We start from the raw sequence: 52,160 nt of genomic DNA, 5'->3' as shown, positions 1-52,160 counted from the left end.
AACATCAGATGTTAAACGTGAAGGATAACGTTGCTTCAGCAACGGCCCGAAGGGCGAGGCGAAGCCGAGTCATCCTGCACGACCCACCAGTGTAAAAAGGCGCCCTAAAGGCGCCTTTTTGCTATGCGCAGAATGTAACGATTCGAGCCTGCGTAGTGCTGATGACGCTTCGCTTGCCAGGCCGACAATGATTCATCTGGTCAATGGCTACGCCCTTCCAGGCCGGATAAGACGTCAGTCGCCATCCGGCGTTATCAAGCGCAATTGTTGTGACTTTTGCCGCTCAATCCGCTATCTTGTTTAGCATATAAAACAAATATGACCGATCATGGCATGCATCACGCCTTAAGTCGGTTAATTCGTTAAGCTAGCAAAACGAGAAAGCATGATGAGCGTGATGTTTGACCCTGAAGCCGCAATCTATCCGTTTCCCCCGAAGCCGGTACCGCTGAGTGCCGATGAAAAAGCGTTCTACCGTGAAAAAATCAAGCGTCTGCTGAAAGAGCGTGATGCGGTGATGGTTGCGCACTATTACACCGACCCCGAAATCCAGCAACTGGCCGAAGAGACCGGCGGCTGTATTTCTGACTCACTGGAGATGGCCCGCTTTGGCGCCAATCATCCCGCCTCGACGCTGCTCGTTGCAGGCGTTCGCTTTATGGGGGAGACGGCTAAAATTCTCAGCCCGGAAAAAACAATTTTAATGCCGACCCTCGAGGCGGAATGCTCGCTGGATCTTGGCTGTCCGATCGACGCATTCAGCGCGTTCTGCGATGCCCATCCGGATCGCACCGTCGTGGTTTACGCCAATACTTCCGCGGCGGTTAAGGCTCGCGCCGACTGGGTGGTGACGTCCAGTATCGCGGTTGAACTGATTGAGCATCTGGATAGTTTGGGTGAAAAAATCATCTGGGCACCGGATCGCCATCTCGGAAAATATGTTCAAAAGCAGACAGGGGCGGATGTCCTTTGCTGGCAAGGGGCGTGCATCGTCCATGACGAGTTCAAAACGCAGGCGCTGAGTCGCATGAAAGGTTTGTACCCGGACGCCGCGATCCTGGTTCACCCGGAATCACCGCAGGCGATAGTGGATATGGCTGATGCTGTCGGTTCCACCAGCCAGCTCATTAATGCAGCTAAAACGCTGCCACATCAGCAACTTATTGTCGCTACCGATCGGGGTATTTTTTACAAAATGCAGCAGGCAGTACCGGACAAAGAGTTGCTGGAAGCGCCCACAGCCGGAGAAGGCGCCACCTGCCGCAGCTGCGCGCACTGTCCGTGGATGGCGATGAACGGCCTTAAAGCCATCGCTGAGGGGCTGGAGCAGGGTGGGCAGACTCATGAGATACAGGTTGACGAAGCGCTGCGAGAAGGCGCATTAGTGCCGTTAAACCGTATGCTGGAATTTGCGGCTACACTACGTGCGTAGATAATCACACGCTCCGGGGGAAAAGATGGACTTTTTTAGCACGCAGAACATTCTGGTACATATACCCATTGGTGCTGGGGGGTACGATCTGTCGTGGATCGAAGCGATAGGCACTATCGCGGGGTTGTTGTGTATTGGTCTCGCCAGTATGGAGAAGATCAGCAACTACGTTTTTGGCCTGATTAACGTTACGCTGTTTGCGATCATCTTTTTCCAGATCCAGCTCTACGCCAGCCTGCTGTTGCAGCTTTTCTTTTTCGCCGCCAACATTTACGGCTGGTATGCGTGGTCGCGGCAGACCACGCAGAATGAGGCGGAGCTCAAGATTCGCTGGCTTCCTCTGCCGAAGGCGCTGGGCTGGCTGGCGGTTTGTGTGGTGGCGATCGGTCTGATGACAATCTATATCGACCCGGTCTTTGCTTTTCTGACCCGTATTGCGGTATCGATCATGCAGATGCTGGGCCTGCAGGTTGCTGTACCGGATTTACAGCCCGATGCCTTCCCGTTCTGGGATTCCTGCATGATGGTATTGTCGATCGTGGCGATGATCCTGATGACTCGCAAATACGTTGAGAACTGGCTGCTCTGGGTGGTAATCAATGTGATTAGCGTGGTGATCTTTGCCCTGCAGGGGGTCTATGCGATGTCGCTGGAGTACCTGATCCTGACCTTCATCGCGCTTAACGGTAGCCGGATGTGGATTAACAGCGCGCGCGAACGAGGCTCACACGCGCTGTCCCATTAGTGGTGATGATGTGAATGGCCGGACACTTTCTGATTGAGATCGCAGTCCGGCCCGTGACAGGGCTGATATTCCATCTGAATGGTGGCGTGTGCAATCTGGTAATGATGAATCAGAAAATGCTGGATGCGCGCCAGCAGCCCGTCATGATCATGCGGCGGGATCACCTGTACATGCAGGGTCATGACCGGTTTTTCCCCCACCATCCACACGTGTACGTGATGGACGTTTCGCACTTCAGGAAGCTCCCTGCTGAGGTGGCGCTGCAGCGCAGCGATATCCAGCGAAACCGGGGCACCTTCCAGCAACTCATTCACGCTATCTTTCAATAAGCGCCAGGCGCTGCGCAGAACCAGCAGTGAAACCAGTATTGACAGAATCGGGTCGGCAGGCGTCCAGCCGGTCCAGATAATGATCACCGCCGCGATGATGGCCCCCACTGAACCCAATAAATCCCCCATCACATGCAACGCCGCGGCGCGTACGTTCAGGTTTTTCTCTTCGCTGCCGCGGTGCAGGATCCAGAAGGCTAGGATGTTTGCCAGCAATCCGGCGACGGCGATGACCATCATCATGCCGCCCGCTACCGGACGCGGCGTGTAGAAGCGCTCAATCGCCTCCCAGACGATTAAAATCGTAATCACGACTAACGCAATCGCGTTGACGAAAGCGGCCAGTGTTGTCAGTCTCAGCCAGCCAAAGGTATGGCGGACAGTTGGCGGTCGGCGGGCAAACTGAACGGCCAGTAATGCGAACAGTAGCGCGGCGGCATCGGTTAGCATGTGTCCGGCGTCGGCGAGCAGCGCCAGTGAACCGGATAAAATCCCGCCCACTACCTCCAGCAACATAAAGCCTGCCGTGATGCAAAACGCGAGCATCAGACGGCGGGCGTTGCCATCCTCGGGCAGATGAGGGGCCGAATGTGAGTGTGAGTGCGCCATAATGTCATCCCTTGGGTATTCTTTTCTTAACTGTATGACATCATACCGTTTCTGGATTAATAAATTAAAAAAGGAGAGCCTGAGCTCTCCCGTTATTAGCCATTTTCAGTATTACTGAGTGGTGCCATCGGTTTTAGTATCAACGTCGTTGTTAATGCCATTTCCGGTTTCCACTTTTTTATTCACATCCGGGCAGCGCCCGTCCTTACACATGGTGTTTTTGTGCACCTCATCTTTGGTCATCCCCTCATGTTTCATCGATGAACCATTCGGATGCAGCATTGTGCCACCTGAGTTGATGTTGTCGTTATCGACATTATTTGGCGCCACGTTTTCTTTTGCATCCGGAGCGACCTGGCCTGCGTCGGCGGCGGCGTTCGCCTGGCCATTATTGGTCTGGGCACTGGTTTCGGCTGCCAGCGCAGCGCCGCTGGCAAGGCTGAGCGTAGCGGTCAGGAAAAGTGAAGCTAATTTTGTCATTTTCATCAGATGCTCCTGTTATGGTTGAGATGTCGGATAACGTCTTCCAACAGTGCATATGCCAGTCAAGGGTCAGGCAATGGTTAACGATCTCAAACGAGCGCAAAGGCTCAGCAGAGAATCTTGAAAAGATTCATAAACAGAGTGGTTACAGTTAAAAATTGTAGGTTAGATCTCGTTTTTCGCTACTTTGTGGCGTTTTTTAGCTGAATTCCAGGATTATTCCGTTCGAAGTGTAAAAGCCCGTTTACACTTTTTGGCTGAGGATATAGATTGGAGGGATTGCATTCATTTAGATAAGTATGGCAACGCTGGAATAATCATGAATTATCAGAACGACGATTTACGTATTAAAGAGATCAACGAGTTATTACCCCCTGTCGCACTGCTGGAAAAATTCCCCGCTACAGAAAATGCCGCCAACACGGTTGCCCATGCGCGTAAAGCCATTCACAAAATTTTGAAGGGGAATGACGATCGCCTGCTGGTGGTGATTGGGCCGTGCTCTATTCATGATCCTGTGGCGGCGAAAGAGTACGCAGGTCGTCTGCTGGCGCTGCGCGAAGCGCTGAAAGGCGAGCTGGAAATCGTCATGCGTGTCTACTTTGAAAAACCGCGTACGACCGTTGGCTGGAAAGGGCTGATTAACGATCCGCACATGGATAACAGCTTCCAGATCAATGACGGCCTGCGCATTGCGCGTAAGCTGCTGCTGGATATTAACGACAGCGGCCTGCCGACGGCAGGTGAATTCCTCGATATGATCACCCCGCAATACCTGGCGGACATGATGAGCTGGGGCGCGATTGGCGCGCGTACTACCGAATCTCAGGTTCACCGTGAGCTGGCGTCGGGTCTTTCTTGTCCGGTCGGCTTCAAGAACGGTACCGATGGCACCATTAAAGTGGCGATTGATGCCATTAACGCCGCTGGTGCACCGCACTGCTTCCTGTCTGTCACCAAATGGGGTCACTCCGCCATTGTGAACACCAGCGGTAACGGCGATTGCCATATCATTCTGCGCGGCGGCAAAGAGCCGAACTACAGCGCTGCACATGTCGCGGCGGTGAAAGAGGGTCTGGCGAAAGCGGGTCTGCCTGCGCAAATCATGATTGATTTCAGCCATGCCAACTCCTGTAAGCAGTTTAAAAAGCAGATGGAAGTCGGGGCTGATGTCTGCCAGCAAATTGCTAACGGTGAGACTGCGATTATGGGCGTGATGATTGAAAGCCATCTGGTAGAAGGCAATCAGAACCCGGACAGCGGTGAGCCGCTGGTGTACGGCAAAAGCATTACCGATGCCTGCATTAACTGGGAAGATACCGACACCATCCTGCGCCAGCTTGCGGATGCGGTAAAAGCGCGTCGCGGTTAAGTCTTGCGAATAAAAAGCCGACTCATTGAGTCGGCTTTTTTACGTCGTAAGGTAAATTACTTCGCTTTACCCTGGTTGGCGACGGCAGCCGCTTTCGCCGCGATCTCGTCGGCATTACCCAGATAGTAACGTTTGATTGGCTGGTAGTTTTCGTCGAACTCATACACCAGCGGCACGCCGGTCGGGATGTTCAGTTCGAGGATTTCGTCTTCGCTCAGGTTGTCGAGGTATTTCACCAGCGCGCGCAGAGAGTTGCCGTGCGCAGCGATGATCACGCGCTCGCCGCTCTTCATGCGCGGCAGAATGGTTTCATTCCAGTAAGGGATCACGCGATCGATGGTCAGCGCCAGGCTCTCGGTCAGCGGCAATTCTTTTTCCGTCAGTTTGGCATAGCGCGGATCGTGCCCCGGATAGCGCTCGTCATCTTTGGTCAGCTCCGGCGGGGTCACCGCGAAGCCACGACGCCACTGTTTAACCTGCTCGTCACCGTATTTCTCAGCGGTTTCTGCTTTGTTCAGACCCTGCAACGCACCGTAGTGACGTTCGTTCAGTTTCCAGGATTTCTCAACCGGTAGCCAGGCCTGATCCAGTTCATCCAGGACGTTCCACAGCGTATGGATGGCACGTTTCAGCACAGAGGTATAAGCAAAATCGAAGCTATAGCCTTCAGCCTTCAGCAGTTTGCCTGCTGCTTTCGCTTCACCCACGCCTTTCTCGGACAGGTCAACGTCATACCAACCGGTGAAGCGGTTTTCATTGTTCCACTGGCTTTCGCCGTGGCGTACCAGAACCAGCTTAGTTACAGCCATACTCTCACTCCTCAAGCTTTATCGAATGATAATAATTCTCATTATATTGCCGTGACGGGGCAGCGGCAATGCTTACGCATAACCATAGCGAAAATAGTGCAGCAGTGTAAGGTTCTTGTGAACTCTAAGTTGCGATTTTGTCTTTGAGTGATGGGGATTTGAGCAAGATGCGATATCTTAAGCCCGATACGCAGGCGCTATCGGGCATTTTACACTGGCTGTGCCGCACCATCAGGAAGGAATAAAACGATATTCCGTCAGGCTGGCGTACTCCTCTCCGGGGCGCAGAACGCAGTCTGGCTGCGGCCATTCCGGATGGTTCGGGCTGTCTGGCAGGAATTCGCTCTCCAGCGCCAGGCCCTGATAATCATCGTAGGCGTTCGGTCCGCGTGAAGAGGTGCCACCGAGAAAATTACCGGAGTAAAACTGTAGCGCCGGGGCCGAGGTGTAGACCTCCATCTGCAACTTCCCGTCTTGCGAAGTGAGCAGGGCAACCGGTTTTTTACTGTCGCCTTTTGCCTGCAACAGGAAGGCGTGATCGTAGCCTTTCACTTTGCGCTGGTCGTCATCGGCAAGAAATTCGCTGGCGATCACCTTCGCGGTGCGGAAATCAAATGAGGTTCCGGCGACCGGTTTCAGGCCGTCCCGTGGGATCCCGCCTTCATCCACCGGCAGATATTCATCCGCCAGAAGTTGCAGCTTATGGTTGCGCACGTCGGTTTGATCGCCATCGAGGTTGAAGTAAACGTGGTTAGTCAGATTGACCGGACACGGCTTATCCACCGTCGCGCGATAGGTAATCGAGATGCGGTTATCATCGGTCAGACGATATTGCGCCGTGGCGCACAAATTGCCCGGAAAACCCTGATCGCCATCGTCGGAGGTGAGGGCGAACAGTACCTGACGTTCGTTCTGATTGACTATCTGCCAGCGGCGTTTATCAAATCCGTTTGGCCCGCCATGTAGTTGGTTGACGCCCTGGCTTGGCAGCAGACTGACCGTCTCACCGCTAAACGTGTAACGGCTGTCGGCAATCCGGTTGGCGTAACGGCCAATCGAGGCACCCAGAAACGCCGACTGATCCTGATAATGCTCCGGACTGGCGCAGCCCAGTAACGCTTCACGCACGCTGCCGTCGGAAAGGGGAATTCGGGCCGAGAGTAACGTAGCACCCCAGTCCATCAGCGTAACCACCATCCCTGCGTCATTGCGCAGGGTTAACAGGCGGTACGGCTGACCATCGGGTGCCAGTGCGGGTGTTTCATTCAGCACTGTCCTGCTCCTTGTGATGGTTTGCACACATAGAATGTTTCTTTGATACCGGTTTTAGCTTCGTACTGTGCAGCCACGGCTTGCTGGACGGCAGGGACCAGCGCTTCCGGGATCAGCGCCACAACACAACCGCCAAATCCACCGCCGGTCATGCGTACACCGCCTTTCTCCCCAATTGTGGCTTTGACAATGTCAACCAGCGTATCAATCTGCGGCACGGTGATTTCAAAATCATCACGCATCGAGGCGTGCGATTCCGCCATCAGTTGCCCCATGCGTTGCAGATCGCCTTTTTCCAGCGCGCTGGCGGCTTCAACAGTACGTGCATTCTCAGTTAACACGTGACGGACGCGTTTGGCAACCAGTGGGTCCAGTTCATTCGCCACGGCGTTAAAGGTATCGAGACTGACATCACGCAATGCCGGTTGCTGGAAGAAACGCGCGCCTGTTTCGCACTGCTGACGGCGAGTGTTGTACTCGCTACCGACCAGCGTGCGCTTAAAGTTGCTGTTGATGATGACGATCGCTACGCCTTCTGGCATTGAGACCGCTTTGGTGCCCAGCGTGCGGCAGTCGATCAGCAGGGCATGATCTTTCTTGCCCAGCGCGGAGATGAGCTGATCCATAATCCCACAGTTACAGCCGACAAACTGGTTTTCCGCTTCCTGACCGTTGAGCGCAATCTGCGCGCCGTCCAGTGGCAGATGGTAAAGCTGCTGGAACACGGTACCGACCGCCACTTCCAGCGAAGCAGAAGAACTTAAACCCGCGCCCTGTGGGACATTACCGCTGATCACCAGGTCTGCGCCACCAAAGCTGCTGTCGCGCTTGAGCAGGTGCTTCACCACGCCGCGTACGTAGTTTGCCCACTGCTGGCTGTCATGGGTGACGATAGGAGCATCAAGAGAAAACTCGTCAGTCTGATTATCGTAATCGGCCGCAATGACACGGATCTGGCGGTCGTTGCGGGCAGCGCAACTGATCACGGTTTGATAATCAATGGCGCAGGGCAGCACAAAACCGTCGTTATAATCGGTGTGTTCGCCGATGAGATTGACGCGGCCTGGCGCCTGAATAGTGTGGGTTGCAGGGTAGCCGAATTTTTCAGCAAACAGAGATTGTGTTTTCTCTTTCAGACTCATTTTTATACTCCGGATTCGCGAAAATGGATGTCGCTGACCGCGCGCAGACGCTCTGCCGCTTGTTCTGCTGTGAGATCGCGCTGGGTTTCGGCCAGCATTTCGTAACCGACCATAAATTTGCGGACGGTCGCGGAGCGTAGCAGCGGCGGATAAAAGTGTGCGTGTAGCTGCCAGTGTTCGTTCTCTGCACCGTTAAACGGCGCGCCGTGCCAGCCCATTGAATAGGGGAAAGAGCACTGGAACAGATTGTCGTAACGACTGGTCAGTTTTTTCAACGCCAGCGCAAGGTCTGCGCGCTGTTCGTCGGTCAAATCAGTAATGCGCAGCACGTGCGCTTTCGGCAGTAATAGCGTTTCGAAGGGCCAGGCTGCCCAGTAAGGGACGACAGCCAGCCAGTGATCGGTTTCTACTACCGTACGGCTGCCGTCAGCCAGTTCACGCTGCACATAGTCAACCAGCATCGGCGACCCCTGCTCAGCAAAATAAGTTCTTTGCAGGCGATCTTCGCGTTCAGCTTCGTTTGGCAGAAAACTGTTGGCCCAAATCTGGCCGTGGGGGTGGGGATTCGAGCAGCCCATCGCCGTGCCTTTGTTTTCAAAGACCTGTACCCAGGGATAACGTTTCCCAAGATCAGCGGTTTGCTCTTGCCAGGTTTTCACTATTTCGGTCAGGGCAGGAATGCTAAGCTCCGGCAGGGTTTTACTGTGATCCGGTGAAAAACAAATAACGCGACTGGTGCCGCGTGCGCTCTGGCAACGTATCAGCGGGTCGTGACTGTCCGGCGCGTCAGGCGTATCCGTCATCAGCGCGGCAAAGTCGTTAGTGAACACAAACGTCCCACTGTAATCCGGATTTTTATCACCGGTGACGCGGGTATTGCCCGCGCACAGGAAACAGTCCGGATCGTGTGCTGGCAGTACGTCATTAGAGGGCGTTTCTTGCGCCCCTTGCCAGGGGCGCTTAGCACGATGCGGCGACACCAGAATCCACTGTCCGGTGAGCGGATTAAAACGACGATGCGGATGATCGACGGGGTTGAATTGACTCATGATATTTCTTAATCCTCGTATCCCTGCGGATGACGCGACTGCCAGTGCCAGGTGTCCTGCGCCATCTCATCAAGCGTGCGCGTTACACGCCAGTCCAGTTCGTGGTCGGCTTTGCTGGCATCTGCCCAGTAGGCTGGCAGGTCACCATCGCGACGCGGAGCAAAATGATAATTCACCGGTTTTCCGCAGGCTTTGCTGAAGGCATTGACCACGTCCAGCACGCTGCTGCCGACGCCTGCGCCGAGGTTGTAAATATGGACGCCCTGTTTGCCCGCCAGTTTTTCCATCGCGGCAACGTGACCATCAGCCAGATCCATCACGTGGATGTAATCGCGGACACCGGTACCGTCTTCGGTCGGATAATCGTTGCCAAAAATGGCGAGGGAGTCGCGACGGCCCACTGCAACCTGGGCGATGTAAGGCATCAGGTTATTCGGGATGCCCTGCGGGTCTTCGCCCATGTCCCCTGATGGATGCGCGCCGACCGGGTTGAAATAGCGCAGCAGCGCGATGCTCCATTCCGGCTGGGCTTTTTGCAGATCGGTGAGGATTTGCTCAACCATCAGCTTACTTTTGCCATAAGGGCTTTGCGGCGTGCCGGTCGGGAAGCTTTCAACGTAAGGGATTTTCGGCTGGTCGCCGTAGACGGTGGCGGATGAGCTGAAAATGAAGTTTTTGACGCCGGCGGCGCGCATGGCACTAATCAGTCGCAGTGTTCCGTTGACGTTGTTGTCATAGTATTCCAGCGGCTTTGCAACGGATTCGCCGACGGCCTTCAGTCCGGCAAAATGGATGACAGTGTCAATGGCGTGATCGTGCAGGATCTCCGTCATCAGCGCTTCGTTACGGATATCGCCTTCAACAAACGTTGGATGTTTGCCGCTCAGACGTTCAATAACAGGCAGTACGCTACGCTTACTGTTGCAGAGGTTATCAAGGATGATGACGTCATGACCGTTTTTCAGCAATTGTACACAAGTATGACTTCCTATGTAACCGCTACCACCGGTGACCAGAACTCTCATAATTCGCTCCGTTAAGCTTATGGTATGGAATTACCATAGCATAACAAAGATGCGAAAAGTGTGACATGGAATAAAATAGTGGAATCGTTTACACTCACAATTTCTCACGTTGAGTCATCAATTAATCGATTATAAATCATTAACTTTAAGAATGATTGCGCCTTTTATCCGAAAAAAAGGGCGCTTTCGCGCCCACGGATGAAAACTAACGCAGCCGCGTTTGCTGATAGGTATAGGTCTCGCCGTCTGGCACAAATTCCAGACGATGGGTAATGCAGGCAGGCGCATCTTCAGCGTGATGGGAGACAAACAGCAGTTGCGTGTCGCCCTCGCTAATCAACACATCGACAAAGCGACGAATAAGCAGTCGGTTCAGCGGATCCAGCCCCTGTAAGGGTTCGTCGAGGATCAGCAGGGTCGGATGCTTAACCAGCGCACGGGCGATCAGCGCCAGTCGCTGTTGTCCCCAGGAGAGACTGTGAAACGGCGCGTCAGCGGTACGTTTGTCGAGTCCCAGAATGTCCAGCCACTGCTGTGCGAGTTTTTGTTGACGATCCGACACGGCCTGATAAATCCCGATGGAATCGAAATAGCCCGACAGAATCACATTGCGCACCGTGGTGCTCACCCGGTAGTCGAGATGCAGACTGCTACTGACGTAGCCAATGTGCTTTTTGATATCCCAGATAGTTTCCCCACTGCCGCGACGACGACCAAACAGCGTCAGATCGTTGCTGTAACCCTGCGGATGGTCGCCGGTGATCAGGCTGAGCAGCGTCGATTTTCCTGCCCCGTTGGGGCCGACAATCTGCCAGTGTTCGCCGGGATCGACCTGCCAGCTCAGACGATCGAGAATAGGGCGATCGTTATACGACACGACGCCATCCCGGAGGATGATCCGCGGCGCATCGGTGGCCAGAGCAGGCTGGGCGGCGGGTTCGTCGGCTTCAGGTAATGCCACCCCTTCCAGTCGCTCGCTATGCGCGAGTTGAGCGATCAGCGCCTGCTGGAGTAAAGCGGTTTTCGCCCCGGTTTCCGTTAAAGCGCAGTCAACCAGTACGCCGGCAAACTGAACAAACGGCGGGATTTCATCAAAGCGATTTAATACCAGCACCAGCGTGATGCCTGACTGATGGAGCGTTTCAAGCAGTCCTGCCAGTTGCTGGCGGGAGGCGACGTCGAGACCGTCAAACGGCTCGTCGAGAATCAACAGGTCCGGCTCAGCCATCAGCGCCTGGCAGAGCAACGTCTTACGCGTTTCGCCGGTAGAGAGATATTTAAAGCGGCGATCGAGCAGGTGAGCGATACCAAACTGCTGCGCAAGCGTCGCGCAGCGGGCCGGGTTGTTCACTTCGTCCTGAATGATTTCCGCCGTGGTGCGTCCGGTATCCTCTTCGCCAGGACTGAGCATATCGGTGTTATTACGCTGCCATTCATCGCTGACCAGTTTCTGCAGTTGCTCGAAGGAGAGGCGTGTTATCCGCGAGAATGCGCACTGGCGCTCACCTTTGAGCAGCGACAATTCGCCGGCCAGCGCGCGTGCCAGCGCTGATTTCCCGCTTCCGTTCGAACCGACAAACGCCCAACTCTCACCCGCGTTTAACGTCACGGAATCCAGGTGAAGCGTTTTTGTGTCGCTAAGACGAAACGTGCCTTGCGAAATATGCAACGATGACATTTTGTATCCCATTTTATGCAGCAATGAATGACAGGGATACGTGTTCTGCGCAGGAATGTCAATGTGATTAGCGCGACTGCGGATAAAAAACAGCGCTTGAATATCGATGTCGATATCTGTGCTGCGCGGCGGTTGCGGCGACAGAACTATCGCTGTTTTGTGAACAACTGCAAAAAAGGGTGATGCGTTATCCAGTATTTTTTCGCAGCCAGTTGAGATGTCATGGCGATGAATAATGGAGTGTTTTATGGATGTTTTTATCTCGAAAAAAATGCGTAATTTCATCCTGTTGGCGCAAACCAATAATATCGCCAGAGCGGCTGAGAAAATACACATGACGGCATCGCCATTTGGTAAAAGCATTTCTGCGCTGGAAGATCAAATTGGCTATACGCTGTTTACCCGTAAAGACAACAGCATAAGCCTGAACAGGGCCGGGCAGGAGTTGTACCAGAAACTGTTTCCGATTTATCAGTCCTTGTCGGCAATCGATAATGAAATTCATCACGCTGCACGTGGTTCGCGCAACATAGTCATTGGCGTCGACAACACCTACCCAACGATTATTTTCGACCAGTTGATTAGCCTGGGCGATAAGTATGACGGCGTGACCGTAAAGTCCGTTGAGTTCAGCGAGAATGAAGTCATTGATGACCTGTTTAGCCGCCAGCTCGATTTTATCATTTCTCCACAGTATGTTTCGGCTCGCGTGCAGGAGCTGGACAATCTGACCATCAGTGAGTTGAAGCCTTTGCGTCTGGGGTTTCTTGTTTCCCGTCGCTATGAGGATAAACAGCCGCAGACGCTTTTGCGTGAACTGCCCTGGCTGCAAATGCGCTTTCAGAATCGGGCCAATTTTGAAGCGATACTGGAAGCGCATATGCGGCCATGCGGTATTAACCCAACGATCATCTATCGTCCCTACAGCTTTATGGCGAAGATAAGCGCGGTAGAGCGCGGGCAGTTTCTGACCGTGATCCCCTGGTTTGCCTGGCGTCTGGTGAATCCGGCAACGTTGAAGTATTTCGATGCGCCCGGCGGTACGATGTATATGCAGGAGTACCTTTACTCCCTGAAAAACCACCGCTATACCGCCACGATGCTTCAGCATATTGCGGAAGATCGTGGCGCAGAGATGGCTTAGCCGAGCATCGAACCGCGTTCAATCAGATTGCGGTGCAGATCGAACGCGTGGTTGAGATCGTGATGAATGTGCCCGCCAGGCGCACTGGCGAGATAGCGATGTAGATAGTCCTGATAGAGAGGATGCGCACAGTTGTCGATGATCGTGTGCGCCCGTTGTAGCGGTGAGAGTCCCCGCAGATCGGCGATCCCCTGTTCGGTGATGATCACCTTCACGCTGTGCTCGCTGTGATCAACGTGACTGCACATGGGGACGATAGTGGAAATCTTGCCGCCTTTAGCGATGGATGGCGCCATAAAGATAGACAGGTAGGCGTTGCGCTCAAAATCACCGCTGCCGCCAATGCCGTTCATTAGATTCACGCCAGCCACGTGCGTTGAGTTGGCATGGCCGTAGATATCAAACTCCAGCCCGACATTGAGGGCAATTACGCCAAGACGGCGAATAATTTCCGGATTATTCGAGATCTCCTGTGGGCGAAGCACAATACGGCTGGCGAAGAAGTCCAAATTGTCATAAATCTTTCGCAAGGAATCAGCGGATACCGTCAGACTGGAGGCGCTGGCTCCGGTGATTTTTCCCGTTTCCAGTAGATGCACGACAGACTCCTGTAACACCTCCGAATACATCATAAAAGACGGAATATCCGGATTTTCACCCAGTCGCGCCATCACGGCATTATTGATATTACCCACCCCGCTTTGCAGCGGCAGAAACTCCGCGGGGATCCGCCCACGCGCCATTTCTTCCAGCAGAAACGTTACGACGTTATCGGCGATTTGCTGGCAGACAGGATTGGCGTTATCCAGCACGTTTCCGCCGTCGGGGAGTTCTGTATCGACCACCGCAATAATCTTGGTGGGATCAATCTGCACATACCGGGCGCCCACGCGATCCATCGCATGAAAAATGGGGACGCTGTTGCGACGCGGTGGCGCGCCGGGAATGACGATATCAGCCAGTTCAGCGACGCGTGGGTTATGGTAGTGATTCAGCTCAATGATGACTTTCTTCGCCCGCAGTAGCCAGGTGGGCGCATTGCCGATCCCGCTGGTGAGCCAGACTCGTCCGTCAGGCGCGATCGCCGAGGCTTCAATCACCGCGACGTCAATATCACCAAAGAAACCATAGTTTACCATCTGCGCCACTTCACTCAGATGCAGGTCTACAAATCGAACCTGACCCTGATTGATTTTTTGCCGAAGGCTGCCTGACGTCTGATAGGGCGCACGCCATGAGATGGCGTCAGCCTCAGACAGCGCATCATCGGCGGCAGCGCCAATAGACGCTCCCGTCAATAACCGAATCTGAAACGGTTGTTGCGCCTGATGCAGTTCGCTGGCGCGGCGGGCGATAGCCGCAGGGAGTGCTTTGGGCGAACCGGCGGGGGTAAAGCCGCTGAAAGCAACCATCGCATTGTGCTCAATGACCTGCGCGGCGTCGTCGGCGCTCATCCTTGTCCAGGGGTCTTTCATATCTTGTCCCTTCCTGGTATCAATGGCCCACAAAATTGGGTTTACGTTTATTCATAAACGCGTTCATCCCTTCCTGATAATCTTCGCTGTCGTAAACGGCGCGGCGCATCCCCTGAATACGTTCGAACTCATCGGAATTCATGGTGTGCGCTTCGCCAAGCACGCGTAGCTCTTCCTTGATCACGGCAATGGCCAGCGGCGCTTTTTCCGAGATATGGTGCGCCATCTGCAACGTGAAATCCTCCAGCTCTTCGGCGGCGACGACATGGTTGAGAATGCCGACCGCCATCGCGCGCTGTGCGGTGATAGGGGACGCGGTGAAGATCAGCTCTTTGACGATATGGAAACCCGCATCGCGGGTCAGGTTGTGGATCCCGACCAGATTGTATGGAACGCCAAGGTTGACCGGGGTCATGGAGAACGTGGAGGTACTGGCGGCGATGATCAGATCGGAGCTCATGATCATCTCAAACGCCCCTCCCCAGACGCTGCCTTCGACCATGGAGATCACCGGTTTGGGGTACTTCTGAATCATGCGGGTGATCTGGCGCAGCGGATCGTCATAAGAGAGCGGATCGCGACGCCCGGAGGGCAGTTCATGAATGTCATGACCGGCGGAGAAGACCTTCGCGCCGCTGGGCGCACGCAGGATAATACAGCGAATATCCGGGCGATTGAGATCGCTGAGCGCCAGCATGAGATCGTCAATAAAGACTTTGCTCAGGGCGTTCAGTTTGCGGGCATAGTTGAACTCAATGACCGCCACTTTACGGATGATAACAACGTTAACGTATTGATAAGACATATTTTTCTCTTTATGCAAAGTAATGATTCTGAAGGTATTCGCTGATTCGCTGAAGGCCAGCGCGCGGCGAGAGACGGTTGTTTTTGACGGCCTGCTGCGTCAGGTGGTAGTAGTGGTCGAAGTCGTCACGGGAGAACAGCAGTCGCAACGCCTCGGCTTCCGTCTGCTTTTGCAACCAGGCAATTTCCTGCAACTGGCGCACCTGTTGCAGCCGTCCGCTGGAGGTCATCTGTGTTCTGAAATCGCAGATGGTCTGCCAGACCTCGTCAATCCCACGTTTTTCCAGCGCGCTACAGGTCAATACCTGCGGCTGCCACTCGGCATATTTATGCCGCACAATATGCAGTGCGCTTTCGTACATATGGCGGGCGATGGCGACACGGTTATGGTTTTCCCCGTCATCCTTGTTGATGACAATCACGTCCGCCATTTCCATGATCCCTTTTTTGATGCCCTGCAGGTCGTCGCCGCCGCCGGCTATCTGTAACGACACAAAGCAGTCCACGATCTGGGCAATTTCTGTTTCCGATTGTCCAACGCCGACGGTTTCGATAATCACAACGTCGAAGCCCGCCGCTTCGCACAACAGCCCCAGCTCTCGTGCATGCAGACAGGCTCCACCCAGATGCCCGCGGGAGGGGGCCGGACGGATGAAGGCGGCATCCGATCGCGCCAGTTCGGTCATCCGCGTTTTGTCGCCAAGGATGCTGCCACCGCTGATTGGACTGCTGGGGTCGACGGCAATCACCGCCACGCGCAGTCCGTCGCGGATCAGTCGCGTACCGAAAGCCTCCAGAAAGGTGCTTTTCCCGGCCCCCGGCGTACCCGTGATCCCCAGACGCAGCGCGTTGCCGGTGAAAGACATTATGGCATCCAGCAGTTGTGCGCTCAGCGCCTGGTGACGAGGGTGCTGACTTTCAATCAGCGTCATGGCCTGGGCGAGCGTCGCCCGCTCGGCCTGGCGTAATCGCCGCACGGTGTCAGCCAGCGTGGATTCACTAATCATGATGCTGACTTATCCGTTTCAGTACGTCGCGTACGCTTTCCAGCATTGGAGTGCCGGGTCCATAAATGGCCGCCACGCCGCGCTCCTCCAGGAAGGCGTAATCCTGGGGAGGGATCACGCCGCCGGCGACCACGCAGATATCGTCGCGTCCCCATTTTTTCAACGCGTCGACCAGTTCCGGGATGAGCGTTTTATGACCGGCCGCGAGCGATGAGGCGCCGACGACGTGTACATCGTTTTCTACCGCCAGGCGGGCGATCTCTTCCGGAGTGGAGAACATCGGGCTGAGATCGACGTCGAAGCCGAGATCGGAATAGGCGCTGGCGATCACTTTTGCGCCGCGATCGTGACCATCCTGACCCATTTTGGCGATCAAAATGCGCGGACGACGTCCGCGGTCTGCCAGGAACTGCTCTGTTTGCGCAACAATGGCGTCAAACTCGCAGGCCGATTGGTTGGACTGATGGTAGCTCTGCGCAATCACCCCAGTGACGCACTGGCTAGGCACCAGATAACGGTCAAACGCCGACTCCAGCGCGTCGGAGATCTCACCCAGCGTGGCGCGGACGCGTGCGGCGTTCACGGCGGCGGCCAACAGGTTTTCATGATGCAATGCGGCGTGAGTCAACGCCGCCAGCGCCGCGTGAACGGCGGCATCATCGCGGGTCGCGCGGATCCGCGTCAGAGAGGTGATCTGCTCGTTGCGCACCTTGACGTTGTCGATCTCCAGGACGGTCGTGTCGTCCTCTTTTTCCAGCTTGTATTTGTTGACGCCGACAATGACGCGTTTGCCCTGGTCGATCAGTGATTGCTCGCGGGCTGATGCTTCTTCAATCATCCGTTTCGGTAACCCGGCTTCGATAGCCTTTGCCATCCCGCCCGCGTCGTCGATCTGCTGGATGATGGCCCGCGCCTGTTTAACAATGTGATCGGTCAACGACTCCACATAGTAAGAGCCAGCCAGCGGATCCACGGTGCGGCAGATTTCTGATTCCTCTTGCAGGATGATTTGCGTGTTACGCGCGATGCGGGCAGAAAAGTCGGTGGGCAGACCGAGTGCTTCGTCAAAGGCGTTGGTATGGAGTGACTGGGTGCCGCCAAGCGTGGCGCCGAGCGCTTCGATAGTGGTACGGATCACGTTGTTATAGGGATCCTGTTCGGTCAGGCTCCAGCCGGAAGTCTGGCAGTGGGTACGAAGGGCTAACGATTTCGGGTCTGCTGCGCCGAAGCCGCTCACCGCTTCGCTCCACAGATAACGCGCCGCGCGCAGCATGGCGACGTTCATGAACAGATCCATGCCGATGCCAAAGAAGAACGAAAGGCGGGGCGCAAAGTCATCAATGTTCAGCCCGGCTGAAAGGGCGGCTTTGATGTATTCAATACCATCCGCCAGGGTAAAAGCGACCTGTTGCACGCAGTTGGCGCCCGCTTCGCCCATATGGTAGCCGCTGATGCTGATGGTATTAAAGCGTGGCATGTTGCCCGAACACCAGGCGATGATGTCGGCAATAATGCGCATGGAGGGTTTCGGTGGGTAAATGTAAGTATTACGGCACAGGTATTCTTTCAGAATATCGTTCTGAATGGTGCCGGTAAGCTGTTTCGGCGAAACGCCTTGCTCTTCCGCGGCCACGATATAAAAAGCCATTACTGGCAGCACCGCGCCGTTCATGGTCATTGATACCGACATCTTATCCAGCGGGATCTGGTCGAACAGTATCTTCATGTCTTCAACGGTATCGATCGCCACACCGGCCTTCCCGACATCGCCTGCGACGCGTGGATTATCGGAATCATAGCCGCGGTGGGTGGCAAGATCGAAGGCGACAGAAAGGCCTTTTTGCCCGGCGGCAAGGTTGCGACGATAGAAGGCGTTAGATTCTTTGGCGGTAGAGAAGCCCGCGTACTGACGAATGGTCCACGGTTGCGCGGTATACATGGTAGCGCGTGGGCCGCGAACGTAAGGCGGCAGGCCGGGAAGGGTGCCGGTGACCTCCAGTTTATCGAGGTCGGCTTTGGTGTACAGCGGCTTGATGGCAATGCCTTCCGCTGTCTGTGTGACCAGCGACTCGACGGTTTTATTCCGCCGGCTGAGCTCCTTGTTGGCGAGTGTCTGCCACTCTGATAAGTCTGACATATTTTGCTCCGTATTCCGCAATAAAAAGAGGGGATTGCGAGTACGATGAGCTTTTTACTGTCCTCTGTCGCCAGCAAAAAATAGCCAACGATGCGTCGTTTTTTGCCGGGTGGAATTATTCATCCTGTAATGAATTTCAAAGAAAAATTTACGGCGGGTAACATCCCGCCGTAATCACCGTGGTGGCGATACTTAGCACAATGTTGCGATAATTACCCTGTCGGCGTTGAAATACGCCGTCACATTCGTGCCTTCCGTCAGCGTGGCGGCGGCGTCCAGCGGCACGGTGGCGCACAACGTCTGACCGTCCGGTAGCGCCATCAGTACTTCACACTGCTCTGTACCGCGTTCAATATAATTGATAATGCCCTGGAGCTGGTTATCCGCCGCCTGGGCGATGGCGTCGTCCTGGGTAATCCCCACCCACGGCGCTTTCAGCAGCACGAGAACCTCTTTGCCTTCATCAAGCCCTAAACGCTCGCCGCTCTGGGCGGTAATGGCCACTTTCAGTCGTGTTTCACCATCGGCTAACAGCACGTCGACATGCTGCTGCACCTGATCGCGATCGCGGGCGGTAATGGTGCCAAACCACTGGTTGCGCGCACTGGTCTGCAGAGAAAAACGCGAGATGGCCGCCAGCAGGCTGTTGAGCGGCAGCACGTCATCGTCGCTTAAAACATCGAAGGCTTTTTGCTGAATCTGCGCCAGCAGATCGTAGAGCTGGATCAGACGCTGACCGTAGCGGGTTAACACCGCTCCGCCGCCGCCTTTACCGCCTGTCGCACGCTCGACCAGCGTTTGCTCGCTGAGAAGATTCATTTCATTAATGGCGTCCCAGGCGCTCTTATAGCTGATGCCTGCGTCTTTCGCGCCCTGACTAATGGAACCGGAAAGCGCAATGTGCTTGAGCAAAGAGATGCGTCGGGGATCGGCGAACAGTTTTTGCTGAAGTTTCAGGGTAAGAAGGATTTCGGCTTGCATAACAAGATCCTGGCAAAAAGGGTATTGTGACGGAAAACTGCAGAGACGCAAAGCCGACCGCACAAAAGGGGAGTGCTTTTCTCAGTGATGCGGTTAGAATACTACAAGGACTATATCAGGAGTTGACCATGTTAGAGTTATTGAAAAGTCTGGTATTCGCCGTAATCATGGTACCTGTGGTGATGGCCATCATCCTGGGTCTGATTTACGGTCTCGGTGAAGTGTTCAACATTTTCTCCGGTATCGGTCAGAAAAACCAGTCCAGACAGAATCATTGATTTCCCAAACGCCCGCTCAGTCGGGCGTTTTTGTTTCTCATCTTTCAAACCGTATCTTCGTTGGTTGTGCCTCAATGCAGTGCGCACCCCATTGGGATTGTTTCTCAAGTTCTCCTTATTCCTGCCGATATTTTCTTTGCGTAACCTCTTAGTGGTATCAATAACTTCTGGGAAAATCGTTGCTTTATCGTTATATTCATAAATACATAACGATATGCAAAGGAGTTACAAATGGCTCGTACCTGGTTACGCCTGTTTGCTGGGGCAACCTTATCGTTGTCGGTTGCTGGACAAACGCTGGCGGATGAAGGGAAAATCACCGTGTTTGCCGCAGCGTCATTGACTAATGCGATGCAGGATATCGCGGCAGAGTACAAAAAAGAGAAGAATGTCGACGTGGTCTCCTCTTTTGCGTCGTCTTCCACGCTGGCTCGCCAGATAGAAGCCGGTGCGCCAGCAGATCTGTTCATTTCTGCCGATCAGAAATGGATGGATTACGCGGTAGATAAGAAAGCGATTGATACCGCAACGCGTCAGACGCTGCTGGGCAACAGCCTTGTGGTGGTGGCGCCAAAAGCCAATGAGCAGAAAGCGTTTACGATTGACAATAATACCCACTGGACGACGCTGCTGAACGGTGGACGTCTGGCGGTAGGCGACCCGGAACACGTTCCGGCGGGGATCTACGCGAAAGAGGCGCTGCAGAAACTGGGGGCCTGGGAGACGCTGTCACCGAAACTGGCTCCGGCGGAAGATGTGCGCGGCGCGCTGGCGCTGGTCGAGCGTAACGAAGCACCGTTGGGCATTGTTTACGGCTCTGACGCGGTTGCCAGTAAAGGCGTTAACGTCGTGGCCACCTTCCCGGAAGATTCGCACAAAAAAGTGGAGTACCCCATCGCGATTGTCGATGGACACAAAAACGCCACGGTCAGCGCGTTCTATGATTACCTGAAAGGACCGCAGGCTGCTGAAATCTTTAAACGTTACGGATTTACGACCAAGTAATGATATTGACCGATCCTGAATGGCAGGCCGTGCTTCTGAGCCTGAAAGTGTCTTCCCTGGCCGTGTTGTTTAGTTTGCCGTTTGGGATCTTCTTTGCCTGGCTGCTGGTGCGCTGCACTTTCCCAGGCAAAGCCCTGCTAGACAGCGTACTGCATCTGCCGCTGGTATTACCGCCGGTGGTGGTCGGTTATTTGCTGCTGATTTCGATGGGACGGCGCGGATTTATCGGCCAGTGGCTGTACGACTGGTTCGGCATAACCTTTGCCTTCAGCTGGCGCGGCGCGGTACTGGCGGCGGCAGTGATGTCTTTTCCGCTGATGGTGCGGGCTATCCGACTTGCGCTGGAAGGGGTGGATCTTAAGCTTGAGCAGGCCGCCCGGACGCTGGGGGCGGGACGCTGGCGCGTCTTCTTCACCATTACTCTTCCGCTGACGCTGCCTGGCATTATCGTCGGGACGGTACTGGCGTTTGCCCGTTCGCTCGGCGAGTTTGGTGCGACGATTACCTTCGTTTCCAATATTCCCGGCGAAACCCGCACCATTCCTTCGGCGATGTATACCCTGATTCAGACGCCGGGCGGTGAAAGCGCTGCGGCAAGGCTGTGTCTTATTTACATCGTACTGGCGCTGATTTCGCTGTTAATTTCTGAATGGCTGGCGCGACTCAGCCGTGAGCGGACGGGGCGATAATTATGCTGGAACTCAATTTCTCTCAGACGCTGGGGACCCACTGCGTCTCGCTCAACGAAACGCTGCCCGCCAGCGGTATCACCGCGATATTTGGCGTCTCTGGTTCTGGAAAAACCTCGCTGATCAATGCCATCAGTGGCCTGACGCGACCGCAGAAAGGGCGCATTGTACTCAACGGACGGGTGCTGAATGACACGGAAAACCACATCTGTCTGACCCCGGAAAAACGCCGGATAGGCTACGTTTTTCAGGATGCGCGCCTGTTTCCCCATTATAAAGTGCGTGGCAACCTGCGTTACGGCATGGCGAAAAGTATGGCCGGCCAGTTCGATAAGCTGGTGGCGCTATTGGGTATTGAGCCTCTGCTCGACAGACTGCCGGGCGGCCTCTCCGGCGGTGAAAAACAACGTGTGGCGATTGGCCGGGCGCTGTTGACCGCGCCGGAACTGCTACTCCTGGATGAACCGCTCGCCTCGCTGGATATTCCGCGTAAGCGTGAACTGTTGCCCTATCTGCAACGGCTGGCGCGGGAGATCAATATTCCCATGCTCTATGTCAGTCACTCGCTCGATGAAATTCTCCATCTGGCCGATAACGTTATGGTGCTGGAAGACGGTCAGGTGAAGGCGTTTGGCGCGCTGGAAGAGGTCTGGGGGAGCAGCGTGATGCATCCATGGCTGCCGAAAGAACAGCAGAGCAGCATCCTGAAAGTGAGCGTACTTGAGCATCATCCGCATTACGCGATGACGGCGCTGGCGCTGGGTGATCAGCATCTATGGGTCAATAAGCTCAATGAGCCGCTGCAGGCCTCGCTGCGCATTCGCATTCAGGCGTCGGATGTCTCGCTGGTGCTACAGCCGCCGCAGCAGACCAGCATTCGTAATATCCTGCGCGCGAAGGTGATCCACTGCTACGACGATAACGGGCAAGTGGAAGTTCAGCTTGAGGTGGGAGGTAAAACGCTGTGGGCTCGCATTAGCCCATGGGCCAGGGATGAACTGGGGATCAAAGCTGGCCTCTGGCTGTACGCGCAGATTAAGAGTGTATCGATAACCGCCTGATTACAACAGGTGGGTGTAGATGAATTTTGCGATGCTGTCGGTAGTGTTGTCGCCGATGACGACGTTGGCGCGTGCTTTGATTGCGTCGTCAGCATTGCCCATCGCCACGCCGGTACCAGCCGCTTCCAGCATACTGATGTCGTTGTAGTTATCCCCGAAGGCAATTACGTTTTCCATCGACCCGCCCTGAGATTCAACCCACTGGGTCAGGCGTTTGCCTTTGCTGTTACCCTGACGAGCAATATCGACCTGATCGTGCCAGGACCATTCGCACTCAAGGCCCAACAGCTCTTCGACATGCTTGCCAAATTGCTGCAGCTTAGGGATATCGTCGTCTGTCAGAGCGAACTTCCACACCGCGTTGACATCGTTCGCCGCCTGCGCCAGTGAAGGCACCTGGGTGAAGATCGGGCGCTGTTCGGGTGGCAACGTCTGCGCCCAGTTTGAGGTGCGAATGACATGGCCGGTCGGGTGCTCATACAGCATGGCGTCATCGACATACATCAGGCCGTGAATCTGATGCGCTTCCAGCAGCGTAATAAGCTGTAGCGCCTGGTTAACCGGCAAGGGATCGGCTGCGAGAACATTTTTTGCGTGATAATCATACAAATAGGTGCCATTACAGCAAATTGCAGGTGTATCCAGTGCCAGTGCCTGATAAAAAGGATGAATTGCGACGTGATGACGCCCGGTGACGATGATAAGTTGGTAGCCTGCCTCCCTGGCGCGCGACAGTGCTTCGACAGACGAGGGGAGCAGGGTTTTTTGCGGGGTTAGCAAGGTTCCATCTAAATCAAGGGCAATCACGCGAGCGGTCATATCGTCATCCCGATTAACATTGAAGTTTTGTCTGCCTGAATGGTACACCGGGACGGGGAGCAGGCAAAATTTTGTGCGTATATTCAGCATTCACCGTTAAAAGCGACTACGTTAAGCTGTATTCCATTTTTGCAGCCAGTTGCCTAAAGCAGAGGAGCATTCATGAAGCAAACCGTTTATACCGCCAGCCCTGAAAGCCAACAGATCCATGTCTGGAGCCTGAATCATGATGGCGCATTGAAGCTGGTACAGGTGGTTGATGTGCCCGGGCAGGTTCAGCCGATGGTGGTCAGCCCGGATAAACGTTATCTCTACGTGGGCGTGCGTCCTGAATTCCGCGTACTGGCTTACCGGATTGCGCCGGATGATGGTGCGCTGACGTTTGCCGCAGAATCCGCGCTGCCGGGTAGCCCGACACACATTTCAACCGATCATCATGGCCGTTTTGTTTTTGTTGGCTCCTATAACGCGGGTAACGTCAGCGTCACCCGTCTGGAAGACGGCCTGCCGGTTGGGCTGGTGGATGTGGTGGAGGGAATGGATGGCTGTCACTCCGCCAATATCTCCCCGGACAACCGCACCCTGTGGGTGCCTGCGCTGAAGCAGGATCGTATCTGCCTGTTTACCCTCAGCGATGACGGTAAGCTGGTGGCACAAGAGCCTGCGGAAGTGACCACCGTTGAAGGGGCCGGTCCGCGCCATATGGCGTTCCACCCGAATCAGCAATATGCCTACTGCGTCAACGAGCTCAACAGCTCTGTGGACGTCTGGGAACTGAAAGATCCGCACGGTGATATCGAATGCGTGCAAACGCTGGACATGATGCCGGCTGATTTCTCCGACACCCGCTGGGCGGCGGACATTCACATTACGCCGGATGGTCGTCATCTGTATGCCTGTGACCGTACCGCCAGCCTGATTACCGTGTTCAGCGTTTCAGAAGATGGCAGCGTGTTAACCAAAGAAGGCTTCCAGCCAACCGAAACGCAGCCGCGTGGTTTCAACGTTGACCATAGCGGGAAATACCTGATTGCTGCCGGACAGAAGTCACACCATATCGCGGTGTACGAGATTGCCGGTGAGCAGGGGCTGTTAACGGAGAAGGGACGTTATGCGGTAGGCCAGGGCCCGATGTGGGTGGTGGTTAACGCGTATTAATAGGGGGCGCTTTTTAGCCAACCGATAAATAAAAACCGGCATCCTGTGATGCCGGTTTTTTTATGCTTATTGCTTCGGCGCAGCCACGACTTTGCTGCCCACACCGCGGTTATTGTATTCCCACATGCGGTTAAAGTTGGTGTCGTTCAGGTTACGCTGGATTTCGCCTTTATCATCCTTCGCCCCGGTATTGCCCGCGAATGGACGTTTAGAGATCACGGCGTCAGCCCACGGCTGTGCCATGTTAAAGCCCTCGTTAATCACGCTATCACGGATCACGACCTGACCGTTGGTGTTGCCGTCGACATCCAGTGCGCGACCCAACTGCGCCACGCCGTCACCGGCGGCGGTAAAGCGGCTGTTGGTGGCGAGGAAACCGTAATAAATGTTCGCAAGCGTTGCAGGCGCGAAGACGTACGCTTCCTGTTGAGTACGCGAGTTCACTACGCGGAAGTCGGTGTTATCGAACACCACCGCGCCGCGACCGGAAACGATATCCACATCACCTTCGATATAGCTGTTGGTCACCAGGGTACGCGGCTGGCGATTATTTTCCAGACGGTTCTGCACGCCGCTGTTGGTCACAAAGAAGGTGTTCTGGCGGCCCAGAATGTTCACATTATTGATTTGAACTTTGTCACCGTCGGTGCGCAGCGCAACGGCCGGGTGGTTACCCGCATCCACGCTATCGCCAAGATTGTTTTCAACGGTCAGATTCTGCAACTGCAGGCCATTATTCTGTGACCACAATACCGCTGAACACATCACGCCGATAGTCGCGCCGCGTTTGCTCTGGCAGTTGTCAAACATGTACCAGGCCGGTTTACCAGGCATATATTTCCCGCCCGGATTCACCGTATGACGCCAGTCAGCGGTGCTCATTTCACCATCAATTGCTGCGCCAATCTTCACGTCCAGCGGTTTCTCACCCGTTCCGTACAGCGTCAGGCTGCCTGGTGCCGCAGGGATATAGACAGTCCCCTGATACTCACCTGGCATAATCGCAATGTACTGACGTTTGTTGGTGCGCGTGGTGATTGCCGCATCCACCGCCGCCTGAATGGTGGTGTGGGTAACGCCTTGCGTACCGGCCGGGCCGACCACAAAGTCAGGCTGTGCAGGCAGAGAAATTGAAGATGGCGTCCACGGCGCGGTGTTCGGCGTCAGGGAAGAAAAATAGTTTTTAGCGACAAAATTCTGCGCTTCATTCGCCGATAAAATCGGGCGCGAGGAGGTTCCTGGCGCGGTTTGATCGGAAGGAATTTGATCCGGCGGGGTAGAGCTACAGGCGGTCAGCGTCACGCCAAAAGCCAGTGCCAGCGCCAGACGGGAAACTGATGATGTGTTCACGAGTTGCTCCGGGCTATAAAAGTATCCATTGAAGCCTGCTTTTTTATACTAAGTTGAGCAAAACAGAAAGGTGAAAAGCTAAAAAGTTGTTTTTTAAACCCCTCCTCGCGGATTCGGGTACTGTCAAAGTCACAATTAAATAACATATTTGCCTGGGATGATTGACTTCCCGCGTGCGATCTCAAATAAATGTCTATACAACCTAAGACAAGCTGGAGAAAGCATGGAACCCCTGTTACCTGATGATACGCTCTGGCGAAACCTGCGCCTGGCGACGCTCGATCCGGCGCAGACGGCACCGTATGGCATGCTGGACCATCATGCGCTGATTATCCGTAAGGGAAGGGTGCTGGCGATTGTGCCAGAGGCTTCACTCCCGACTGCGCATGCCAATACGCATGACCTGCAAGGACGTCTGGTGACGCCTGGGTTGATTGATTGTCACACTCATCTGGTGTTTGGCGGCAATCGCGCCAGCGAGTGGGAGCAACGGTTGAACGGCGTTTCTTATCAGCAGATTAGTGCGCAGGGCGGCGGGATTAACGCCACCGTGACGGCGACGCGTGCCGCGACGGAGGAGGCGCTTTTTGCCTCTGCTCAGGCGCGGATCGCGCGTCTGATGCGCGAGGGCGTGACGCTGCTGGAAGTGAAATCCGGCTATGGGCTGAATGCGACAGCCGAAGAAAAGATGCTGCGCGTCGCGGCCCGCCTGGCCGAAGAGAATCTTATCGAAATCAGCCCCACGCTGTTGGCGGCCCATGCCGTGCCGGTTGAGTATCGGGACAATCCTGACGGCTATATCACCCACGTCTGCGAAACGATACTGCCGCAGCTATGGGAAAAGGGGCTGTTTGAAGCGGTCGATCTGTTCTGTGAGAGCGTGGGGTTTACCCTGGCGCAAAGCGAGCGGGTATTGCGCGCGGCGCAGGCGACGGGCATTCCGGTCAAAGGGCATGTCGAGCAGTTGTCTCTGCTGGGTGGAGCGCAACTGGTCAGTCGCTATCATGGGCTTTCTGCGGATCACATTGAATATCTTGATGAAGCGGGCGTGGCCGCGATGCGTCACAGCGGCACCGTTGGCGTACTGCTGCCGGGGGCGTTCTATTTCCTTAAAGAGACGCAGCATCCGCCCGTTGAGTTGCTGCGCCGTTACCAGATACCTATGGCGGTGGCGACCGATTTCAACCCCGGCACCAGTCCCTTTATCAGCTTGCATCTGGCGATGAACATGGCCTGCGTTCAGTTCGGACTGACGCCGGAAGAGGCATGGGCGGGCGTCACCCGTCATGCCGCTCAGGCGCTGGGCCGCCAGGCGACGCACGGACAGCTAAAGGCGGGTTACGTTGCCGATTTTAACGTCTGGGATGCGCAAAACCCGGTGGAGATCCTCTATGAGCCTGGGCGCAACCCGCTGTATCTACGCATATTTCGAGGACAAATCACATGACGCAATGGGAAGCGGCTGCCCCTGAACTGTGGCGGGGGCGAGATGACAGCGGCGAAGCCGCAAACGCGCTGCGCCTGTTTCAGACGATCGATCGCAGCCTGACGTTTTCGCCAGAGCGATACCGCGACAGGATCGCGCTGCTCGGCTTTGCCTGCGATGAGGGGGTCAAGCGTAATCATGGGCGTCCTGGTGCCGCCGGTGCGCCGGACGCGCTGCGTTCAGCACTGGCTAACCTGGCGAGTCACGCGGGACACGAGCGACTGGTGGATATGGGGAATCTGCTGGCCCCGACAGCGGATCTGGAAGGGGCGCAGCAAGCACTACGTGATGCGGTCTGTCAATGTCAGCAGGCGGGGATGCGCACCTTCGTTCTTGGCGGCGGGCACGAAACGGCATTCGGTCATGGGGCGGGCGTTTTCGATGCATTCCCTGGCGAGCGGGTAGGGATCATTAATCTCGACGCGCATCTGGATCTGCGTAACGCCGGGCGGGCAACCTCAGGCACGCCGTTTCGTCAACTGGCGCAGCTTTGCGACCAGCAGCAGCGTGAGTTCCGCTATGCGTGCATCGGCGTTAGCCGGGCGGCAAACACCCAGGCGCTGTGGGATGAGGCGCACAAGCGCAACGTGCTGGTGGTGGAAGATTTGCAGTGTAATGACGCCCACGCTCAGCTGGCGGCGTTTATCAGCGAGGTGGATAAACTCTATCTGACTGTCGATCTCGACGTCCTGCCCGTTGGAGAGATGCCAGCCGTATCGGCGCCTGCGGCGCTGGGCGTACCGTTGGCGACCCTGCTGAAATTGATTGAACCTGTTTGCCGCAGCGGTAAGCTCCAGGCGGTGGATGTGGTTGAATTTAATCCGCGCTTTGATAATGATGGCAGGTCGGCACGCGTGGCGGCGCGGCTTGGCTGGCAAATCGCCCACTGGTGGCAGTAATCGATTGATAAGGTAAACATTCCCATGACACTTTCTCGGCCTCGTTCTGCTCCCGCGCCGTTTTATGAGACGGTTAAACGCGAGATTAGCGAAAAGATCGCCAGCGGCGTCTGGCAGCCGCACGATCGTATTCCGTCGGAAGCGGAGCTGGTGGCGCAGTACGGCTTCAGCCGGATGACCATCAACCGGGCGCTGCGTGAACTGACTGACGAAGGGGTGCTGGTGCGCCTGCAGGGGGTGGGAACCTTTGTCGCGGAGCCGAAAGGCCAGTCCGCGCTGTTTGAAATTCGCAGTATTGCCGACGAAATTGCCGCACGGGCGCATCGGCATCACTGCGAGGTGCTGATTCTGGAAAAGAAACCGGCCAATGCGCGGCAGGCAGCGGCGCTGAAGGTGACGGAAGGTACGCCGATTTTTCATTCTGTGATGGTACATTTTGAAAACGACCAGCCGGTACAGATTGAAGATCGCTGTGTGAATGCCGACATTGTGCCGGAATATCTGGCGCAGGATTACAGCCAGACCACGCCGCATGCATATTTGTCGCTGATTGCCCCGCTGACGGAAGGGGAGCACATTGTTGAAGCGGTGCGCGCCACGACGCAAGAGTGTGCGTTACTCGACATCGGCGAGACCGATCCTTGCCTGCTCATTCGTCGTACCACCTGGTCCGCCTCGCAGATCGTTTCTCACGCGCGGTTGCTCTTTCCAGGCTCTCGTTACCGCTTGCAGGGCCACTTCTCCTCCTGACGCACGCGGACTGAAAGCGTGATTGCTGACGCAATATAACAAAAATGTATCTTATTTGTTAAATTGTGCCTTGTTATGTCTTGTATAGACAAGTATATATTTACCTCACACCCGATCATTCCCTTTGCCGGATAAACCTTTTCCGGCATGTCCGTGAGGAGTCGTTGTTATGTCTCATAGCAAGTTTCGTCAGCAAGATATCCGCGCCCCGCGAGGGACAACGCTGACGGCCAAATCCTGGCTGACCGAAGCGCCATTGCGCATGTTAATGAACAACCTGGACCCCGACGTCGCCGAGAACCCACATGAGCTGGTGGTGTACGGCGGTATAGGCCGCGCGGCCCGGAACTGGGAATGCTATGACGCGATTGTCAACGCCTTGACCCAACTGGAAGAGGACGAAACGCTGCTGGTCCAGTCCGGTAAACCGGTAGGCGTGTTCAGAACCCATCAGAACGCCCCGCGTGTGCTCATTGCCAACTCCAACCTTGTTCCGCACTGGGCGACCTGGGAGCATTTCAATGAACTGGATGCGAAAGGGTTGGCGATGTACGGACAGATGACGGCCGGAAGCTGGATCTATATCGGCAGTCAGGGAATTGTGCAGGGCACTTATGAAACATTTGTTGAAGCGGGACGGCAGCACTACGACGGCGACCTGCGCGGGCGTTGGGTGTTAACCGCCGGGCTCGGCGGCATGGGCGGCGCGCAGCCACTGGCGGCGACGCTGGCAGGCGCCTGTTCCCTGAACATTGAATGTCAGCAGAGTCGTATCGATTTTCGTCTGCGCACTCGTTATGTCGATGAACAGGCGACATCTCTTGATGATGCGCTGGCGCGTATCGAAAAATACACCCGCGAAGGTCAAGCCGTATCGATTGCTCTGTGCGCCAATGCGGCGGATGTGGTGCCCGAACTGGTGAAGCGCGGTGTGCGTCCGGACATGGTTACCGACCAGACCAGCGCTCATGACCCGCTGCACGGTTATCTGCCTTCCGGCTGGGACTGGGAAACCTATCAGCAAAAAGCGCTCGCCGATCCACAGGGTACGGTAGAGGCAGCGAAGCGCTCGATGGCAAAACACGTGGAGGCGATGCTGGCGTTCAACGACATGGGCGTACCGACGTTCGATTACGGCAACAACATTCGTCAGATGGCTAAAGAGATGGGCGTGGAAAACGCTTTCGCCTTTCCTGGCTTCGTACCGGCCTATATTCGCCCGCTGTTCTGCCGCGGCATTGGGCCGTTTCGCTGGGTGGCGCTTTCCGGCGATCCGCAGGATATTTATAAAACCGACGCCAAAGTGAAAGCGATCGTGGCGGATGACGAACATCTCCACCGCTGGCTGGACATGGCGCGGGAGCGCATTAATTTTCAGGGGCTGCCAGCGCGTATCTGCTGGGTGGGGCTCGAATGGCGGCAAAAACTGGGTCTGGCATTCAACGAAATGGTGCGCAAGGGGGAAGTGTCTGCGCCAATTGTGATCGGTCGCGACCACCTGGATTCTGGCTCTGTCGCCAGCCCCAACCGAGAAACCGAAGCGATGCGCGATGGTTCTGACGCCGTCTCCGACTGGCCGCTGCTCAATGCGCTACTCAACACGGCCAGCGGGGCGACCTGGGTATCGCTGCATCACGGCGGCGGTGTGGGAATGGGCTTCTCACAGCATGCCGGGATGGTCATTGTCTGTGACGGTAGCGATGAAGCCGCCGAGCGCATTGCCCGGGTTTTGCATAACGATCCGGCGACCGGCGTAATGCGTCATGCGGATGCGGGCTACGATATTGCCGTGGCGTGCGCTGTGGAACAAGGGCTGAATCTGCCGATGGTTGCGGCAACGCAGGGGAAACGCTGATATGAATACCATGACCTTAACGCCGGGCCATCTGAGTTTTTCACAACTACGCGAAGTCTGGCAGCAGCCGGTTAAACTGCGCCTCGACGCCAGCGCTATTGACGGCATTAACGCCAGCGTGGCCTGCGTCAACACCATTGTCGCTGAGGGCCGCACGGCCTACGGCATTAACACCGGCTTTGGTCTGCTGGCGCAGACGCGCATCGCCAATGAGGATCTGCAAAACCTGCAACGTTCGCTGGTGCTGTCGCATGCGGCAGGCGTGGGTGATGCCTTAGATGACGCACTGGTGCGCCTGATCATGGTGCTGAAGATAAACAGCCTTGCGCGCGGCTTTTCTGGTATTCGTCTTAGCGTGATAGAGGCGCTGATTGCGCTGGTGAACGCCGAAGTCTGGCCGCACATCCCGGCGAAAGGATCGGTAGGCGCCTCCGGTGATCTAGCGCCGCTGGCCCATATGTCGCTCACGCTGCTGGGGGAAGGAAAGGCGCATTGGCAGGGGGAATGGTTACCGGCGACGGAAGCGTTAAAAAAAGCCGGCCTGGAGCCGATTACGCTGGCAGCGAAAGAAGGGCTGGCGTTACTTAACGGCACACAGGCATCGACGGCGTTTGCGTTACGCGGACTGTTTGAAGCACAAGAGCTGTTCGCGTCGGCTGTCATGTGCGGATCGTTAACCACCGAAGCGGTGTTAGGGTCTCGCCGTCCGTTTGATGCGCGTATTCACGCCGCGCGGGGGCAGCGTGGACAGATCGACGCGGCGGCGCTGTATCGCCATGTATTGACGGAGACCAGCGCGCTGTCTCAGTCGCACCACAATTGCGAAAAGGTGCAGGACCCGTATTCTCTGCGCTGTCAGCCGCAGGTGATGGGCGCATGTCTGACACAGATGCGTCAGGTGATGGACGTACTGCTGGCGGAAGCCAATGCGGTCTCCGATAATCCGCTGGTTTTTGCTGAGCAGGGAGACGTTATCTCAGGCGGTAATTTCCATGCTGAACCGGTGGCGATGGCGGCAGATAATCTGGCGCTGGCGATTGCTGAAATTGGCGCGTTGTCCGAACGCCGTATTGCGCTGATGATGGATAAGCATATGTCGCAGTTGCCGCCTTTCCTGGTTAAAAACGGGGGCGTGAACTCCGGCTTTATGATTGCCCAGGTGACGGCGGCGGCGCTTGCCAGCGAGAACAAAGCGCTGGCGCATCCGCACAGCGTGGACAGCCTGCCAACGTCGGCGAATCAGGAAGATCATGTCTCGATGGCACCGGCGGCAGGGCGCAGGTTGTGGGAAATGGCGGCGAATACTCGCGGCGTGCTGGCCGTCGAATGGCTGGCCGCGTGTCAGGGGATCGATTTGCGTGAAGGATTAACGTCAAGCCCGCTGCTGGAGCAGGCGCGAACGGTATTACGTGAGCAGGTTGCGCATTACACCCAGGACCGCTTCTTCGCCCCGGATATTAAGCGTGCGACAGAATTGCTTGCACAGGGGGCGTTGCTGCAGTTCGTGCCGGAATTTCTTTGAACCGCGCCGGATGGCGCTAACGCTTATCCGGCCTGTGAATCCCTCCCGCAGGCCGGATAAGCCGCGTGAGCGTCGTCATCCGGCACAACAGCGATCAACTGAACATCGCGGTAATTGAGGCGCTGGCAAGCGAGTGGAAATGGACGTTAAATCCGACCATCGCCCCGCTGGCACCTTCATCGACGTCAATCCTGTCCACATCCAGCGCGTGAACGGTAAAGATATAGCGGTGGGTTTCGCCTTTTGGCGGCGCCGCGCCGCCATAGCCCGCTTTACCGAAATCGGTTCGTGTCTGGATAACGCCGTCTGGCACAGCGACCAGCCCGGAGCCATAGCCCTGGGTAAGAACACGGGTATCGGCCGGTAAATTAGCCACCACCCAGTGCCACCAGCCAGAGCCGGTCGGTGCATCGGGGTCGAAACAGGTCACCACGAAACTCTTCGTTCCGGCAGGCACTTCATCCCAGGCCAGATGCGGGGAAATATTATCCCCTTCATAACCCATACCGTTAAAGACATGGCGGAGGGGGAGTTTTTCCCCGTCGCGAAAATCGTTGCTGATTACTTTCATGCACTCTCCTTAATTCTCGCCAAAAAGTGTAGCCAGAAACCGCACAGCTTACCGCCAGTTACCCGTTAAAAAATGTTTCGTCGCGCACAGCGTCGTTCACGGCCTGCGTCAGGCGGCGCAGTTGCTCTGGCTGGATGAGATACGGCGGCATCAGGTAGATGAGTTTGCCAAACGGGCGGATCCACACACCCTGTCGCACAAAGAATTTCTGCAGGGCCGCCATATTAACCGGATGCGTCGTCTCCACCACGCCAATCGCCCCCAGCACGCGGACATCAGCCACCCATGGCGATGTCTGCGCCGGGGTGAGTTCCTGGCGTAACTGGGCTTCAATGGACGAGACCTGCGCCTGCCAGTCGCCGGATTCGAGTAGTGACAGGCTGGCGGTCGCCACCGCGCAAGCCAGCGGATTGCCCATAAACGTCGGACCATGCATAAAACAGCCCGCCTCGCCGTTGCTGATGGTTTCCGCCACCTGGCGGGTGGTCAGGGTGGCGGAAAGGGTCATCGTTCCGCCGGTCAGCGCTTTTCCCAGACACAGAATGTCGGGCGCGATCCCGGCGTGTTCGCAGGCAAACAGTTTGCCCGTGCGGCCAAATCCGGTGGCGATTTCATCCGCAATCAGCAGAATGCTTTCACGGTCGCACATTTTGCGGATACGGCGCAGCCACTCCGGATGGTACATCCGCATTCCGCCCGCGCCCTGAACAATCGGCTCGAGAATCACTGCCGCAATGTCATGACGATGTGCGGCCATCAGGCGCGCGAAGGCCACCATATCGCGCTCATCCCACTCGCCGTCCATTCGACTTTGCGGCGCAGGGGCAAACAGGTTTTCCGGCAGATAGCCCTTCCACAGGCTGTGCATGGAGTTATCTGGATCGCAGACCGACATCGCGCCGAAGGTATCGCCGTGATAGCCGTTACGGAACGTCAGGAAGCGCTGACGGGATTCCCCTTTGGCCTGCCAGTATTGCAGCGCCATTTTCATCGCCACTTCCACCGCGACGGAACCGGAATCGGCGAGGAACACGCATTCCAGCGACGCGGGCGTCATGGCGACCAGTTTACGGCACAGGTTGACGGCGGGGGCATGCGTGATCCCGCCAAACATCACATGCGACATGGCGTCAATCTGCGTTTTCATCGCCGCATTGAGCTGCGGATGGTTGTAGCCGTGAATCGCGGCCCACCACGACGACATGCCATCAATCAGGCGTTCACCGCTGGATAAAATCAGTTCGCAGCCCTCGGCCCGTTCAACAGGATAGACCGGTAGCGGGGAGGTCATAGAGGTGTAGGGGTGCCAGATGTGGCGCTGATCAAACGTGAGATCGTCCGTTGTCATAATCGACTTGTAAACCAAATTAAAAAGATTTAGGTTTACAAGTCTACACCCTTATCACCACAAAACGTATAAAATTATGACCACTCATTCTCGCTGGACGCTGTCGCAAGTCACCGAATTATTTGAAAAACCGCTGCTGGATCTGCTGTTCGAGGCGCAGCAAATCCACCGTCAGCATTTCGATCCTCGTCAGGTGCAGGTCAGCACGCTGTTGTCGATCAAAACCGGCGCCTGCCCGGAAGACTGCAAATATTGTCCGCAAAGTTCGCGTTATAAAACCGGCCTTGAAGCTGAGCGGCTAATGGAAGTTGAGCAGGTGCTGGAGTCGGCGCGCCAGGCGAAGAACGCCGGTTCCACTCGTTTCTGCATGGGGGCGGCGTGGAAGAACCCGCACGAGCGCGACATGCCATATTTGCAGCAGATGGTTCAGGGGGTGAAAGCGCTGGGACTGGAAGCCTGCATGACGCTTGGCACACTCGATGAATCACAGGCGCAACGGCTGGCGGAGGCGGGGCTGGACTATTACAACCACAACCTCGACACCTCGCCGGAATTTTACGGCAACATCATCACCACCCGTTCCTACCAGGAGCGACTCGACACGCTGGACAAAGTACGCGAGGCCGGGATCAAAGTCTGTTCCGGCGGCATCGTCGGCCTGGGCGAAACGGTGACCGATCGCGCCGGGCTGCTCCTGCAACTGGCAAACCTGCCGACCCCGCCGGAAAGTGTGCCGATCAACATGCTGGTGAAAGTGAAAGGTACACCGCTGGCAGATAACGATGACGTCGACGCATTTGATTTTATTCGCACCATTGCCGTGGCGCGCATCATGATGCCGACCTCGTATGTGCGCCTGTCTGCCGGTCGCGAGCAGATGAATGAACAAACGCAGGCCATGTGCTTTATGGCTGGCGCCAACTCTATTTTCTACGGCTGCAAACTGCTCACCACGCCAAACCCGGCAGAGGACAAAGATCTTCAGCTTTTCCATAAGCTGGGGCTGAATCCGCAGCAAACGGTGGTGCTCGCCGGGGATAACGAGCAGCGTGCGCGTCTGGAGCAGGCGCTGCTGACACCGGATACTGACGATTACTACAACGCGGCTGCCGTATGACCTGGCAACACAAAATCGACGATGCGCTGGCGGCGCGTCGTTCGGCGGATACGTTGCGCCGACGTTATGCGGTAGCGCAGGGAGCCGGTCGCTGGCTGGAGACGAATGACCGGCGCTATCTCAATTTTTCCAGCAATGATTATCTGGGGTTGAGTCATCATCCACATATCCTTCGCGCCTGGCAGCAGGGGGCGGAGCGGTTTGGCGTCGGCAGCGGCGGATCGGGCCACGTCAGCGGTTATTCCATTGCCCATCAGCAACTGGAAGAGGAACTGGCCGACTGGCTGGGCTATCCGCGCGCGTTACTGTTTATTTCCGGTTTCGCCGCAAACCAGGCGGTGATTACCGCGCTGATGGAAAAGGATGACCGGATTGTCGCTGACCGTCTCAGCCATGCTTCGCTGCTGGAAGCGGCCAGTCTTTGCCCGGCGCAGCTTCGCCGTTTTACCCATAACGACGCCTCGCATCTCACGCGCCTGCTTGACGCCCCCTGTTCCGGGCGACAACTGGTGGTGACCGAAGGCGTGTTCAGCATGGATGGCGACAATGCGCCGCTTGTGGACATTCAGCAGGCTGCACAGGCGCGTGATGCCTGGCTGCTGGTGGATGATGCCCACGGCATTGGCGTCAGTGGAGAAGAGGGGCGCGGGAGCTGCTGGCAGCAGCGGGTAAAACCGGAGTTATTGGTCGTAACATTCGGCAAAGGCTTTGGCGTCAGCGGTGCGGCGATTCTGTGCTCTGAAAGCGTTGCCGACTATCTGCTGCAGTTCGCCCGTCATCTGATTTACAGCACCAGCATGCCGCCCGCGCAGGCGATGGCGTTACAGGCGTCACTTTCGGTGATTCGCAGCCAGGAAGGTGACGCACGAAGGGAGAAACTGACTGCGCTGATCCAGCGCTTCCGCTCGGCTCTCATCCATCCCGATTTCATGCTGGCGCAGTCGCACAGCGCCATCCAGCCGCTGATTGTCGGCGAAAATGCGCGCGCGTTACAGCTGGCGGACACCTTACGTCGTCAGGGATGTTGGGTCACGGCGATCCGTCCTCCGACCGTGCCCGCCGGGACAGCCCGTCTGCGACTGACCTTAACTCAGGCGCATGAGCCTGAGGATATCGACCGATTGCTGGAGGTGCTGCATGGGGCAGGTAAATAAACAGGCAATCGCGGCGGCGTTTGGTCGTGCGGCAGCGCACTATGAGCAGCACGCCACATTGCAGCGCCTGAGCGCCGACGCGTTGCTGGCGCAACTGCCGGAACGCCCATTTTTACAGGTACTGGATGCCGGCTGCGGGCCGGGGCGTTTGAGTCGCTACTGGCGCGAGCTGGGGAGTCAGGTCATCGCGCTGGATCTCTCTGCCCGCATGCTGGACGAGGCACGTCGCCAGGACGTGGCGCATCACTATCTCACCGGCGACATTGAGTCACTGCCGTTAGCCAGCGCAACGTTTGACCTGGCCTGGAGCAATCTGGCCGTGCAATGGTGTAACAGTCTGCATCAGGCGCTGAGCGAACTGTATCGGGTCGTGCGCCCCGGTGGCTGCGTGGCCTTCACCACGCTGGCCCAGGATTCGCTACCGGAGCTTCATCAGGCCTGGCGCGCGGTGGATGGGCGGGCGCACGGCAACCGGTTTTTATCCCGCGAGGCGCTGTGTGAAGCGATGCACGGCTGGCAGGGGCATCATCAATCAATCTCCCTGACGCTGGAGTTTGATGACGCCCTGAGCGCTATGCGCTCACTGAAAGGCATCGGCGCGACCCATTTACACGAGGGGCGCGAGCCGCGCGTCTTAACCCGCTCACAGTTGCAGCAGCTTCAACTGGCCTGGCCGCAGCGGCAGGGGAAATATCTGCTGACCTACCATCTTTTTGCAGGAGTGATTACACGTGACTAAACGTTATTTTGTCACCGGTACCGATACGGAGGTCGGTAAAACCGTCGCCAGTTGTGCGCTGCTCCAGGCGGCGCGCAGTCTGGGTTATCGGACGGCCGGGTATAAACCTGTCGCATCAGGTAGTGACATGACGCCAGAGGGACTGCGCAACAGCGACGCCCTGGCGCTTCAGCGCAATAGCAGTCTGGCGCTGGACTACGCGGCGGTGAATCCTTACACCTTCGCGGAACCCACCTCGCCGCATATCATCAGCGCTGATGAGGGAAGGCCAATTCGTGCTGATGTGATGTCAGACGGCCTGCGCGCGCTGGACGCGCAGGCTGAGTGGCTGCTGGTGGAAGGTGCTGGCGGCTGGTTTACCCCGCTTGCGGAGGATTTTACCTTCGCTGATTGGGTGCAGATCGAGCGCCTGCCGGTGGTCCTGGTCGTCGGCGTGAAGCTGGGGTGTATAAACCATGCGATGCTGACCGCGCAGGCGGTACAGCAGGCAGGACTTCCGCTTGTCGGGTGGGTGGCGAATGACGTCACGCCGCCGGGAAAACGCCATCATGAGTATTTGGCGACGCTTAAACGGGTCATCCCTGCGCCATTGTTAGGCGAAATCCCGTGGCTGGCGGCGGGAGCCGAAAATGCGGCCACAGGACAATATCTGGATCTCGCTTTACTCGCGGGTGAGTAAAAGGCGAAATTGCGAGCAAGATCTCGCCTGCCAGGGGCACTTCTTTAGCTGATAAAAATCAAAATTTAGCGATAATTTTTTTTTATGTGCTGCCTGGTAGGTTGGACCGGGAATTTGCCAGGCGGCAGACCATATGGCCTGCAGGCAGTTATCCACCATTCCTGTGGATAACCTTGTGTATTAGAGTTAGAAAACACAAGGCAAGCGAGAGAATACGCGGCTTCCAGCCGAATTGGTGCGAAAGGCGTCTTTATAAAATATCCTTTAATTTACAGCGCGTTAGATAAAATCAATGGCTGTCATATTGTGGTCATTGAATGCAATAAAACTTTCATCACACATCTTGACAATGTTAACGAAGTCAATGGTCTGGGGATAAACCCGCTTCATAGTGTAATATCTTGCCAGCGGTGAAATTATAGCCATCTCCGATCCGCTTTTATCATGCGTAACACAAATTTTATGAGGCGTTACTGTTTTTTCATCCAGTATATTTTACTGGCAATATTATCGTCTGCGAGTAAAATTACACACCTGCCCGCTCATTCCTTCAGGTAGCTGCTCATGAGTAAACCGTTCAAACTGAATTCCGCATTTAAACCTTCCGGCGATCAGCCTGAGGCGATACGCCGTCTGGAAGAGGGACTGGAGGACGGCCTGGCGCATCAGACGCTACTTGGCGTAACGGGGTCGGGGAAAACGTTCACCATTGCGAATGTGATCGCGGATTTGCAGCGACCGACGATGGTGCTGGCACCCAACAAAACGCTGGCGGCGCAGCTGTATGGTGAAATGAAAGAGTTTTTCCCGGATAACGCCGTCGAGTATTTCGTCTCCTACTACGACTACTATCAGCCGGAAGCGTATGTTCCCAGCTCAGACACCTTCATCGAAAAAGATGCCTCGGTGAATGAACACATCGAGCAGATGCGTCTGTCGGCCACCAAAGCGTTGCTGGAGCGTCGTGACGTGATCGTCGTGGCCTCCGTTTCTGCCATCTATGGTCTGGGCGATCCCGATTTATATCTGAAGATGATGCTGCACCTGACGGTGGGCATGATTATCGATCAGCGCGCCATTCTGCGGCGACTGGCTGAACTGCAATATACCCGTAACGATCAGGCGTTCCAGCGCGGGACTTTCCGCGTGCGCGGTGAGGTGATCGACATTTTCCCGGCGGAGTCTGACGACATCGCGCTGCGTGTGGAGCTGTTTGATGAAGAGGTGGAGCGTCTGTCGCTGTTTGACCCGCTGACCGGGCAGGTGGAATCCACTATTTCGCGCTACACCATCTACCCCAAAACGCACTACGTGACCCCCCGTGAGCGTATTGTGCAGGCGATGGAAGAGATCAAAGTCGAACTGGCTGAACGTCGCAAAATCCTGCTCGCCAACGACAAACTGCTGGAAGAGCAACGCCTGAGTCAGCGTACCCAGTTTGATCTGGAGATGATGAACGAGCTGGGTTACTGCTCGGGGATCGAAAACTACTCGCGCTTTCTGTCAGGACGCGGGCCGGGTGAGCCGCCGCCGACCCTGTTTGACTATCTGCCCGCTGACGGTTTGCTGGTAGTGGATGAATCCCACGTCACCATCCCGCAGATTGGCGGGATGTATCGTGGCGATCGGGCGCGTAAAGAGACGCTGGTGGAGTACGGTTTCCGTCTGCCATCGGCGCTGGATAACCGTCCGTTAAAGTTCGAAGAGTTTGAAGCGCTGGCACCACAGACCATATATGTGTCTGCGACGCCGGGCAATTACGAGCTGGAGAAATCGGGCGGCGAAGTGGTTGATCAAGTGGTGCGTCCGACAGGGTTGCTGGATCCGGTCATAGAAGTGCGTCCGGTGGCAACGCAGGTGGACGATCTGCTCTCTGAAATCCGCAAGCGCGCAGAGATCAACGAGCGCGTGCTGGTAACCACGCTTACTAAGCGTATGGCGGAAGATCTCACCGAGTATCTGGAAGAACACGGCGAGCGGGTGCGTTACCTGCACTCGGACATCGATACCGTCGAGCGTATGGAGATCATTCGTGACCTGCGTCTGGGCGAGTTTGATGTGCTGGTGGGGATCAACCTGTTGCGCGAAGGTCTCGATATGCCTGAGGTGTCGCTGGTGGCGATTCTCGACGCCGACAAGGAAGGGTTCCTGCGTTCCGAACGTTCGCTGATACAGACCATCGGTCGTGCGGCGCGTAACATCAACGGGAAGGCGATTCTTTACGGTGACAAAATTACGGCCTCAATGGCGAAGGCGATTGGCGAAACCGAGCGTCGTCGCGAGAAACAGCAGCAGTACAATGAAGAACACGGCATTACTCCGCAGGGCCTGAATAAAAAAGTGGTCGATATTCTGGCGCTGGGGCAGAACATTGCGAAAACCAAAGCGAAGGGCCGAGGCAAATCGCGTTCCGCAGCGCAATCGGATGTGGTGGAACTGGACATGACGCCAAAAGCGCTGCAACAGAAGATTCACGAGCTCGAAGGGCAGATGATGCAGCATGCGCAGAACCTGGAATTCGAAGAGGCCGCGCAGATCCGCGATCAACTGCATCAGCTGCGTGAACTGTTTATTGCTGCGTCGTGAGAGATTGCCGGATGGCGGTGTAACCACCTTATCCGGCCTGTTCACTGGTAGTTTGCAGAGTAGATAAGCAGGCCTGGTGAACGTAGCGCCATCAGGCAATAAACCCTTTACCGCAGCGCCTGTACGGCTTTCTCCAGCGCGCTGTGCAATAACTGGCGGTCATGGCGATAGGGAATATCGCTGGCCTCCAGCACTTCCTGAATCACCACCCGGTCGCTGACCGCAGAGACATCCACCTTCGGCCCCACGATAACCGCATCAACGACTCTTTTGCCGACATACTGCTCCATAATGGTTAGCTTATCGATAAGCGTCAGGCTTGCGGCGGGGATGCTCAATTCCCGGCCCAGATTGCCGATGTAGACCATCGGCGCCTGCGTACGGCGCAGCGCCTGTGCGAGATCCTCCAGCAGCAGGATTGGCATCAGGCTGGTGTAAAAACTGCCCGGACCGATAATAATCAGGTCGGCATCGTTAATCGCCTGCACCGCTTCCCGGGTGGTGGGGACCTTCGGTGACAGCATCAGTTCCTGCAAGGGCGAGGTGAGCTGATCAATATTCACTTCGCCGTACACTTCATGCCCCTGATCGTCGATCGCCATCAGGTCAACTGGCAGCTCAGACATGGGGATTAAATGTGCGTCCACTTTCAGCAGATTACGAATTAAGTTGATGGCTTCCAGAGGCCGCACGCTCAGGTGGTCGAGCGCCTTTAACATCAGATTTCCGAGGTTATGGCCTGAAAGTTCGCCATTACCGCCAAAACGGTATTCAAACATCGCGGAAGCGACGCTCGGTTCGGTAATCAACTGATTGAGACAGTTGCGCATATCGCCCCAGGCGATTCCCCCTTCCGAGCGGCGAATACGCCCCGTCGAACCACCGTTATCGGTGGTGGTCACGATACCGGTGAGGCGTGAACCCAGGGAGGAGAGGGAAGAGAGAACGCGTCCTAATCCATGCCCTCCGCCGAGAGCCACGACACGATCCAGGTCAGCCAGCGTACGATTGCGCATAAAAGTTCCTGAAGTCAGATTTACCGCGCTACAGTAGCGCAAACAGGGGCTTTTCAGCAATTCGCTAACGGCAAGTTGAGAAAATAAATTCTGCCGCACTACTCCTTTAGGGGGGCGAATGCCTGACAGCGAAATGATGTACATCAATGCAAAAGTGCTATTTTTGCTTATTCTGTAACGAAATGGCACGATCATGGCGCTATATATATGATTATACATCGTTAAGTGTAAATAGCATTATGTTCGTTTACACGCTAGTATCGCCATAACCACAGTTAACACTCTAGCCTCTGCACCTGGGTCAAATGATACGGTGCTTTGGCCGTGACAACGCAAACGCATTGCCACCAGGGCGCAGGAAGAAATGACTTCGCCTCCCGTATTTGGAAAGGTGTACATGGCCACACAACTGACCGATGCTTTCGCGCGCAAGTTTTACTATTTGCGTCTGTCGATTACCGATGTGTGTAACTTTCGTTGCACATACTGTCTGCCGGATGGCTACAAGCCCGGCGGCGTCACCAATAAAGGTTTTCTCTCCGTCGATGAAATTCGTCGGGTGACTCGCGCCTTTGCTAACCTGGGCACCGAAAAAGTGCGCCTGACCGGTGGCGAACCTTCTCTGCGTCGTGATTTTACCGACATCATTGCCGCCGTGCGTGAAAACGAGGCGATTCGTCAACTGGCGGTGACCACCAACGGCTACCGTCTGGCGCGTGATGCCGCCCACTGGCGCGATGCGGGTTTGACCGGCATTAACGTCAGCGTTGATAGCCTTGATGCGCGTCAGTTCCACGCGATTACCGGGCAGGATAAATTCCAGCAGGTGATGGCGGGCATCGACGCCGCGTTTGATGCCGGTTTTGCAAAAGTTAAAGTCAACACCGTGCTAATGCGCGATGTGAATCATCATCAGCTCGATACTTTTCTTGGCTGGATCCAGACGCGCCCCATTCAACTGCGTTTCATTGAACTGATGGAGACGGGTGAGGGCAGCGAACTGTTCCGTAAACACCACATCTCCGGTCAGGTGCTGCGTGACGAACTGTTGCGCCGCGGCTGGATCCACCAGCTACGCCAGCGCAGCGACGGCCCGGCGCAGGTGTTCTGCCACCCCGATTATGAGGGTGAAATCGGCCTCATCATGCCGTACGAAAAAGATTTCTGCGCCACCTGCAACCGTCTGCGCGTCTCCTCCGTGGGTAAACTTCATCTCTGCCTGTTCGGCGAGGGTGGCGTCAGCCTGCGTGATTTGCTGGAAGACGATGGGCAACAAGACGCGCTCGAAGCGCGTATCTCGCTTGCGTTGCGTGAGAAAAAGCAGACCCATTTCCTGCACCAGAACAACACCGGTATTACCCAGAACCTCTCATACATCGGCGGTTAACGCCGCTTGAACAAGGAGTATTCCATGAGTCAGGTAAGCGCTGAATTTATCCCGACCCGCATTGCTATTCTGACGGTATCGAATCGCCGTGGCGAAGAGGACGATACCTCTGGTCATTTTCTGCGGGATTCCGCGCAGGAAGCGGGACATCAGGTTATCGATAAAGCAATTGTCAAAGAGAACCGCTACGCCATTCGCGCGCAGGTGTCAGCATGGATTGCCAGTGATGAGGTGCAGGTGGTGTTGATCACCGGCGGCACGGGCCTGACTGAAGGCGACCAGGCACCGGAAGCGCTGTTGCCGCTGTTTGATCGCGAAGTGGAAGGCTTTGGTGAAGTGTTTCGTATGCTGTCATTTGAAGAGATCGGCACGGCCACGCTGCAGTCGCGCGCAGTGGCGGGCGTGGCCAACAAAACGCTAATTTTTGCGATGCCGGGTTCTACCAAAGCCTGCCGCACGGCGTGGGACAATATCATCGCGCCGCAGCTTGATGCCCGTACGCGTCCTTGTAATTTTCACCCACATCTGAAGAAATAATAAGTATGTCGCAACTGACTCACATAAACGCCGCCGGTGAAGCGCACATGGTGGATGTCTCCACAAAAGCGGAGACCGTGCGCGAAGCGCGCGCCGAAGCCTTTGTCACCATGCGCAGCGAAACGCTGGCCATGATTATCGACGGCAGCCACCATAAGGGCGATGTGTTCGCCACCGCGCGTATCGCCGGGATTCAGGCAGCAAAGCGCACCTGGGAGCTCATCCCGCTGTGCCATCCGTTGCTGTTGAGCAAAGTGGAAGTCCAGCTCCAGGCACAGCCGGAACACAACCGTGTCCGTGTTGAATCGTTGTGTCGTCTTACCGGCAAAACCGGGGTGGAAATGGAAGCGCTAACGGCGGCGTCCGTCGCCGCGTTGACCATTTACGACATGTGCAAAGCGGTGCAAAAAGACATGGTGATTGGCCCGGTGCGCCTGCTGGCGAAAAGCGGCGGCAAGTCTGGCGATTTTAAGGCGGATTCGAATGATTAAGGTTTTGTTCTTTGCTCAGGTTCGCGAACTGGTTGGTACGGATACGCTGGACGTCGCGACAGATTTCCCGACAGTGGAAGCGCTGCGTCAGCATCTGGCGACTAACAGCAACCGTTGGGCGCTGGCGCTGGAAGACGGCAAACTGCTGGCGGCGGTAAACCAGACGCTGGTGAGCTTTGATCATCCGCTGACGGCGGGTGATGAAGTGGCTTTCTTTCCCCCGGTGACGGGAGGCTGAGATGGCTGAAACGAAAATTGTGGTCGGGCCTGCGCCGTTCAGCGTGGGGGACGAGTATCCCTGGCTGGCGGCACGCGACGAAGACGGTGCGGTGGTGACCTTTACTGGTAAAGTGCGCAACCATAATCTCGGCGACAGCGTGAAGGCGCTGACGCTGGAGCACTATCCGGGGATGACGGAAAAAGCGTTGGCGGAGATTGTCGATGAGGCGCGGGCGCGCTGGCCGCTGGGACGCATCACGGTGATTCACCGGATTGGCGAACTGTGGCCGGGCGATGAAATCGTCTTTGTTGGCGTCACCAGTTCGCACCGCAGCAGTGCGTTTGAGGCCGGTCAGTTCATCATGGACTATCTAAAGACGCGTGCGCCGTTCTGGAAGCGTGAAGCCACGCCGGAAGGCGAGCGCTGGGTGGAAGCCCGTGACAGCGATCGGCAGGCGGCTAAACGCTGGTAGCACGAAATTGTGATACGCTTATCCAGAGTGGTCACTTTCAATCAGGAGATTATCATGGACCGATTTCCACGATCCGAATCAATCGTGCAGGCGCGTTCAGGCCTGCAAACCTATATGGCGCAGGTATACGGCTGGATGACGGTCGGGTTGCTGCTTACCGCGTTTATTGCGTGGTATGCGGCGAATACGCCAGCCGTCATGATGTTCGTTTTTTCCAGCAAAATTACGTTCTTCGGTTTAATCATCGCCCAACTGGCGCTGGTCTTTGTGCTGTCTGGGTTGGTGCATAAACTCAGTGCAGGTATGGCGACGACGCTGTTTATGCTCTATTCGGCGCTAACCGGGCTCACACTTTCCAGTATTTTTATCGTCTACACCTACTCCTCCATCGCCAGCACCTTCGTGGTGACCGGCGGGATGTTTGGAGTGATGAGCCTGTGGGGATACACCACGAAGCGCGATCTGAACGGCTGGGGCAACATGCTGTTTATGGCGCTGATTGGCATCATCCTGGCCTCACTGGTGAACTTCTGGCTGAAAAGCGAGGCGCTGATGTGGGCGGTGACCTATATTGGCGTGGTGGTGTTTGTTGGGCTGACCGCCTATGACACCCAGAAGCTGAAGAACATTGGCGAGCAAATCGATGTGCGCGACAGTTCTAACCTGCGTAAATATTCGATTCTCGGTGCGCTGACGCTGTATCTGGACTTTATCAACCTGTTCCTGATGCTGCTGCGTATTTTAGGCAATCGCCGTTGAGTTCGTTGTGCCGGATGGCGGCTACGCCTTATCCGGCCTACGAAATGATGCCGAGGGCGGTGACGAGGTATTACTTCGCCATCGCCTTCTCGTTCTTCGCCCGCAGCTTCTTCGCCCGACTCTCCAGCACCAGATAGCAGATCAGCGCCAGCAATAAGGGAATAAAGTAATACAGCACGCGGTAGGCGAGCAGGGCGGCAATAATCGCGCCTTGCGACGTGTCTTCCCCCGCCAGCAGCGCGATAAACACCGCTTCCAGAACGCCAATTCCCGCCGGAATGTGGACAATCACTCCCGCGATACTGCTGACCAGCAGCACGCCCAGCACGAAGAAATAATTCACCTCCTGGCCCAGCAGCAACCAGATAATCGCCCCCATCACCATCCAGTTGGCGCTGGAGATAGCCATCTGGGCCAGCGCAAATTTCCACGACGGTAGCACCAGTTTCTGCCCTTTTATCGTCATATGACGGTGTTTTGCGAAAGCGCAGAACCACAGATAAATAGCGATGATTAACAGCAGCACCACGCCGAGAATACGCAGCGTGCCCTCGTCGATATACCAGTGGGCAGGCAGTTGCACCACGCCAAAGGTGAAGATGATCCCGCCAAGCAAAATATAGCCCAGCCAGTTGGTGGTGATGCTAAGAGAGAAGATACGGGTGATGGTGCCACCCGGCAGGCCGAGGCGGGAATAGAGCCGGTAGCGCATACCGATGCCGCCGACCCAGGTACTGAGCGTCAGGTTAAAGGCATAGCAAATAAACGACACCAGCATCACTTGCCGCTTTGCCAGCTTGTGACCGCAATAGGCGCGGCCCAACAGGTCATAGCAGCCATAGAGCAGATAGCTGAGGATCACCAGCCCGACGGCGCTCAGCAACGCAACCCGGTTGTAGTCGCGGATCACCGTCCAGACGTCTTCCCAGTTCACCTTTTTGGCGTAGACCACCAGCAGCACAATCACGGCGATAAAAAACAGCCAGGTGAGGATCTTTTTTGCCAGCCGCCAGCGCGGATGTGATTTTGCCATCAGGGTTTGGCTCCTGTGTTCTGTACTTCTACCCGATCCTGCGTTTCCATCTCGGGCTGGGCTGGCGGATCCACCTGCGCGAGATGGGGAGTATGCGCCGGAAGCCAGCCGACCAGCGCCGGGAAGTGACGTAAGAAGTGGAACGCCAGCACGCTTTTGGTCAGGTTCCACCAGGTGCGTCTCGGCAGCATCGACTCATCGACCTGCTTACAGTCTTCGGCAATGATCGCGTTGAGGTTGTCGCGCAGCGTCTGGTTGAACTGGCGATCGTGAACGATCAGGTTGGCTTCCAGATTAAGCGACAGGCTGAGCGGGTCGAGATTGCTGGAGCCGACCGTCGCCCAGTGGTCATCCATCAGCGCCACTTTGCCATGCAGTGGCTTGCGGCGATATTCGTAAACCTGGACATCGCCTTTCACCAGATAGTTGTACAGCAGACGGGCTCCGACCTTCACAATTGGCATATCCGGCTCCCCCTGCACGATCAGTTTGACGCGCACGCCGCGGCGGGCGGCTTTGCGCATGGCGTGCAGTAACCGGTAACCGGGAAAGAAGTAGGCGTTGGCGATAATCACTTCCCGCCGTGCCTGGGTGAGCATTTTCAGGTAGTGACGTTCGATATCGTCGCGGTGCTCGTCGTTGTCGCGCCAGACGAACAGCGCCTGCGCCTCGCCGGGCTGGCGGTTCTCTTCAGCACGGTGATGACGGCGCCACCAGCGGCGTACTGCACTCTGCCCGGGAAGGTTTTCCACTTCAAACTGCAGTATATCGGCGACGACAGGTCCTTCCACGCGCACCGCGTAGTCCTGCTTGGCTTCCGGGCCATAGTCGGACATATGTTCGTCGGAATAGTTGATCCCGCCGATAAACGCCACCCGGTCGTCTATCACCACAATCTTGCGATGCATACGGCGAAAGACGTTGGTGCGCATACCAAAGATCCGGGGACGCGGATCGTAATAACGAAACACCACGCCTGCCGAGGTCAGTTCGCCAACGAATGCATCGCTCAGGTCCGGTGAGCCGTAGCCGTCCAGCAACACTTCCGCCTTCACGCCGCGTTTTGCTGCGGCCAGCAGAGCCGCATGAAGCTGTTTTCCTACCTCATCTTCAAACCAGATGAAAGTTTCGAGAATAATTCTTTGCTGCGCATCGGCTATTGCCGCAAACACAGCGGGATAATACTGGTCGCCGTTTTCCAGTAACTGGATCTGATTACCTTCACGCCAGCCACATTTCATAGATGGATCTCCGCGCTAAGGGGGGCATGGTCAGAGAGATGCCGCCAGTTGCGCAGCGGTAGCGCTGTCGGCGAACTGGCATTGGCATTTTTCACGTAAATACGATCAAGGCGCAGCAGCGGCAGGCTGACAGGAAAGGTCCGTGCCGGGCGGCCGCGGGCGCGGGTGAAAATTTCCTCCAGGCCGGCGGCTTTTAAGGAATGGTTTGCCTTTTGCCGCCAGTCGTTGAAATCACCGGCCACCACCACCGGTTCACCGTCGGGCAGGGCGTTGACCCAGTCTGTCAGCAGGGTAAGTTGCGCCTGCCGGTGAGTTTCACGCAGGCCGAGGTGAACACTCATCACATGAATCGGTTTCCCGAGTTGCGGCGGCACAATACGGCAATAGAGCACGCCGCGCTTTTCACTGCTGCCGACCGAAACATCACGATTTTCATAATGTTCAATAGGATAGCGTGACAGCACCGCGTTGCCATGATGCCCTTGCGGGTAGACGGCGTTACGCCCGTAAGCGTAGTCACTCCACATCGTGTCGGCGAGAAATTCGTAGTGCGTGGTATCCGGCCAGTTTTCGACGTGCAGCGGATGCACTTCGTGCGCGCCCATCACCTCCTGCAGGCAGACAATGTCGGCGCCAACCGTACGAACGGCATCACGCAGTTCCGGTAAAATGAAGCGCTTGTTAAAGGCGGTAAAGCCTTTATGCGTATTGATGGTGAGCACGGTGAATGAAAAATTTCGTGTCGATTGAGTCATTTTTCTCCTGTTGGCGTCACTCTTCTGATTGAAATAGTGTAGTCGTCGTCACAAAAAGGTGCGGTGTTACGGAATTTTCCGTAAAGTGCGGTACTCTGAGTCATTAGAGAAAAATCCTTCAGGAGAAAAGCCATGAGGTGGCAACAACGAGTTCGTGTCGCAACGGGGTTAAGTTGCTGGCAGATTATGTTGCATTTACTGGTCGTGGCGTTGTTGGTCTTAGGCTGGATGAGTGGCACGCTGGTGCACGTCGGCCTGGGATTATGTGTAGTGTATGGCGTGACCGTATTACTGATGCTGGCGTTACAGCGTCATCACGAGCAGCACTGGCGCGAAGTCGCCGACGTGCTGGAAGAACTCACCACCACCTGGTATTTCGGCGCGGCGCTGATTGCGTTGTGGCTGCTGTCCCGGGTTTTACAAAACAACGTCTTGTTGGCGTTAGCGGGACTGGCAATCCTGGCCGGACCCGCAGTGGTTTCGCTGCTGGCGAAAGACAAAAAGTTACATGATTTTGCGTCTAAACATCGCATACGCCGCTGATCCCGTCGTGGCCGCTATCACCAGTAGCGGCCACAAGCTTCCCCAGACAATCTGCAAACTCGCATCTTTCAAATAGATCTGTTTGGTGATATCCGTGAAATGACGGATCGGGTTTATCCATGTCAGATTCTGTAACCATACCGGCATGTTCTCGACCGGAGAGACGTAGCCCGACAGTAAAATCGCCGGCATCATAAAGACGAATACGCCGATAAACGCTTGCTGCTGCGTGGAGCAGAGTGAGGAGATCAACAGGCCAAATCCCACCAGCGACAGCCCGTAAATCACCATCGTGAAGTAAAACAGCGCCAGCGACCCGGCAAACGGGATCTGATACGCCCAGATACCGATTGCCAGCACGATAGAGGCCTGGCCGGTGGCGACAATCAGTGCAGGAACCGCTTTACCGATAAATATTTGCCAGGTGGTGAGCGGGGAGACCAACAGCTGATCCAGCGTGCCCTGTTCGCGCTCGCGCGCGACGGACAGCGAGGTGACGATCATCACGCCAATGGTGGTGATCATCGCGATCAGTGACGGCACCACAAACCATTTGTAGTCGAGGTTAGGGTTGTACCAGTTGCGCACCACCAGCTCGCTGTTGTTCGGCTTCGGCTTGCCCTCCATCAACTCCTGCTGATAGTTCTTCACGATTTGCTGGAGATAGTTGGCGGCGATCTGCGCGCTGTTCGAGTTACGACCATCAAGTATTAACTGCATGGGCGCAGACTGAAAGGTATCCAGATTGCGCGAGAAATCCGCCGGAAAGCGCACCAGCAGCAGCGCTTTTTGCGTATCGATTGTGGGCTGAATTTCCTGCGGGCTTTTCAGTAGCAGGATGTGGGTAAAGGCTTTAGCACGGGCAAAGCGCTGGGTCAGCTCCACCGAATGCTTGCCGTTGTCTTCGTTATAGATGGCGATGGTGGCGTTAGTCACTTCCAGCGTTGCAGCAAAGGGAAACAAAAGCACCTGAATCAGAACCGGCAAAATTAAAATCGCACGGGTCTGCGGCTCGCGCAGCAGCGACTGCAATTCTTTGCGGATTAACGTCCATAAGCGATGAAACATACGCGTCTCCCTAATCCAGCCGACGTTTGGTTTTCAGCCACGTCAGGCCAATAAACATCACCGCTGAGGCGATCAAAAACAGCACGTTGACCACCAGCACCACCGGGATATTACCGGCGAGAAACAGGCTTTGCAGGGTGCTGACGAAGTAGCGCGCCGGAATAATATAGGTCACCGCGCGGATCACCGCAGGCATACTGTCTATTTGAAAAATAAAGCCTGACAGCATAATCGACGGCAAAAAGGCGGCGTTAAGCGCCACTTGGGCGGCATTAAACTGGTTGCGGGTGATGGTGGAGATCAGAAGTCCCATCCCCAGCGTGCTGAGCAAAAACAGGCTGGTGATGAAAAACAGCAGCAGAAGCGATCCGCGATACGGGACGCCGAGAATAAACACCGACACCAGCATACACAGCAGCATCGCCAGCATGCCGAGGAAGTAGTAGGGGATGAGCTTGCACAGCAGCAGTTCTGCGCGCGTCACTTCCGTGGAGAGCAACGCTTCCATGGTCCCGCGTTCCCATTCGCGCGCCACCACCAGCGAGGTGAGGATCGCGCCGATCACCGTCATGATGATGGTCACTGCGCCCGGGATAATAAAATGCTGGCTGATTGCCGCCGGGTTAAACCAGTAGCGGGTTTGCACCTCAATCAGTGGTTCAAACGTTTTTCCGCGATCTTCCGCTCGCTGCATCTGCCAGATTTGCCAGATCCCTTCCACATAGCCCTGCACGAAGTTGGCGGTATTGGGTTCACTACCGTCGGTGATTACCTGAATGGGTGCGGTGTCGTTGGCGCGCGCCATCTGCTGGGCGAAATCGACCGGAATGACCACCAGACCGCGAATACGTCCGGCCTGCATCTTTTCAATCAGCGCCTGGCGGTTATCGCTGATGGTGGCGTCGATGTACGGTGAACCGGTCATCGCATGGGTAAAGTCCAGCGCCTCTTCGCTTTGCTGCTCAAGCAGGATCCCCACCCGCAACTTGCTGGAGTCAAGGTTAATGCCGTAGCCAAAAATAAACAGCAGCAGCAGTGGGATCACCACGGCGATCAGCCAGCTACTGGGATCGCGGACAATCTGCCGCGTCTCTTTGACGCACAGCGCCCGTACGCGACGCCAGGAGAGAAGGCGGTTACGCATTGGCATGCTCCTTATCCCAGTCGTTAATTAACCGGATAAAAGCCTGCTCCATGGTCGGGTCCGGCGTGTCGTCATCGGCGGCCTGCGCTTTCAGATCGTCCGGCGTACCGCTGGCAATCAGTTTCCCGCGATAGACCAGTCCGATGCGGTCGCAGTATTCCGCTTCGTCCATAAAGTGGGTCGTCACCATCACCGTCACGCCTTTTTCCACCATGCTGTTGATATGCAGCCAGAACTCGCGGCGGGTGAGGGGATCGACACCAGAAGTGGGCTCGTCAAGAAACAGAATGTCCGGTTCATGCATCAGCGAACAGGCCAGCGCCAGACGTTGCTTAAAGCCCAGCGGCAGTTCGTCGGTGGCATGCGAAGCGATGCTCTTCAGACCAAACGCCTCGCTCATGCGGGCGATTTTTTCGTTCTGCGCGCGTCCCCGCAGACCATAAACGCCGGAGAAAAAGCGCAGGTTTTGCTCCACCGTCAGGTTGCCGTAGAGCGAGAACTTTTGCGCCATATAGCCAAGATGCTGGCGAGCTTTGCCGGAGCTGACCTTCAGATCCATGTCCAACACCAATGCTTTCCCGGACGTGGGCACCAGCAGGCCGCACATCATTTTAAAGGTTGTCGATTTTCCCGCGCCGTTGGGGCCCAGCAGGCCAAAAATTTCTCCGCGCTGGACGGCAAAATCAACGTGGTCAGTGGCGGCAAAATCGCCGAATTTCTTGGTCAGCGCTTTCGCTTCAATCACCGTTTCGCCTGGCGTTCCCTCTACGGTATGCAAAATGGCGCCCAGCGGCGATTCAGAGGTTGCGGCACCGCCCTGCAGATCGATAAACGCGTCTTCGAAGCGTGGCGTAGTCTCGCTGATGTCGAGTTCCGGCATGCCGTTGCCATGGCGAATGTCGTCCGCCGTGGCCTCTTTTTTCAGGATCAGACGC

50 protein-coding genes, 1 other RNA gene and 1 riboswitch are annotated in these 52,160 nt (G+C 56.0%); of the genes, 27 read left to right on the top strand and 24 right to left on the bottom strand.

Features of this window, described 5'->3' with window-relative positions; genetic code table 11:
• The 3 genes from AB7E14_RS00255 to pnuC form a co-directional block, all read left to right on the top strand.
• Positions 1 to 89: non-coding RNA, RtT sRNA (locus AB7E14_RS00255), on the top strand; the annotation flags it as partial.
• Positions 90 to 388: 299 nt separating this feature from the next.
• Positions 389 to 1,432, top strand: a complete 1,044-nt coding sequence (nadA, locus tag AB7E14_RS00250; RefSeq protein ID WP_316962003.1) for a quinolinate synthase NadA — start codon at positions 389 to 391, stop codon at positions 1,430 to 1,432.
• A gap of 25 nt (positions 1,433 to 1,457) precedes the next feature.
• On the top strand, positions 1,458 to 2,177 hold the full coding sequence (pnuC, locus tag AB7E14_RS00245) for a nicotinamide riboside transporter PnuC (protein ID WP_316961889.1): 720 nt from the start codon (positions 1,458 to 1,460) through the stop codon (positions 2,175 to 2,177).
• On the opposite strand, the gene zitB is transcribed toward pnuC, so the two are convergent.
• Together zitB and AB7E14_RS00235 are read right to left on the bottom strand one after the other, a co-directional pair.
• Positions 2,174 to 3,115: a CDF family zinc transporter ZitB gene (gene zitB, locus AB7E14_RS00240; RefSeq protein ID WP_054176160.1), complete on the bottom strand. Its 942-nt coding sequence runs from the start codon at positions 3,113 to 3,115 to the stop codon at positions 2,174 to 2,176. The two genes, pnuC and zitB, sit on opposite strands and share 4 nt — an antisense overlap.
• Before the next feature lie 111 nt (positions 3,116 to 3,226).
• On the bottom strand, positions 3,227 to 3,601 hold the full coding sequence (locus AB7E14_RS00235; RefSeq protein WP_316961888.1) for a YbgS-like family protein: 375 nt from the start codon (positions 3,599 to 3,601) through the stop codon (positions 3,227 to 3,229).
• A 316-nt stretch (positions 3,602 to 3,917) separates the two neighbouring features.
• Between AB7E14_RS00235 and aroG the strand changes: the two genes are divergently transcribed.
• Positions 3,918 to 4,970 carry a 3-deoxy-7-phosphoheptulonate synthase AroG gene (aroG, locus tag AB7E14_RS00230; RefSeq protein ID WP_043001333.1) on the top strand — a complete coding sequence of 351 codons (1,053 nt, stop codon included), beginning with the start codon at positions 3,918 to 3,920 and terminating at the stop codon, positions 4,968 to 4,970.
• A gap of 56 nt (positions 4,971 to 5,026) precedes the next feature.
• Here aroG and gpmA read toward each other — a convergent pair whose 3' ends face one another.
• The 6 genes from gpmA to modF form a co-directional block, all read right to left on the bottom strand.
• Positions 5,027 to 5,779, bottom strand: a complete 753-nt coding sequence (gene gpmA, locus AB7E14_RS00225; protein ID WP_043001332.1) for a 2,3-diphosphoglycerate-dependent phosphoglycerate mutase — start codon at positions 5,777 to 5,779, stop codon at positions 5,027 to 5,029.
• Between the two features lie 231 nt (positions 5,780 to 6,010).
• Positions 6,011 to 7,051, bottom strand: a complete 1,041-nt coding sequence (gene galM / locus AB7E14_RS00220) for a galactose-1-epimerase (protein ID WP_044268034.1) — start codon at positions 7,049 to 7,051, stop codon at positions 6,011 to 6,013.
• Positions 7,045 to 8,193, bottom strand: coding sequence for a galactokinase (galK, locus tag AB7E14_RS00215; protein WP_054176162.1), 1,149 nt, complete (start codon positions 8,191 to 8,193; stop codon positions 7,045 to 7,047). Before galK ends, galM begins: the two co-directional genes overlap by 7 nt.
• Before the next feature lie 2 nt (positions 8,194 to 8,195).
• Positions 8,196 to 9,242, bottom strand: coding sequence for a galactose-1-phosphate uridylyltransferase (galT, locus tag AB7E14_RS00210; protein ID WP_043001329.1), 1,047 nt, complete (start codon positions 9,240 to 9,242; stop codon positions 8,196 to 8,198).
• Between the two features lie 8 nt (positions 9,243 to 9,250).
• Complete coding sequence (gene galE / locus AB7E14_RS00205) at positions 9,251 to 10,267, bottom strand: UDP-glucose 4-epimerase GalE (RefSeq protein ID WP_044256513.1); 1,017 nt, start codon at positions 10,265 to 10,267, stop codon at positions 9,251 to 9,253.
• Positions 10,268 to 10,472: 205 nt separating this feature from the next.
• Complete coding sequence (gene modF / locus AB7E14_RS00200) at positions 10,473 to 11,945, bottom strand: molybdate ABC transporter ATP-binding protein ModF (RefSeq protein ID WP_316961887.1); 1,473 nt, start codon at positions 11,943 to 11,945, stop codon at positions 10,473 to 10,475.
• 247 nt (positions 11,946 to 12,192) lie between these two features.
• On the opposite strand from modF, the gene srsR reads away from it, so the two are divergent.
• Entirely contained in the window at positions 12,193 to 13,089 is an 897-nt protein-coding gene (gene srsR / locus AB7E14_RS00195) for a LysR family transcriptional regulator SrsR (protein WP_316961886.1), read from the top strand.
• Here the strand turns inward: srsR and AB7E14_RS00190 are convergent.
• The 5 genes from AB7E14_RS00190 to modE all read right to left on the bottom strand — a co-directional run bounded on the left by AB7E14_RS00190 (position 13,086) and on the right by modE (position 19,493).
• Positions 13,086 to 14,564 (bottom strand): acetyl-CoA hydrolase/transferase family protein, encoded by a 1,479-nt coding sequence (locus AB7E14_RS00190; RefSeq protein ID WP_316961885.1) that lies wholly within the window; start codon positions 14,562 to 14,564, stop codon positions 13,086 to 13,088. The genes srsR and AB7E14_RS00190 overlap by 4 nt on opposite strands.
• Before the next feature lie 19 nt (positions 14,565 to 14,583).
• Complete coding sequence (gene scpB, locus AB7E14_RS00185) at positions 14,584 to 15,369, bottom strand: methylmalonyl-CoA decarboxylase (protein ID WP_044256718.1); 786 nt, start codon at positions 15,367 to 15,369, stop codon at positions 14,584 to 14,586.
• A 10-nt stretch (positions 15,370 to 15,379) separates the two neighbouring features.
• Positions 15,380 to 16,375 carry a methylmalonyl Co-A mutase-associated GTPase MeaB gene (gene meaB / locus AB7E14_RS00180; RefSeq protein WP_316961884.1) on the bottom strand — a complete coding sequence of 332 codons (996 nt, stop codon included), beginning with the start codon at positions 16,373 to 16,375 and terminating at the stop codon, positions 15,380 to 15,382.
• Positions 16,368 to 18,512, bottom strand: a complete 2,145-nt coding sequence (scpA, locus tag AB7E14_RS00175) for a methylmalonyl-CoA mutase (RefSeq protein WP_216081667.1) — start codon at positions 18,510 to 18,512, stop codon at positions 16,368 to 16,370. The genes meaB and scpA overlap by 8 nt, the downstream gene beginning before the upstream one ends.
• Positions 18,513 to 18,704: 192 nt before the next feature.
• Positions 18,705 to 19,493, bottom strand: a complete 789-nt coding sequence (gene modE, locus AB7E14_RS00170) for a molybdenum-dependent transcriptional regulator (RefSeq protein ID WP_216081666.1) — start codon at positions 19,491 to 19,493, stop codon at positions 18,705 to 18,707.
• A gap of 128 nt (positions 19,494 to 19,621) precedes the next feature.
• On the opposite strand from modE, the gene AB7E14_RS00165 reads away from it, so the two are divergent.
• The 4 genes from AB7E14_RS00165 (at position 19,622) to modC (ending at position 22,526) form a co-directional block, all read left to right on the top strand.
• A complete protein-coding gene (locus AB7E14_RS00165) occupies positions 19,622 to 19,771 on the top strand; it encodes an AcrZ family multidrug efflux pump-associated protein (RefSeq protein ID WP_043001322.1) in 150 nt (49 codons plus the stop codon).
• 231 nt (positions 19,772 to 20,002) lie between these two features.
• On the top strand, positions 20,003 to 20,776 hold the full coding sequence (gene modA / locus AB7E14_RS00160; RefSeq protein ID WP_090048663.1) for a molybdate ABC transporter substrate-binding protein: 774 nt from the start codon (positions 20,003 to 20,005) through the stop codon (positions 20,774 to 20,776).
• Positions 20,776 to 21,465 (top strand): molybdate ABC transporter permease subunit, encoded by a 690-nt coding sequence (modB, locus tag AB7E14_RS00155; protein ID WP_428169280.1) that lies wholly within the window; start codon positions 20,776 to 20,778, stop codon positions 21,463 to 21,465. Before modA ends, modB begins: the two co-directional genes overlap by 1 nt.
• 2 nt (positions 21,466 to 21,467) lie before the next feature.
• Positions 21,468 to 22,526 carry a molybdenum ABC transporter ATP-binding protein ModC gene (modC, locus tag AB7E14_RS00150; protein WP_043001319.1) on the top strand — a complete coding sequence of 353 codons (1,059 nt, stop codon included), beginning with the start codon at positions 21,468 to 21,470 and terminating at the stop codon, positions 22,524 to 22,526.
• On the opposite strand, the gene AB7E14_RS00145 is transcribed toward modC, so the two are convergent.
• Positions 22,527 to 23,345: a pyridoxal phosphatase gene (locus tag AB7E14_RS00145; protein WP_316961883.1), complete on the bottom strand. Its 819-nt coding sequence runs from the start codon at positions 23,343 to 23,345 to the stop codon at positions 22,527 to 22,529.
• Between the two features lie 162 nt (positions 23,346 to 23,507).
• Here AB7E14_RS00145 and pgl point away from each other — a divergent pair, with 162 nt between their 5' ends.
• The gene (pgl, locus tag AB7E14_RS00140; protein WP_316961882.1) at positions 23,508 to 24,503 is read left to right on the top strand and encodes a 6-phosphogluconolactonase; all 996 of its coding nucleotides are present in this window, start codon (positions 23,508 to 23,510) and stop codon (positions 24,501 to 24,503) included.
• Positions 24,504 to 24,569: 66 nt separating this feature from the next.
• On the opposite strand, the gene AB7E14_RS00135 is transcribed toward pgl, so the two are convergent.
• Entirely contained in the window at positions 24,570 to 25,853 is a 1,284-nt protein-coding gene (locus tag AB7E14_RS00135) for a putative acyl-CoA thioester hydrolase (RefSeq protein WP_044328847.1), read from the bottom strand.
• A 223-nt stretch (positions 25,854 to 26,076) separates the two neighbouring features.
• On the opposite strand from AB7E14_RS00135, the gene hutI reads away from it, so the two are divergent.
• The 5 genes from hutI to hutH all read left to right on the top strand — a co-directional run bounded on the left by hutI (position 26,077) and on the right by hutH (position 32,365).
• Positions 26,077 to 27,300, top strand: coding sequence for an imidazolonepropionase (gene hutI / locus AB7E14_RS00130; protein WP_316961881.1), 1,224 nt, complete (start codon positions 26,077 to 26,079; stop codon positions 27,298 to 27,300).
• Positions 27,297 to 28,238, top strand: a complete 942-nt coding sequence (gene hutG, locus AB7E14_RS00125; RefSeq protein ID WP_316961880.1) for a formimidoylglutamase — start codon at positions 27,297 to 27,299, stop codon at positions 28,236 to 28,238. The genes hutI and hutG overlap by 4 nt, the downstream gene beginning before the upstream one ends.
• Before the next feature lie 24 nt (positions 28,239 to 28,262).
• Positions 28,263 to 28,988, top strand: coding sequence for a histidine utilization repressor (locus AB7E14_RS00120; RefSeq protein ID WP_046401467.1), 726 nt, complete (start codon positions 28,263 to 28,265; stop codon positions 28,986 to 28,988).
• 169 nt (positions 28,989 to 29,157) lie between these two features.
• The gene (hutU, locus tag AB7E14_RS00115) at positions 29,158 to 30,843 is read left to right on the top strand and encodes a urocanate hydratase (protein WP_044256469.1); all 1,686 of its coding nucleotides are present in this window, start codon (positions 29,158 to 29,160) and stop codon (positions 30,841 to 30,843) included.
• Position 30,844: 1 nt separating this feature from the next.
• Complete coding sequence (hutH, locus tag AB7E14_RS00110) at positions 30,845 to 32,365, top strand: histidine ammonia-lyase (protein WP_316961879.1); 1,521 nt, start codon at positions 30,845 to 30,847, stop codon at positions 32,363 to 32,365.
• 94 nt (positions 32,366 to 32,459) lie between these two features.
• Here the strand turns inward: hutH and AB7E14_RS00105 are convergent, their stop codons facing one another.
• Together AB7E14_RS00105 and bioA are read right to left on the bottom strand one after the other, a co-directional pair.
• Positions 32,460 to 32,936 (bottom strand): kinase inhibitor, encoded by a 477-nt coding sequence (locus tag AB7E14_RS00105; protein WP_043001310.1) that lies wholly within the window; start codon positions 32,934 to 32,936, stop codon positions 32,460 to 32,462.
• Positions 32,937 to 32,994: 58 nt separating this feature from the next.
• Positions 32,995 to 34,284, bottom strand: a complete 1,290-nt coding sequence (bioA, locus tag AB7E14_RS00100; protein ID WP_316961878.1) for an adenosylmethionine--8-amino-7-oxononanoate transaminase — start codon at positions 34,282 to 34,284, stop codon at positions 32,995 to 32,997.
• A 76-nt stretch (positions 34,285 to 34,360) separates the two neighbouring features.
• Here bioA and bioB point away from each other — a divergent pair, with 76 nt between their 5' ends.
• From bioB to uvrB, 5 genes are all read left to right on the top strand, one after another.
• A complete protein-coding gene (gene bioB / locus AB7E14_RS00095) occupies positions 34,361 to 35,401 on the top strand; it encodes a biotin synthase BioB (RefSeq protein WP_142764947.1) in 1,041 nt (346 codons plus the stop codon).
• Positions 35,398 to 36,555 (top strand): 8-amino-7-oxononanoate synthase, encoded by a 1,158-nt coding sequence (gene bioF, locus AB7E14_RS00090; RefSeq protein ID WP_428169279.1) that lies wholly within the window; start codon positions 35,398 to 35,400, stop codon positions 36,553 to 36,555. The genes bioB and bioF overlap by 4 nt, the downstream gene beginning before the upstream one ends.
• On the top strand, positions 36,539 to 37,294 hold the full coding sequence (bioC, locus tag AB7E14_RS00085) for a malonyl-ACP O-methyltransferase BioC (RefSeq protein WP_316961877.1): 756 nt from the start codon (positions 36,539 to 36,541) through the stop codon (positions 37,292 to 37,294). The genes bioF and bioC overlap by 17 nt, the downstream gene beginning before the upstream one ends.
• Positions 37,287 to 37,973 (top strand): dethiobiotin synthase, encoded by a 687-nt coding sequence (gene bioD / locus AB7E14_RS00080; RefSeq protein ID WP_046401466.1) that lies wholly within the window; start codon positions 37,287 to 37,289, stop codon positions 37,971 to 37,973. Before bioC ends, bioD begins: the two co-directional genes overlap by 8 nt.
• Before the next feature lie 564 nt (positions 37,974 to 38,537).
• Entirely contained in the window at positions 38,538 to 40,559 is a 2,022-nt protein-coding gene (gene uvrB / locus AB7E14_RS00075; RefSeq protein ID WP_044268002.1) for an excinuclease ABC subunit UvrB, read from the top strand.
• Positions 40,560 to 40,666: 107 nt separating this feature from the next.
• On the opposite strand, the gene yvcK is transcribed toward uvrB, so the two are convergent.
• Positions 40,667 to 41,575 carry a uridine diphosphate-N-acetylglucosamine-binding protein YvcK gene (gene yvcK, locus AB7E14_RS00070; RefSeq protein WP_043001303.1) on the bottom strand — a complete coding sequence of 303 codons (909 nt, stop codon included), beginning with the start codon at positions 41,573 to 41,575 and terminating at the stop codon, positions 40,667 to 40,669.
• Positions 41,576 to 41,842: 267 nt separating this feature from the next.
• Positions 41,843 to 41,985: riboswitch (molybdenum cofactor riboswitch) on the top strand.
• Between yvcK and moaA the strand changes: the two genes are divergently transcribed.
• From moaA to AB7E14_RS00040, 6 genes are all read left to right on the top strand, one after another.
• Positions 41,973 to 42,962 (top strand): GTP 3',8-cyclase MoaA, encoded by a 990-nt coding sequence (gene moaA, locus AB7E14_RS00065; protein ID WP_043001302.1) that lies wholly within the window; start codon positions 41,973 to 41,975, stop codon positions 42,960 to 42,962. (Overlaps the previous riboswitch by 13 nt.)
• A 24-nt stretch (positions 42,963 to 42,986) precedes the next feature.
• Complete coding sequence (gene moaB / locus AB7E14_RS00060) at positions 42,987 to 43,499, top strand: molybdenum cofactor biosynthesis protein B (RefSeq protein WP_043001301.1); 513 nt, start codon at positions 42,987 to 42,989, stop codon at positions 43,497 to 43,499.
• Positions 43,500 to 43,504: 5 nt separating this feature from the next.
• The gene (gene moaC / locus AB7E14_RS00055) at positions 43,505 to 43,990 is read left to right on the top strand and encodes a cyclic pyranopterin monophosphate synthase MoaC (protein ID WP_044256450.1); all 486 of its coding nucleotides are present in this window, start codon (positions 43,505 to 43,507) and stop codon (positions 43,988 to 43,990) included.
• Positions 43,983 to 44,228 (top strand): molybdopterin synthase sulfur carrier subunit, encoded by a 246-nt coding sequence (gene moaD, locus AB7E14_RS00050; RefSeq protein ID WP_316961876.1) that lies wholly within the window; start codon positions 43,983 to 43,985, stop codon positions 44,226 to 44,228. Before moaC ends, moaD begins: the two co-directional genes overlap by 8 nt.
• Before the next feature lies 1 nt (position 44,229).
• On the top strand, positions 44,230 to 44,682 hold the full coding sequence (gene moaE, locus AB7E14_RS00045) for a molybdopterin synthase catalytic subunit MoaE (RefSeq protein ID WP_054176173.1): 453 nt from the start codon (positions 44,230 to 44,232) through the stop codon (positions 44,680 to 44,682).
• A 54-nt stretch (positions 44,683 to 44,736) separates the two neighbouring features.
• The gene (locus AB7E14_RS00040; protein ID WP_316961875.1) at positions 44,737 to 45,441 is read left to right on the top strand and encodes a Bax inhibitor-1/YccA family protein; all 705 of its coding nucleotides are present in this window, start codon (positions 44,737 to 44,739) and stop codon (positions 45,439 to 45,441) included.
• Positions 45,442 to 45,511: 70 nt separating this feature from the next.
• Here the strand turns inward: AB7E14_RS00040 and AB7E14_RS00035 are convergent, their stop codons facing one another.
• The 3 genes from AB7E14_RS00035 to AB7E14_RS00025 are packed head-to-tail and all read right to left on the bottom strand — an operon-like array spanning position 45,512 to position 48,470.
• The gene (locus AB7E14_RS00035; protein ID WP_043001296.1) at positions 45,512 to 46,474 is read right to left on the bottom strand and encodes a lysylphosphatidylglycerol synthase domain-containing protein; all 963 of its coding nucleotides are present in this window, start codon (positions 46,472 to 46,474) and stop codon (positions 45,512 to 45,514) included.
• The gene (clsB, locus tag AB7E14_RS00030) at positions 46,474 to 47,715 is read right to left on the bottom strand and encodes a cardiolipin synthase ClsB (protein ID WP_043001295.1); all 1,242 of its coding nucleotides are present in this window, start codon (positions 47,713 to 47,715) and stop codon (positions 46,474 to 46,476) included. Before clsB ends, AB7E14_RS00035 begins: the two co-directional genes overlap by 1 nt.
• On the bottom strand, positions 47,712 to 48,470 hold the full coding sequence (locus tag AB7E14_RS00025; RefSeq protein WP_316961874.1) for an endonuclease/exonuclease/phosphatase family protein: 759 nt from the start codon (positions 48,468 to 48,470) through the stop codon (positions 47,712 to 47,714). Before AB7E14_RS00025 ends, clsB begins: the two co-directional genes overlap by 4 nt.
• 132 nt (positions 48,471 to 48,602) lie before the next feature.
• Here AB7E14_RS00025 and AB7E14_RS00020 point away from each other — a divergent pair, with 132 nt between their 5' ends.
• Entirely contained in the window at positions 48,603 to 49,013 is a 411-nt protein-coding gene (locus AB7E14_RS00020; protein ID WP_316961873.1) for a YbhQ family protein, read from the top strand.
• Here the strand turns inward: AB7E14_RS00020 and AB7E14_RS00015 are convergent.
• From AB7E14_RS00015 to AB7E14_RS00005, 3 genes are all read right to left on the bottom strand, one after another.
• Entirely contained in the window at positions 48,975 to 50,081 is a 1,107-nt protein-coding gene (locus tag AB7E14_RS00015) for an ABC transporter permease (RefSeq protein ID WP_043001292.1), read from the bottom strand. The two genes, AB7E14_RS00020 and AB7E14_RS00015, sit on opposite strands and share 39 nt — an antisense overlap.
• 10 nt (positions 50,082 to 50,091) lie before the next feature.
• Positions 50,092 to 51,225, bottom strand: coding sequence for an ABC transporter permease (locus AB7E14_RS00010; protein ID WP_316961872.1), 1,134 nt, complete (start codon positions 51,223 to 51,225; stop codon positions 50,092 to 50,094).
• The coding region (locus AB7E14_RS00005; protein WP_428169278.1) for an ABC transporter ATP-binding protein at positions 51,218 to 52,160 on the bottom strand (943 nt) is incomplete at its 5' end. The genes AB7E14_RS00005 and AB7E14_RS00010, both read right to left, overlap by 8 nt.

Origin of the sequence: Citrobacter sp. (genome assembly GCF_050252275.1) — a bacterium.
Taxonomy (GTDB): domain Bacteria; phylum Pseudomonadota; class Gammaproteobacteria; order Enterobacterales; family Enterobacteriaceae; genus Citrobacter_A; species Citrobacter_A amalonaticus.
The sequence above is the reverse complement of the archived record's forward strand: the minus strand, read 5'-3'. Positions and strand labels throughout refer to the sequence as shown.

What these genes read in the sequence shown, in the direction of transcription:
- nadA (WP_316962003.1), top strand. Translation starts at nt 389, where the DNA reads ATGAGCGTGATGTTTGACCCTGAAGCCGCAATCTATCCGTTTCCCCCG.
- pnuC (WP_316961889.1), top strand. Translation starts at nt 1,458, where the DNA reads ATGGACTTTTTTAGCACGCAGAACATTCTGGTACATATACCCATTGGT.
- zitB (WP_054176160.1), bottom strand. Translation starts at nt 3,115, where the DNA reads ATGGCGCACTCACACTCACATTCGGCCCCTCATCTGCCCGAGGATGGC.
- AB7E14_RS00235 (WP_316961888.1), bottom strand. Translation starts at nt 3,601, where the DNA reads ATGAAAATGACAAAATTAGCTTCACTTTTCCTGACCGCTACGCTCAGC.
- aroG (WP_043001333.1), top strand. Translation starts at nt 3,918, where the DNA reads ATGAATTATCAGAACGACGATTTACGTATTAAAGAGATCAACGAGTTA.
- gpmA (WP_043001332.1), bottom strand. Translation starts at nt 5,779, where the DNA reads ATGGCTGTAACTAAGCTGGTTCTGGTACGCCACGGCGAAAGCCAGTGG.
- galK (WP_054176162.1), bottom strand. Translation starts at nt 8,193, where the DNA reads ATGAGTCTGAAAGAGAAAACACAATCTCTGTTTGCTGAAAAATTCGGC.
- galT (WP_043001329.1), bottom strand. Translation starts at nt 9,242, where the DNA reads ATGAGTCAATTCAACCCCGTCGATCATCCGCATCGTCGTTTTAATCCG.
- galE (WP_044256513.1), bottom strand. Translation starts at nt 10,267, where the DNA reads ATGAGAGTTCTGGTCACCGGTGGTAGCGGTTACATAGGAAGTCATACT.
- modF (WP_316961887.1), bottom strand. Translation starts at nt 11,945, where the DNA reads ATGTCATCGTTGCATATTTCGCAAGGCACGTTTCGTCTTAGCGACACA.
- srsR (WP_316961886.1), top strand. Translation starts at nt 12,193, where the DNA reads ATGGATGTTTTTATCTCGAAAAAAATGCGTAATTTCATCCTGTTGGCG.
- AB7E14_RS00190 (WP_316961885.1), bottom strand. Translation starts at nt 14,564, where the DNA reads ATGAAAGACCCCTGGACAAGGATGAGCGCCGACGACGCCGCGCAGGTC.
- scpB (WP_044256718.1), bottom strand. Translation starts at nt 15,369, where the DNA reads ATGTCTTATCAATACGTTAACGTTGTTATCATCCGTAAAGTGGCGGTC.
- meaB (WP_316961884.1), bottom strand. Translation starts at nt 16,375, where the DNA reads ATGATTAGTGAATCCACGCTGGCTGACACCGTGCGGCGATTACGCCAG.
- scpA (WP_216081667.1), bottom strand. Translation starts at nt 18,512, where the DNA reads ATGTCAGACTTATCAGAGTGGCAGACACTCGCCAACAAGGAGCTCAGC.
- modE (WP_216081666.1), bottom strand. Translation starts at nt 19,493, where the DNA reads ATGCAAGCCGAAATCCTTCTTACCCTGAAACTTCAGCAAAAACTGTTC.
- AB7E14_RS00165 (WP_043001322.1), top strand. Translation starts at nt 19,622, where the DNA reads ATGTTAGAGTTATTGAAAAGTCTGGTATTCGCCGTAATCATGGTACCT.
- modA (WP_090048663.1), top strand. Translation starts at nt 20,003, where the DNA reads ATGGCTCGTACCTGGTTACGCCTGTTTGCTGGGGCAACCTTATCGTTG.
- modB (WP_428169280.1), top strand. Translation starts at nt 20,776, where the DNA reads ATGATATTGACCGATCCTGAATGGCAGGCCGTGCTTCTGAGCCTGAAA.
- modC (WP_043001319.1), top strand. Translation starts at nt 21,468, where the DNA reads ATGCTGGAACTCAATTTCTCTCAGACGCTGGGGACCCACTGCGTCTCG.
- AB7E14_RS00145 (WP_316961883.1), bottom strand. Translation starts at nt 23,345, where the DNA reads ATGACCGCTCGCGTGATTGCCCTTGATTTAGATGGAACCTTGCTAACC.
- pgl (WP_316961882.1), top strand. Translation starts at nt 23,508, where the DNA reads ATGAAGCAAACCGTTTATACCGCCAGCCCTGAAAGCCAACAGATCCAT.
- hutI (WP_316961881.1), top strand. Translation starts at nt 26,077, where the DNA reads ATGGAACCCCTGTTACCTGATGATACGCTCTGGCGAAACCTGCGCCTG.
- hutG (WP_316961880.1), top strand. Translation starts at nt 27,297, where the DNA reads ATGACGCAATGGGAAGCGGCTGCCCCTGAACTGTGGCGGGGGCGAGAT.
- AB7E14_RS00120 (WP_046401467.1), top strand. Translation starts at nt 28,263, where the DNA reads ATGACACTTTCTCGGCCTCGTTCTGCTCCCGCGCCGTTTTATGAGACG.
- hutU (WP_044256469.1), top strand. Translation starts at nt 29,158, where the DNA reads ATGTCTCATAGCAAGTTTCGTCAGCAAGATATCCGCGCCCCGCGAGGG.
- hutH (WP_316961879.1), top strand. Translation starts at nt 30,845, where the DNA reads ATGAATACCATGACCTTAACGCCGGGCCATCTGAGTTTTTCACAACTA.
- AB7E14_RS00105 (WP_043001310.1), bottom strand. Translation starts at nt 32,936, where the DNA reads ATGAAAGTAATCAGCAACGATTTTCGCGACGGGGAAAAACTCCCCCTC.
- bioA (WP_316961878.1), bottom strand. Translation starts at nt 34,284, where the DNA reads ATGACAACGGACGATCTCACGTTTGATCAGCGCCACATCTGGCACCCC.
- bioB (WP_142764947.1), top strand. Translation starts at nt 34,361, where the DNA reads ATGACCACTCATTCTCGCTGGACGCTGTCGCAAGTCACCGAATTATTT.
- bioF (WP_428169279.1), top strand. Translation starts at nt 35,398, where the DNA reads ATGACCTGGCAACACAAAATCGACGATGCGCTGGCGGCGCGTCGTTCG.
- bioC (WP_316961877.1), top strand. Translation starts at nt 36,539, where the DNA reads ATGGGGCAGGTAAATAAACAGGCAATCGCGGCGGCGTTTGGTCGTGCG.
- uvrB (WP_044268002.1), top strand. Translation starts at nt 38,538, where the DNA reads ATGAGTAAACCGTTCAAACTGAATTCCGCATTTAAACCTTCCGGCGAT.
- yvcK (WP_043001303.1), bottom strand. Translation starts at nt 41,575, where the DNA reads ATGCGCAATCGTACGCTGGCTGACCTGGATCGTGTCGTGGCTCTCGGC.
- moaA (WP_043001302.1), top strand. Translation starts at nt 41,973, where the DNA reads ATGGCCACACAACTGACCGATGCTTTCGCGCGCAAGTTTTACTATTTG.
- moaB (WP_043001301.1), top strand. Translation starts at nt 42,987, where the DNA reads ATGAGTCAGGTAAGCGCTGAATTTATCCCGACCCGCATTGCTATTCTG.
- moaC (WP_044256450.1), top strand. Translation starts at nt 43,505, where the DNA reads ATGTCGCAACTGACTCACATAAACGCCGCCGGTGAAGCGCACATGGTG.
- moaD (WP_316961876.1), top strand. Translation starts at nt 43,983, where the DNA reads ATGATTAAGGTTTTGTTCTTTGCTCAGGTTCGCGAACTGGTTGGTACG.
- moaE (WP_054176173.1), top strand. Translation starts at nt 44,230, where the DNA reads ATGGCTGAAACGAAAATTGTGGTCGGGCCTGCGCCGTTCAGCGTGGGG.
- AB7E14_RS00040 (WP_316961875.1), top strand. Translation starts at nt 44,737, where the DNA reads ATGGACCGATTTCCACGATCCGAATCAATCGTGCAGGCGCGTTCAGGC.
- AB7E14_RS00035 (WP_043001296.1), bottom strand. Translation starts at nt 46,474, where the DNA reads ATGGCAAAATCACATCCGCGCTGGCGGCTGGCAAAAAAGATCCTCACC.
- clsB (WP_043001295.1), bottom strand. Translation starts at nt 47,715, where the DNA reads ATGAAATGTGGCTGGCGTGAAGGTAATCAGATCCAGTTACTGGAAAAC.
- AB7E14_RS00025 (WP_316961874.1), bottom strand. Translation starts at nt 48,470, where the DNA reads ATGACTCAATCGACACGAAATTTTTCATTCACCGTGCTCACCATCAAT.
- AB7E14_RS00020 (WP_316961873.1), top strand. Translation starts at nt 48,603, where the DNA reads ATGAGGTGGCAACAACGAGTTCGTGTCGCAACGGGGTTAAGTTGCTGG.
- AB7E14_RS00015 (WP_043001292.1), bottom strand. Translation starts at nt 50,081, where the DNA reads ATGTTTCATCGCTTATGGACGTTAATCCGCAAAGAATTGCAGTCGCTG.
- AB7E14_RS00010 (WP_316961872.1), bottom strand. Translation starts at nt 51,225, where the DNA reads ATGCGTAACCGCCTTCTCTCCTGGCGTCGCGTACGGGCGCTGTGCGTC.